Genomic DNA, 55,146 nt, shown 5'->3' with positions numbered 1-55,146 from the left:
TCAGGCAATTCTCGAATTGCGCCTGCACCGCCTGACGGGCATGGAGCACGACAAGCTGCTGGCAGAATACCAGGATCGACTGGAGCAGATTGCAGAATATCTGCATATCCTCGGTAGCTTCGAGCGTCTGATGGAAGTGATCCGCGAAGAGTTAGAGCAGCTGTCAAAGGATTTTAACGATGAGCGTCGTACCGATATCGTTGCGTCTCGCCAGGATCTGACCGTTGAAGACCTGATTACCCCGGAAGACAAGGTAGTAACTATCTCTCACGGTGGTTACGCCAAGAGCCAGCCTCTGACCGATTACCAGGCCCAGCGCCGTGGTGGTATGGGTAAATCCGCGACCCAGGTAAAAGACGAGGACTTCGTCGAGCATCTATTGATCGCCAACTCCCATGACACCCTTCTGTGCTTCTCCAATAAGGGCAAGGTGTACTGGCTGAAAGTCTACGAAGTGCCCACCGCTGGCCGAGCCTCCCGTGGTCGCCCAATGGTTAATATGCTGCCCCTGGAAGAGGGTGAGCGTATCAGTAGCATGATGCCGGTGTCTGAGTACGACGAAAATCACTTTATCTTCTTCACCACTGCCAATGGCACCGTGAAGAAAACCCCCCTCACCGCTTTTGCCCGCCCCCGCAGTGTTGGTTTGCGTGCAATTGAGCTGGAGGAGGGCGATCGCCTGGTAGCCACTGCGATTACCGATGGTGAGCGCGATGTAGCGCTGTTTACCAGCGCCGGTAAGGCAGCGCGCTTCTCCGAGTCCAATGTGCGCTCTATGGGCCGTGTTTCCCGTGGTGTTCGCGGTATTCGTATGCAGGAAGGTCAGCAGGTTATCGCTATGGTTATCCCTGAAGAGGGTGGCTCTGTGATGATGGCTACTGAGAATGGTTACGGTAAGCGCACAGCTATCAGCGAATTCCCCACCAAGGGACGCGGTACCCAGGGTGTTATTGCGATCGCGGAAAGTGAACGTAACGGTGCTTTGGTTGGGGCCTGTCAGGTGCACCCAGGTGAGGAGATGATGTTGATCTCCGATCAGGGCACTTTGGTGCGTACCCGTGTTGATGAAGTCTCTGTACTTGGGCGCAACACGCAGGGGGTGCGAGTGATTCGCCTGAAGACTGGCGAGAAGCTGGTTGGTCTCGGTCGCATTGAAGAGACCGAAGATGACGGTGAAGAAAACGGTGGGGAAGAGTGACCCACCGCTCCAGACCACTAAGAAAGGCTGCGTTTATCGCGGCCTTTCTTGCCTTTGGCTCCCACGAAAAACGCTAAAGGCGCGATATCTATCCCCCTGAATGGCAATTTGTGCGTAGACACATCTAGTTGTATTTGAAACCTTTTTTGTATTGTGGAAATCAGCTCATGAGGAAGTTCAATTTCTGTGCAGGCCCTGCCGCTTTACCGCAGCCCGTACTGGAGCGGGCGCAAAGGGAGTTGCTCGATTGGCAAGGGCTCGGTTGCTCTGTAATGGAGGTCAGCCACCGCTCTCCAGAGTTTGTTGAGGTAGCTGAGCGGGCCGAACAGGACCTCCGCGATCTGCTCAGTGTGCCGAGCAACTACAAAGTGTTGTTTCTTCAGGGCGGGGCAACTGGGCAATTCAGTGCCGTGCCCTGGAATCTTCTCGGTGCCGGCTCATCCAAAGCTGAATTTATACACTCCGGTAGTTGGGCGGCCAAAGCGATTAAAGAAGCTCGCCGCTACGGTGAGGTAAATGTGGTTGCATCCAGTGAGGATCGCAACTTCAGCTATGCACCTGCGGCAGACAGCTGGCAGTCGAGTGGTGATGCGGCTTATTTCCACTATACCCCCAACGAGACGATTGGCGGTGTTGAGTTTGGCTATGTGCCGGAAGTGGAGTGCCCGCTAGTGGCGGATATGTCCTCAACTATTTTGTCTCAACCGATTGAGGTGGAAAAGTTCGGCGTTATCTATGCCGGCGCGCAGAAAAACATTGGCCCCTCAGGTATCGCTGTAGCCTTGATTCGGGATGATTTACTCGATCGCTCACTGGAAAATATTCCTCGCAGTTTGAGCTGGAAGGTGGCTGCAGAAGCGGGCTCTATGGATAACACGCCACCTACTTTCGCTTGGTACTTGTCTGGTCTTGTCTTCCAGTGGTTGAAAGGTCAGGGGGGTGTTGATGCGATGGCTAAGCAGGCCGATGCTAAATCCAAAATGCTGTACGACTTCCTCGACAGCAGTGACTTTTTCTCCAGTCCGGTTGAGGAGGGAAGTCGCTCCCGCATGAATGTGCCCTTTGTGTTGGCTGACGACCGCCTGGATAAGCAGTTTTTGATTGAGTCAGAAGGAGCGGGTTTGTTGAGCTTAAAGGGGCACCGCTCTGTGGGTGGTATGCGCGCGTCGCTATATAACGCCGTTCCCATGGAGGCAGTGGAAGCGCTTGTAGCATTTATGGCGGATTTTGAAGCGCGCAAGGCTTAGGTGGTTAATTCAATCTTGATGATTTCTAGAGAAAGTAGATAAACGAATGGCAGAGGAAACTGTGAGTGGTGACCAGCGACTGCTGGAGCTGCGCAATCAGATCGACAGTATTGATGGAGAGATTGCTCGCTTAATTAGTGAGCGGGCTCGCTGCGCCCTGGAGGTTGCAGAGGTTAAGAAAGCTACTGGCGAGGATGCTCTCTATTATCGGCCGGAGCGTGAAGCACAAGTGCTGCGCAAGGCTATGGAGCGCAATAATGGTCCGCTGACTGATGAAGAAATGGCGCGACTGTTTCGCGAAATTATGTCGGCCTGCCTGGCCTTGGAAGAGCCCGTCAAGGTGGCCTACCTGGGCCCTGAGGGTACCTTTACCCAGCAGGCGGCATTAAAGCACTTCGGCAACTCTGCCCAGAGCCGGCCGCTGGCGGCAATTGATGAAGTTTTCCGTGAGGTAGAAGCAGGTGCCGTCAGTTACGGTGTAGTGCCGGTAGAAAACTCTACCGAAGGGGTGATCAATCACACCCTGGATAACTTTATGCACTCTAACCTGAGTATCTGCGGTGAGGTGGAGCTGCGTATCCATCATCACTTGATGATCTCAGATGTAACGCGCCCAGAGTCAATCACTCGTATTTATTCCCATGCGCAGAGCTTAGCGCAGTGCCGCAAATGGCTTGATGCTCATTATCCCAATGTGGAGCGTGTTGCAGTTGCCAGCAATGCGGATGCGGCCAAGCGCGTTAAGGGTGAGTGGAATGCTGCGGCGATAGCTGGCGATATGGCAGCGGAACTCTACGGGTTGAAGGTGCTGTCGGAGAAAATAGAAGATCGCCCGGATAATTCCACCCGCTTCTTGATTATTGGTACCCAGCAAGTGCCTGCGAGTGGGGATGATAAGACCTCATTGATGGTATCAATGCGCAATGAGCCAGGTGCTCTGCACGATCTCCTGGAGCCGTTTCGTCGCTACAGTGTCGATTTGACTCGGGTAGAGACCCGGCCATCGCAGTCTGGCAATTGGACCTATGTGTTCTTTATCGATTTTAGCGGCCACCGCGATACCCAGGGAATTGCCGAGGCATTAAAAGAAGTCGGTGGCTGCGCTTCAGACTTGAAAGTGCTGGGCTCCTACCCTCGCGGAGTGCTGTGATGGCAGAGGCTCAAATTGGCCGACTGCTGGTTGTTGGGATCGGTTTAATTGGGGGGAGTTTTGCCCTTGCACTGAAAGCTGCGAGGGCTTGCCGAGAGGTTATCGGGGTCGCTCTGGAAGAGAGTGTCTGCGATGAAGCCAGGGCGCTCGGTATTGTTGATCGGGCCAGCACCAGTCTCGAGCTGGTATTGCCGCAGCTGGAGCCGGGCGATTTGGTGTTTGTGGCTGTGCCGACACTGGCGATTGAGCCTGTATTCGCGCAGCTGAAAGAACACCTGCCGGCGGGAGTCACTGTGACAGATGGCGCCAGCGTAAAAGGTAGCGTGGTGGCAGCGGCAGAAAAAGTGTGGGGGAGTGCTCCAGATTTTCTGGTGCCAGGGCACCCAATCGCTGGTTCTGAAAAAAGTGGTGTTACCGCGGCGAGAGATGACCTCTATAGGGATCACCGCATTATCCTGACGCCGCTTGCGAATACAGGGGCTGCTCATTTGCATCTCGTGGAGCGAGCATGGCAGGCCGTGGGAGCTGAGCCCCTGACAATGTCAGTGGAGGAGCACGACGAGGTTCTGGCCGCTACGAGCCATCTTCCTCATGTCATCGCTTTTAGCCTTGTGGACACTTTGGCCCACGATGCGGAAAACGAAAATATCTTCCGCTATGCGGCGGGAGGCTTCCGTGATTTTACTCGTATCGCTTCCAGTGACCCGGTTATGTGGCGAGATATTATGCTCGCCAATCGAGATGCCATCTTAAAGGCTATCGACCTATACAGCCTCAACCTTTCTTCCCTGCGCGACGCTATTGCCTCCGGTGATAGCGCTGCCCTGATGGGGGTTTTTACCCGCGCCAAAGCGGCGCGGGATCACTTCACCAAAATGTTGGCAAAACAAGCGTATTCGGAACCTATGCAAGAACAAGAGATTACTTTTATCGTGCAGCCGGGCGAGGCTGTAAATGGCAAGCTCAGGGTGCCGGGGGACAAGTCCATGTCGCACCGCTCAATTATGCTGGGCTCCCTGGCCGAGGGAGTTACAGAAGTTGAGGGCTTCCTGGAGGGTGAGGATGCACTGGCAACCCTGCAGGCTTTCCGCGATATGGGGGTCGTGATTGAGGGGCCGGACAATGGTCGGGTTGTAATTCATGGCGTGGGTCTTAATGGCTTGCAGGCACCGCCCGGACCGCTATATCTCGGTAACTCCGGGACCTCCATGCGCCTGTTGGCTGGATTGCTTGCCGGGCAGGATTTCGACGTAACACTCACTGGCGATGAGTCCCTGTCAAAGCGCCCGATGAATCGCGTGGCTAACCCCCTGCGTGAGATGGGTGCAAATATTGAGACTGGCCCGGAAGGTCGTCCGCCGCTTTTGATTAAGGGTGGTAGTGCGTTGAAAGGGATTGATTACCCGCTGCCGATGGCCAGTGCCCAGGTGAAATCAGCGGTATTACTGGCTGGGCTCTATAGTGAGGGTCAAACGTCTACCGTTGAGCCGGCGCCCACTAGAGATCATACCGAGCGCATGTTGCAGGGCTTTGGTTATAAGGTGGAGCGGGATGGGGCTCAGGCTAAACTGGCGGGCGGCGGCTCACTGAAATCCTGTCGCATCGATGTGCCTGCCGATATTTCTTCAGCCGCATTCTTTATGGTTGCTGCCGCTATTTCTCCCGGTTCCGATGTTGTGCTGGAGCATGTGGGGATCAATCCGACCCGCGATGGGGTTATCAATATCCTCCGTGCAATGGGCGGTAATGTCGAATTGCTGAATATGCGTGAAGTGGGCGGTGAGCCGGTGGCGGATATTCGCGTTCGCTATGCGCCCTTGAAGGGAATTCGTATCCCTGAGGATCAGGTACCCCTGGCGATTGATGAGTTTCCCGCATTGTTTGTTGCGGCAGCTTGTGCAGAAGGTGAGACCGTCCTGACTGGTGCGGAGGAGTTACGGGTCAAGGAAAGTGACCGGATTCAGGCGATGGCAAATGGCTTGATTGCACTTGGGGTAAAAGCTGAGCCAACACCGGACGGTATCGTGATCCAGGGCTGCAAAGAGGGTGCGGTATTTGCTGGAGGCACCGTCGATAGCTTAGGGGATCACCGCATTGCTATGGCGTTTGCAGTGTCATCGCTGCGCGCAAAGGATACAATCCGCATCCTTCACTGCGCCAATGTGGCGACCTCATTCCCGAACTTTGCCGAACTGGCAACGGGCGCGGGTCTCAAGTTGCAGTTGGCGTGACACGGGCATTCAGGTTTGGGCGGTTGTGGTTCGCTTGAGTGCATCCGCCAGAGATGTTGAGTTGTAAAGAAAATATGAGTGATACAAACGGGTTGCCACCAGTAGTTACCATTGATGGTCCCAGTGGTTCGGGTAAGGGAACCATTGCAAAGCTTTTGGCTGATCGCTTGAGCTTTTCCTTGTTGGACTCCGGGGCCCTTTATCGGGCTGCAGCTTTGGCCGCACTTAATAAGGAAGTTGATCTCTCCAATGACAAGCTGCTGACCGAATTGGCGAAAGATCTCGATGTGCGCTTTACCGTGAGTGCCGGTCAGTTGCAGGTGTGGCTGGAAGAGAGTGACGTCACCGCAGATATCCGTATGGAGCGGGTAAGCATGGCTGCTTCCAAGGTCGCGGCAATTCCCGGTGTGCGGGCAGCGCTGCTGCAGCGCCAGCGGGACTTCCGCCAGCCCCCCGGCTTGGTTGCCGATGGTCGGGATATGGGCACTACCGTGTTTCCCGACGCGCCGGTCAAGGTTTACCTAACCGCCAGCGCTGAGGAGCGCGCTAACAGGCGTTTCGCTCAGTTGCAGGAGAAGGGGGTTTCTGTTAGCCTCCGCGACCTGCTGGAGGACATCCGTGCCCGAGATGCACAGGATATGAACAGAAAAGCCTCCCCCCTGGCTCCCGCTGAGGATGCGGTTGAGCTGGATAGTACGGGGGTGAGTATCGATGAAGTCCTCCGAAAAGTGCTCGATTTGGTTCAGGACCGTATTTCACCCTGAAGTTCGGGCAGTAAATAGTTTTCTAACGACAGCGGCCGGGATCAGCCAGAATCGCCCGGCCGTTATCGTAATCCGACCCGCGTGCTGGCAGCGCGGTTGGGGTCGCGGCTGGCGGTTGACTAGACTTAACAGTTACCAACGGCTGGACCCAGCACTATAGGTAATGTAATGAGCGAGAGCTTTGCTGATCTATTTGAAGAGAGCCTGAAAAGCGTTGAAATGGCACCGGGCGCAATTGTTACTGGTGTTGTAATCGACGTAGATAAAGACTGGGTTACCGTTCACGCGGGCCTGAAGTCTGAAGGCGTTATCCCTGCTGCACAATTCGCCAACGATAAAGGTGAAGTTGAGCTGCAGGTGGGCGACGAAGTACAGGTTGCCCTGGAAGCTGTAGAAGACGGTTTCGGTGAAACCCGTCTGTCCCGCGAAAAAGCCAAGCGCGCTGAAGCCTGGAAAATCCTCGACGCAGCTCACGCAGCTGACGAAGTGGTTAAAGGTGTTATCAGCGGTAAGGTTAAAGGTGGCTTTACTGTTGATGTTGCCAATATCCGTGCGTTCCTGCCCGGCTCTCTGGTTGACGTTCGTCCGGTTCGCGACACTGCGCACCTGGAAGGTAAAGAGCTCGAGTTCAAAGTTATCAAGCTGGACTCCAAGCGCAACAACGTAGTTGTTTCCCGCCGCGCCGTTATGGAAGCTGCCACCTCCGAAGAGCGTGAAGCTCTGCTGGAAAGCCTGCAGGAAGGCATGAGCGTCAAGGGTATCGTGAAGAACCTGACCGACTACGGTGCTTTCGTAGACCTGGGCGGTATCGACGGCCTGCTGCACATCACCGATATGGCTTGGAAGCGCATCAAGCACCCGAGCGAGATAGTGAACGTTGGCGACGAGATCGAAGTAAAAGTACTGAAGTTCGACCGCGAGCGCAGCCGTGTATCCCTTGGCCTGAAGCAGTTGGGCGAAGATCCTTGGGTATCCATCAAGCAGCGTTACCCAGAGAACAGCCGCGTGAAGGCGGTTGTAACCAACCTGACCGACTACGGCTGCTTTGCCGAGCTGGAAGAAGGTGTGGAAGGTCTGGTACACGTTTCCGAAATGGATTGGACCAACAAGAACATTCACCCGTCCAAAGTTGTCCAGGTTGGCGACGAGGTAGAGGTGATGATCCTGGATATCGACGAAGAGCGTCGTCGTATCTCCCTGGGTATCAAGCAGTGCCAGGAAAATCCGTGGGATGCCTTCGCGCGTAAATTCGCTAAGGGCGACAAGATCTCCGGTAAGATCAAGTCCATCACTGACTTCGGTATCTTCATTGGTCTCGACGGCAGCATCGACGGTCTGGTTCACCTGTCCAACATCTCCTGGAACGAAGCTGGCGAAGAAGCTGTTCGCAAGTTCAAGAAAGGCGACGAAATCGAGACTGTTATCCTGGGCATCGATTCCGAGCGTGAGCGTATCTCCCTGGGCATCAAGCAGTTGGAGTCCGATCCGTTCTCCGACTACGTTACCACCAGCGATCGCGGCAGCATCGTTGTAGGTACTGTTAAGGAAGTTGACGCTAAGCAAGCAGTAATCACCCTGGCGGACGAAGTAGAAGGCGTACTGCGCGCTTCTGAAATCAGCCGCGACAAGGTTGAAGATGCTCGCAACGTTCTGAAAGAAGGCGAAGAAGTAGAAGCTAAGATCACCAGCGTGGATCGCAAGAACCGCGTGATCAGCCTGTCTATCAAAGCCAAAGACCAGGACGACGAGAAGCAAGCTATCAAGGATCACAGCAAGAAGCAGTCTGAACAAGTTCAGCCCGCTACTATTGGTGACCTGATTAAGGCGCAAATGAACAACAAAGACTAATTGTCTTTGAGTGTTCACAGCTCCAAATGGATCATTTGGAGCGAACCGAAAGCCGGACTGGGGTTGCCCAGTCCGGCTTTCTATTAGATGATTGGTGCTCTACTCCAGAATAATCAATGACTTACAAAGGTTGCGGAGCGCATGACCAAGTCCGAACTGATCGAAAGGATTGCGTTGAGGTTGGATCAGCTGCCAGTTAAGGATGTAGAGCTGGCGGTAAAAGTGGTGCTCGACACCATGTCAGATGCCCTGTCCCAGGGTGAGCGTATAGAGATACGCGGCTTTGGTAGCTTTTCTCTTCACTATCGAGCCCCGCGTACGGGTCGGAATCCCAAAACTGGGGACGCGGTTGATCTCGCCGGGAAATATGTCCCGCATTTCAAGCCTGGCAAAGAGTTGCGCGACAGAGTGAATCGAAGTATGCACGATGAGGCAAGTATCGAAGTATGATTAGACTCCCTGGCAGCAGTGTGGATACTGCCATTAATCGGGGTGAGCTTCGTCGTTAATCGATAAAGTTTTTTGTGGAACGTGGAGGTTCCCTTGTCATTTTTGCGTTGGCTGACACGCATCGTCTATGGGGTCGTCGCCCTGCTTTGCATCGCTTTGGGGATTTATTTCGCAGTTGCAAATCCGGAGACTATCAAGCCAAATATTGTGGGCTATCAATTGCCGGCGGGAAGTGTAGGCTTTTGGTTGATTGGTTTCTTGTTGCTGGGGTTGTTGCTGGGTTTTGTCGTTAGCCTGCAGCCTGTTTATGCCAAGCGTCGCCAAGTGCGGTCGCTCGAGAAGCAATTGAAGAAAATGGAGCGGGAATTACACACCGCCCACCGCAAGGCTTCTGGAGACTGATTTGCTCGATTTTACCTATTTCTTTTTCCTGCTTGCGGCAATCGCGATCGGCTGGGTGCTGGGGCGAGGCAGCGCCAAAAAGAAAGTGGCGGATTATAGTGAGCAAGAGCATGCGCTGGTGAGGTCTTATGCCCAGGGTTTGAACTATTTATTGAGTGAGCGCCACGACGATACCATCGATAAATTTATTGACTCTTTGGAAGTAAGTCAGGCTACTTTTGACACCCACCTGGCTCTTGGAAGTCTGTTGCGCCGAAGAGGGGAGTACGATCAGGCGATTCGAGTCCATCAAAATTTACTCGGGCGCCCGAGCTTGTCCAGAGTTAGTCAAAACAAAGCTCAACTTGAACTTGCCTGTGACTATATTTCTGCTGGCTGGCTGGATAGAGCTGAACGTCTGCTACAAGAGCTGGTTGAGACTTCTCAGGAGTTAAAGGCTGTTAGCCTTGAGCGTCTGATTGAAGTCTACCGGGATGAAAGGGAATGGGCTAAAGCGATCCATGCTGTAAACCTGTTGCATGGCCGACGGTTCAAGCGCCTCTCGGCTGACTGGGCTCCGGTTCAGGCTCATTTTTGCTGCGAATTGGCAGAGGAGTCAATAGCGGCAAAGGATTACCTAAGTGCGAGGAAGCATATCGATTCTGCCCTGAGTTATGAGCGCAGCTCAGTGCGGGCAAATTTGCTGTGGGGTCGCCTCGAATATCTGCTTGGTAAGCCAAGAGAGGCCATTAAGGTTTTGCAGCGGATCCCCAAGCAGAGCCCGGACTATATTCCTGAAATCCTTGAGTTGTTGATTACTTGTTATGGGGATTTAGGGGATGGCAAGGGGTTGGATCGCTATCTTGAATCCCTTTTGAAAGAGCACCCCTCTAATAGTGTATTGATTGCCCTGACTGAGCGTATTCAGCAGCAGGATAGCGAGGCTGCAGCGGCTGCATTTATGGGGAAGCAGCTGGCGCTGCGCCCGTCTTTGAGGGGGTTGGGACGCTTTCTCGATTTGCATATAGATAGTACAGAGGGTAGGGCAAGAGAGAATCTCTCCCTACTCAAGACATTAATCGACCAGCTTATAGCGAGCCGCCCTCACTACCGGTGTAGCAATTGTGGGTTTTCGGGTAATCAGTTGCACTGGTTGTGTCCGAGCTGCAAGCACTGGGATTCGGTACGCTCCGTTAAGGGGATTGAGGGCGAGTAAAGTAATGACTGTCCTGCTCACCGGGCTGACGGCCTGGTCGGGGCGGCTTTTGAAATGAATGAGGTTTTTCTTGCAGTCTAAAGTTTCTTCTCCGGTTATCGTTGCTCTGGATTACGACAATGCTGAGTCTGCACTGGCAATGGCAGATCAGCTCGATCCGTCGCTGTGTCGGGTCAAAGTTGGTAAGGAGCTGTTTACTGCCGCTGGTCCAGACCTGGTGAAAACGCTGGTTGACCGGGGCTTCCAGGTATTTCTGGACCTTAAATTTCACGATATCCCCAATACTGTTGCAAAGGCCGTTAAAGCTGCTGCGAAATTGGGGGTATGGATGGTTAATGTTCACGCAAGTGGTGGTGAGCGGATGATGTCGGCTGCCGCCGAGGCCCTGCGGGAATTTGGCGAAGATAAGCCTCTATTAATTGCGGTTACTGTGCTTACCAGCACAACTGCAGAGGAACTGGCTGCAGTTGGTGTGGCTGCACCGCTGGAAAAGCAGGTGTTTCACCTGGCCTCTCAAGCTAAGTCCTGCGGTCTCGACGGTGTGGTCTGCTCCGCACGGGAGGCCCAACTGCTGCGAAGTGAATGCGGAGCCGGTTTCTCCCTGGTGACGCCGGGAATTCGTCCCGCGGGCTCTGATGCCGGGGATCAGCGACGCACTTTGACGCCTGCTGAAGCTTTGGCGCAAGGTTCTGACTATTTGGTTGTGGGTCGTCCCATCACCGCGGCTCCTGAACCTCTAGCGGCCCTAAAGTCAGTACTGGCTGAAGTGGCAGATTAGGATGGTTATCTTGCTTCGTGGCTTGTAATGATGTGTAATTAGGCCTGAGCCGACAGAAAGTTGCCCGTTGATATTATGGTGTGGCTTGGGGGAGGTAATAGCAGTCCCAAAGTGAAACCGATAATTCACTGGGAGTTGACCATGAAATTGACCTACCAATTGTTTTCTGTTGTTTTTGCGCTAGCTTTTTCGCTTTTTTTGAGTCCATCTGCATTTGCGGGAGAGATGGGCAGCGTTGAAGCCAAAGAGGTTGTGCTGTCTGTCAATGTCAACAGTGCTTCAGCTGTTGAACTTGCTGAGAGGTTGAATGGCATTGGCGAAGCACGGGCACAATTAATCGTTGAGTATCGCGAGGTGCATGGGCCGTTTACTTCTGTGGAGCAGCTGTTGAATGTTAAAGGAATCGGTGCGGCAACCCTGGATAAAAACAGGGATTTGATTCGGCTCTAAAGGTTTATGGGTCCCGACTGGAGGCTTTTTGTGGTCTCCAGTTGGGGTTTTGAGTTGGTGAGTAAGAGAGCATTAATAGATGACTCCCCCGGATGAATTTCAGTTGTTACTGTCGATAAAATGTAGCATTTATGTTGCGTCTGCCGCGGAGCTACACCATTCGTTGTGTTCTACTTCCTGTTCTCGTCCCCCTTTCATTGTTGGCAAATGTTCCCCGCCTGGATGACCTTTAGGTTTTTCTGTCGAGTTGCGAAAACATTTTTAATTCATTTGCTGGGCATGGTGCTTCCCTGTCCTGTTTGTTGAATGTAGTCGGAAGGATTGGCTTGCTTGGAAGTGATAAGGGTTGGTTAGTTGATTAGTATCGCTTGGGAGTGGGTAATACCGCTATTGCTGGCTTTAGCAGCAAGCTATGGCGCTACATCGTTGTTTATCGTGAGGATGCGCAATTTTGCGCTCGATGTGCCCAATAATCGTTCAATGCACTCGGTGCCGGTACCTCGCACAGGTGGTTGGGCCTTTTTGCTCGGTTGTCTGGTTGCGGTAGTCGCTAGCCCACTTGACCTGTCTCCGTTGGTGTTGGCTGCATTTACACTGTTGTTAGTGGTATCCGCACTGGATGATCTTGGAGATGTAGCCATACATCTTCGCTTTTCGGCTCATCTTCTAGCTGTGGTCTTTCTTCTGTTTGCACTGCCAGAAAGTTTGGAGTGGTGGTTGTACCCGGTCCTTATCTTGGCGGGGGCCTGGGTTGTTAACCTCTACAACTTTATGGATGGAATGGATGGTCTAGCGGGGTCAATGACACTTGTTGGCTTTTCCTCCTTGGGGATTATTTGCACTTTAAATGGGGACTTGGAGTTAGCCTGGCTCTGTGCCCTGGTGGCTGTTTGTGCGTTCGTTTTTCTGGTCTTCAACTGGCCTGCGGCGAAGATTTTTTTGGGTGATGCTGGCTCCACGGGCGTAGGTTTGGGGGTGGTTGCTGTCAGCTTATTTGGCTGGCAGCGGGGAGCGTTTGAGCTTTGGATACCCGTGGTCATATTTATACCATTTTGGTTGGATGCTACATATACACTGCTAAAAAGGGCGTTGAGTGGTCAGCGTTGGTGGGAAGCTCATCGTGAGCATTTCTACCAGAGGTGCGCAATTAAGATTGGCGTTAAAAGGGCGCTCATTTTGCAGCTGGGCGCAATGATATCTTTTTCTTTAGTGGCGCTAGCAGCTGTTGTACTTGAGGGGAAGTGAATGTCTCTCATGCTGAATGTCGTTTTAAAGGTAAATAGATTTCGGGGAGTCTTGTGACAAGAGTTTGGCGCAATGTAAAGAAAGCCCATAAGCCAGTATTGATGCTGGCCTTTGATATGCTGATGCTAAGCATGGCCTTTTTGTTGGCAATGATGATTAGGCTTAATAGTGTCGCTCAATTTTTCGAGTGGCGAATGGTGGTCTGCCTGATATTAACACTAGTTGCCACTAGCTTTATTTTTCTCCGGCTCGGCTTGTACCGGACGATTATTCGGTACATGGGGCAAAAAGCTATCATTGCGGTTCTGCAGGGGGTCACTCTTTCTGCAGTGATGTTGGCGCTCTTTTCTTACCTGACTACGGCAGGGGTTCCTCGCTCTGTCCCTGTGATCTACTGGTGCTTTGCGTTTATTGCCGTGGGTGGGTCCCGCTGGTTGGTCCGCCTTTACTATCAGGCAGCACTTGAGATTCACAAAACCCGGGTGGCCATTTATGGTGCTGGTACTGCGGGCCTGCAAATGTATAAGGCGCTAGTTCACGGGCAGCTATATAAGCCCGTTGCTTTTTTTGATGATAACGCCTCCAAACAAAAGACATTTATTGATGGGCTGCTTGTGTATAACCCTGCAGACATTCTTGAAGTGGTTGCAGGTAAAGATATTGCAGAAGTTATTTTGGCTATGCCGGGAGTGCCCAGGCGCCGCCGTAGAGAAATAACCAAGGCGCTTAGAGAGCGAGGCCTGGTGGTAAAGGCGATTCCCGGAGTGGAGGAGCTGCTTGACGGTGTGGGACGGGCAGAGGATGTTTCGCAGACTTATGAGAATATTCTGGGGCGTGCTTCTGTTGAGCCTCAGAAGGAGCTCGTTTCTGGCTCCATCAGCGGCAAGGTGGTTTTGGTTACTGGTGCTGGCGGGTCTATTGGGTCAGAGTTGTGCAGGCAGATATCGCAATGGAAGCCTGCCAGGCTGGTTGTTGTTGAGTCCTCTGAATATGCCCTCTATCAGATAGAGCGCGAGCTGCGACAGCAGCATCAGGATGACAGGGTCCAGTTTGAAGTAACCGCGCTGCTTGGCGATGTGCGTAACACTGAGCGTATGGCGGAAATCATTCAGGGCTTCTCCGTGCATACAATTTACCATGCGGCCGCATACAAGCATGTGCCCTTGGTTGAGCAGAACGTTGTTATTGGCGCCGACAATAATGTTCTGGGCACCCTCTCTGTACTTGAGGCTGCGGAGCAGTGTGGGGTTGAGCAGTTTGTGCTTATCTCCACTGATAAGGCTGTCCGGCCAACCAATGTTATGGGGGCCACCAAGAGATTTGCTGAGCTGATTTGCCAGGATTTTGGTCGCCGTTTTAACAAGATGCGTGTGTGCATGGTCAGATTTGGTAATGTTATCGGCTCTTCCGGCTCGGTAATTCCCTTGTTCACGGATCAGATCAATGCCGGTGGTCCGGTAACTGTGACCCACTCAAAAGTAACCCGTTACTTTATGACAATTCCCGAGGCGGCTCAGCTGGTATTGCAGGCTGGGAGTATGGGGCGCAACGGGGATGTATTTGTTCTCGATATGGGTGAACCGGTTCGCATCTACGATCTGGCTGAGCGCTTGATTCGTTTGATGGGGCACACGGTAAGGGATGAGGAAAACCCTGATGGTGATATTGAAATTCAGCTCACTGGACTGCGCCCTGGGGAGAAATTGTACGAAGAGCTGTTGTTGGGGGATAACGTGCTGGGCACGGACCATCCAATGATTATGCGCGCCGAAGAGGAGCGTCTCGATAGCGAGGCTTTACAGCTCCTGGTTTCGGATCTTAGGGATGCGTGCGGCTCTCATGATTGCGAGCAGGTCCGCAGGATTCTATGTCGGGCAGTAAAAGGCTATTCACCCAAGCAGGGGCTGGTCGATGTTGTCTGGTCGAGGCAGGGGCAGGTGCGAAAACCAAGTGGAGGAGCGACGGTAGAGAGGTTGCCGTTAGTTGGGGAGGCTGGCTCCCGCTAGCTGGTTATTTTGAGCGGCTAACCAGTACGGCTGGCCGCTAGCTCTATGCAGATTAAAAAACATTTGAACAGAAAAGAAAAAGCCCGGATAGATGGAATCTATCCGGGCTTTTGTTTGGCTCCGCCTGCTGGGCTCGAACCAGCGACCCAATGATTAACAGTCATTTGCTCTACCAACTGAGCTAAGGCGGAATTTAATCTAATTTATAGAGCGCAAATTAAGCTGCGCTTTGAAATTTGGCTCCGCCTGCTGGGCTCGAACCAGCGACCCAATGATTAACAGTCATTTGCTCTACCAACTGAGCTAAGGCGGAATATCTTTTCGGCTGTGCCGTTGAGATGGCGCGTATATTATAGAGCACTTCCGAACAGGTCAACCCCTTTTTTCATCTTTAACTAATTGATTTGTCAGGAAATTATTTTTTGGGGTCATGCGCAAAATGCCGCAGGTCAGAGTTAGGAAGGGTAGGACGCTATTCTCTTGTAATTGTGGGTCGTATGACGACAGCCTACAATCCTGTGTTGCATGAATGATTAAGCGGTTGGGGGAAGTGTATGGAGTCGCGACCTTTTAAGGTGGAATCCAAGTATCAGCCAGCGGGCGATCAGCCTCTGGCGATAGAGCAGTTGTCAGAAGGGATTGATGATGGTTTGAGCCATCAAACGCTACTGGGTGTTACCGGTTCGGGTAAGACCTTCACTATGGCGAATATTGTTGAGCGCCTGCAGCGGCCGGCCATTGTGATGGCTCACAATAAAACGCTGGCGGCTCAGCTCTACGGTGAGTTTAAAGAGTTTTTCCCGAAGAATGCGGTGGAATATTTTGTCTCTTACTACGACTACTACCAGCCGGAAGCTTACGTTCCCTCTTCGGACACTTTTATCGAAAAGGATGCATCCGTAAACGAGCATATCGAGCAGATGCGCCTCTCGGCCACCAAGGCACTTATAGAGCGGCGCGATGTGATTGTGGTTGCCACAGTTTCGGCAATTTACGGTTTGGGTGACCCCGACAAATATTTGAAGATGGTGCTGCATCTGGATCGCGGTGATCTCGTTGATCAGCGCACTATCCTCAGGCGCCTGGCTGAACTGCAATATACCCGCAACGATGCAGACTTCCGTCGCGCCACTTACCGGGTGCGCGGCGATATTATCGATATTTACCCGGCAGACTCTGATTTGGAAGCGGTGCGCCTGTCTATTTTTGATGAGGAGATCGAAGAGATCACCATATTTGACCCGCTTACTGGAGAGCAGCTCAGGAAGGTGCCCCGCGTCACTATCTTCCCCAAGAGCCACTATGTGACGCCGCGAGAGACGATCGTCAGTGCTATCGATGAAATCAAAGATGAGCTGCGAGGGCGCCTGGAGCAACTGCGTGGCAACAACAAGCTGGTCGAAGCGCAGCGGCTAGATCAGCGTACCCGCTACGATGTGGAGATGATGCAGGAGCTTGGCTACTGCAATGGCGTAGAGAACTATTCCCGCTACCTCTCTGGTCGCGGTATTGGTCAGCCGCCGCCCACGCTTTTTGATTACCTGCCCAATGATGCACTGTTATTTATCGATGAGAGTCACGTGACAGTGCCGCAAATCGGCGGTATGTATCGTGGAGACCGGTCGCGCAAGGAAACTTTGGTGGAGTATGGCTTTCGTCTGCCATCGGCCCTGGACAATCGTCCTCTCAAGTTTGAAGAGTGGGAGGGGTTGGCACCCCAGACGGTTTTTGTGTCCGCAACCCCAGGGGCCTATGAGCAAGAGAATGCGGGGCAAGTGGTCGAGCAGGTGGTTCGCCCGACAGGGTTGGTGGACCCGGAAGTCGAAGTTCGCCCAGCATTGACCCAGGTAGATGATGCCTTGTCTGAAATTCACCGTTGCGTGGATGCCGATCAGCGAGTGCTGATTACCGTATTGACCAAGCGGATGGCGGAAGACCTGACTGAATACCTCTCCGAAAGTGGTGTTCGCGTCCGCTACTTACACTCCGATATTGATACCGTCGAGCGGGTAGAGATTATCCGGGACCTGCGTATCGGCGAGTTTGACGTGCTAGTTGGCATTAACTTGCTGCGAGAAGGCCTGGATATGCCGGAAGTTGCCCTGGTGGCAATTTTCGATGCCGATAAAGAGGGCTTCCTCCGTTCCGATCGCTCGCTGATCCAGACCATCGGACGGGCTGCACGAAACCTGGAGGGGAGGGCGATTCTCTACGCGGACAAAGTCACCGGCTCTATGGAGCGAGCACTCGAAGAGACTCGTCGTCGCCGCGAGAAGCAGTTGGCCTTTAATGAGGAGCACGGCATTACCCCCAAGGGTATCCGCAAGAGTGTGGCGGATATTCTGGAGGGAGCGGTGGCCCCCGGCGTACCCAAGAAAGGGCGCCGCAAAGTTGCCGAGGGTAAAGGCGAATACAAGGTGGATGTTGAGGCCCTTACCGATAAGCAGCGCTGGGCCCGAATTGCCGAGCTGGAAGAGCAAATGTACCAGCATGCGAAGAACCTGGAATTTGAAGCGGCAGCAAAATTGCGCGATGAGATTACCCACTTAAAAGGTGTGGAATAATCCTTGCTGAAGGGCGGGACTTGGATCTACATTTTGATAGTCCCGCACTGCCTTGTTGGTGCTTGGTCGCTCTTAAAAAATTTCACACAAAAGTTCAGTAAGTTGTTGAAAACACTGAAAAGCGGTGCTAAAGTTCGCGCTCTTCACAGCACAGGGTTCCCCCGCTGTAGAGCTTTAGACCCGTAGCTCAGTTGGTTAGAGCGCTGCCTTGACATGGCAGAGGTCGGCGGTTCAAATCCGCCCGGGTCTACCACCTTTCAAAAGGATGGATTGCCCATCCCGATCAAGAGCTCCATGAAAAATTCATGGATAGTTTCATGCGGTCTTTGGTAGGGATCGCCACTGAGAACAAAGGATAAACAATGCCCGTTGTTACTCTCCCCGATGGTTCCCGTCGAGAATTTTCTGCTCCGGTTTCCGTACACGATGTAGCCGCTGATATCGGCCCTGGTTTGGCAAAAGCCGCACTTGCTGGCGTTGTAGACGGCAAGGAAGTCGATACCAGTTACGTTATTGATACCGACGTAAATCTGGCAATTATTACTGATCGTCAGCCCGAAGGCCTGGAAGTGATCCGTCACTCCACAGCGCACTTGCTGGCACAAGCAGTTAAGCAGCTGTACCCGACAGCCCAGGTCACCATTGGCCCGGTTATCGAAAACGGCTTCTATTACGATTTCGCCTACGAGCGCCAGTTTACGCCGGAAGATCTCGAGAAGATCGAAGAGCGTATGGAAGTGCTGGCCAAAGAAGACATTACTGTCAGCCGCCGCCTGATGCCGCGCAAAGAAGCGGTGAAATATTTCCGCGAAATGGGCGAAGAGTACAAGGCTGAGATTATCGACAGCATCCCCAGTGATGAAGATATTTCTCTCTACCGCCAGGGCGACTTTGAAGACTTGTGTCGCGGTCCCCACGTACCTTCCACTGGCAGGTTGAAAGCGTTCAAACTGACCAAAGTGGCCGGTGCCTACTGGCGTGGCGATTCCAACAATGAAATGTTGACCCGTGTTTACGGCACTGCCTGGGCCAACAAAAAAGAACTGAAAGCTTACCTGCGTCGTATCGAAGAGGCAGAAAAGCGCGATCACCGCAAGCTGGCGAAGAAATTTGACCTTTTCCATATCCAGGAAGAGGCCCCCGGCATGGTGTTCTGGCACCCGAACGGCTGGACCATCTACAGCACTATCGAGCAGTACATGCGTCGCCGCCAGCGCGAATTCGGGTACAAAGAAATTAAGACTCCGCAGCTGGTAGATTTCAGCCTGTGGCGCAAGTCCGGTCACGCCGATAAGTTTGGCGATGACATGTTCACCCTGACCAGTGAAGAGCGTCAGTTCGCCATTAAGCCGATGAACTGCCCTTGTCACGTACAGGTATTCAACCAGGGCCTGCGCAGCTACCGCGACCTGCCGTTGCGTCTGGCGGAGTTTGGCTCCTGTCACCGCAGCGAGCCCTCCGGTTCCCTGCACGGCCTGATGCGCGTGCGCGGCTTTGTGCAGGATGATGGCCATATCTTCTGTAGCGAAGATCAGATCCAGTCAGAAGTTTCTGACTTTATGGATCTGCTGCACTCCGTTTATAAGGATTTCGGCTTCCAGGACGTTATCTACCGTCTCTCCACTCGCCCGGAGAAGCGCGTAGGTTCCGATGAGAGCTGGGACAAGGCTGAGAAGGCCCTGGCCGACGCACTGGATGCCGCTGGCCTGCCGTGGGAAGAGCTGCCGGGTGAAGGCGCCTTCTACGGACCGAAGATCGAATTCTCCCTGAAAGACTGTCTCGGCCGTGTATGGCAGTGCGGTACTATTCAGGTGGACTTCTCCATGCCGGGCCGCCTGGATGCCCAGTTTGTAGCGGAAGATGGCTCGCGCCAGTCCCCGGTAATGCTGCACCGTGCAGCCCTGGGTTCCTTCGAGCGCTTTATCGGAATCCTGATCGAGCACTACGAAGGCGCGTTCCCCACCTGGCTCGCGCCGCAGCAAGTGGCGATCATGAATATCACCGATCGCCAGGCCGAATATTGTCGCAATTTGCAAGATCGTTTGGGTGAGCTGCAATACCGCGCCACAGCTGACTTGAGAAACGAGAAGATCGGCTTTAAAATCCGCGAGCACACGCTTCAGCGTGTTCCTTATCTATTGGTAATTGGCGATAAGGAAGTAGAAAGTCAAACCGTGGCAGTACGTACCCGTAGCGGTGAAGATCTTGGTACAATGACGTATGAGTCATTCCTCGAGATCCTCGAGCAAGACGTGAATCGTCGCGGTCGTTTGACAGAAGATAATGCATAACAACTTGGCAACTGGGAGACCATAGCTATTAAACGAGACACTAAGGGACGGTCCAAAAAGGCCCGCATAAACGATCAGATTGAAGCGTCAGAAATCCGCCTGATAGGCGCTGATGGCGAACAGGTAGGCATTGTCTCCCTGGATGAAGCGCTGGAAGCTGCACAGAAAGCTAGCTTGGATCTCGTTGAAATTGCCTCGGACTCCACGCCGATAGTCTGTAAGATCATGGACTACGGCAAGCACGTATTCGAAGCTAAAAAAGCTAAGAATGCCGCCAAGAAGAAGCAGAAGCAGCAGCAGATCAAGGAAATGAAATTCCGCCCGGGCACCGATGTCGGTGACTACCAGATCAAGCTGCGCAACCTGGCCCGCTTCCTGGAAGCGGGTGACAAGGCCAAAGTATCCCTGCGTTTCCGTGGCCGCGAAATGGCTCACCAAGAGCTGGGCATGGAAATGATGCAGCGCATCGAAAAGGACCTTGAAGAGCTGGGCACCGTAGAGCAGCGACCGAAAATGGAAGGTCGTCAAATGCTGATGGTGATTGCTCCGCTCAAAAAGAAAAAGTGAGGTCTGGGGAAGTCATTCCCGGGATCTCCTTTGAGAAGTGGTTGGGCGACGGCTGCCTCCCCACTCTCGCAGTGCCGGTAACTTCGGTTGTCGGCAGTTACTAAAGGTGCCTGTTTTACAGGCGAATATTAACTTTGGAGTACAAAATGCCGAAAGCAAAGACTCACAGTGGCGCTGCTAAGCGCTTCAAGAAGACGGCTGCGGGCTACAAGCACAAGCACGCTAACAAGAGCCACATCCTCACCAAGATGACCACCAAGCGCAAGCGTCAGCTGCGTGGCACCCAGACTATGAACAAGTCTGATGCTGGACTGGTCGATCGTATGCTGCGCGCCAAGTAATTGGCCCAAATCGCAAAGGTTTAAGAGGATAGAAGTATGGCCCGTGTAAAACGTGGTGTAGAGGCGCGTCGTCGTCACAAGAAGATTCTGAAGCAGGCTAAAGGTTACTACGGTGCGCGTTCACGCGTATTCCGCGTTGCCAAGCAGGCAGTAATTAAAGCTGGTCAGTACGCATACCGTGACCGTCGCGTTAAAAAGCGTAACTTCCGCGCTCTGTGGATTACTCGTATTAACGCCCAGTCCCGTGCTGAAGGCCTGAGCTACAGCCGCCTGATCGCAGGTCTGAAAAAAGCGGACATCGCACTGGATCGCCGTGTACTGGCTGATCTGGCTGTTTACGATAAAGTCGCTTTTGCTGCCGTAGTTGAAAAAGCTAAGGCAGCCCTGGCAGCGTAAGCTGTCACTTCAGTTGTAAAACTGAATACTCAAAATAGGGAAGGGCTGTAGTGGCCCTTCCCTATTTTTTTATGGAGTTTCCGCTATTTTTTACCGGTGGCGGTGCCTGGGGAAATTCCCTCCGGTACAGAGAGTACCGGCCGAACAAAGCAGAAAAAATTAATCGAAGTTGGATTCAAACGGGAACAGTTCGATGCAAGATTTGCAGTCCCTCACCGAGCAGGCTATGGAGCTGGTGGAGAAGGCCGATGGCCTCGCCGCACTGGATCAGGTGCGTGTTGATTACCTGGGCAAAAAGGGCCAGCTGACGGCACTGCTGAAAGGCCTTGGCAAGTTGTCGGCTGAGGAGCGTCCGGCGGCGGGTGCCAAGATCAACGAAGCCAAGCAGCAGGTTCAGGAAAAAATTAACGCGCGCCGCACTATGCTGGAGCAGGCCGCCATCAATGCGAAGTTGGCCGAAGAGACCATAGATGTCACTCTGCCGGGGCGCGGCGAAGAGCAGGGCAATGCCCACCCCATTACGCGCACCTTAAAGCGAGTGGAAGAATTCTTTGCGAGCATTGGCTTCTCTGTTGAGAACGGCCCGGAAGTCGAACAGGACTACTACAACTTCGAAGCGTTGAATATTCCCGCGCACCACCCCGCGCGCGCGATGCACGACACCTTCTACGTGGACCCCACCACCGTACTGAGAACCCACACCTCCTCAGTGCAGATCCGCACTATGGAGAAAAAGTCTCCACCGCTGCGCATTATCTGCCCGGGCCGCGTATACCGCTGCGACTCCGATGTCACCCACTCGCCCATGTTCCACCAGGTAGAAGGCCTGGTAATCGGCGAGAACATCAGCTTCGCCCACCTGAAAGGCACCATCGACCAATTCCTGCGCGCCTTCTTCGAAGCGGAAGTACCGGTGCGTTTCCGTCCGTCTTACTTCCCGTTCACCGAGCCTTCCGCAGAAGCGGACATCCAGTGTACCGCCTGTTCCGGTGAAGGCTGCCGCGTATGTTCCGGCACCGGCTGGCTGGAAATTCTCGGCTGCGGCATGGTGCACCCGAACGTCTTCGCCGCCTGCGATATCGACAGCGAAAAATACTCCGGCTTTGCCTTCGGTATCGGTATCGAGCGCCTCGCCATGCTGCGCTACGGCGTCAACGACCTGCGCTTGTTCTTCGATAACGATCTGCGCTTCTTGAAACAGTTCTAAGCCAAGTGACAGCGCGAATGGCAATGGCCCTTCGCAACAGCAGTCGAATTGTGGAGGCCTGGGAGGCGAAATAGCCCCAGGCGAAATGCGCACCAAGTTGCGCTGACGGAATACAGAAAGAGATCAACTATGAAAATCAGCAACTCCTGGTTGCGGGAATGGGTAAACCCGGAACTCACCACGCAGGAACTGGCCGATCAAATCACCATGGCCGGCCTGGAAGTGGACGGTATAGAAAAAGTTGCGGGCGATTTCTCCGGAGTGGTTGTCGGTGAGATTGTCGCCTGTGAACAGCACGCGGATGCGGACAAGCTGCGTGTGTGTAAAGTGGCAGGCCACCCCGACGGTGAAATGCAGGTTGTATGCGGTGCTCCCAATGCGCGCACCGGAATCAAAATTCCTTTTGCCCTGGTAGGCGCCAAGCTGCCGGGCGATTTTAAAATCAAGAAAGCCAAGCTCCGTGGTGTAGAGAGCTTCGGTATGCTCTGCGCACAGACCGAACTGGAACTGGGCGAAGACAATGACGGTATCTGGGAACTGCCAGAAGACGCACCCACCGGTACCGATCTGCGCGAATACTTGCAGCTGGACGACGAGACCATCGAAGTGGATCTCACCCCGAACCGTTCCGACTGCCTCGGAGTTGCCGGTATCGCTCGCGAAGTGGGCGTACTGAATCGCTGCGCCGTTCAGGGCCCGGAAGTTGCTCCGGTACCTCAGCAGATCGACGAGAGCATGCCCGTATCCTTGCTGGCCGAAGCCGCCTGCCCGCGCTACGTAGGTCGTGTTATTCGCAATATCGATATCAAAGCGGTAACGCCTCTGTGGATGCAAGAGCGCCTGCGTCGCAGCGGCCTGCGCAGTATCGATCCGGTAGTGGACGTTACCAACTACGTACTGCTGGAACTGGGCCAGCCCATGCACGCCTTCGACCTGGAGAAACTCTCCGGCGGCATCAAAGTGCGTATGGCGGAAGCCGGTGAAGAGCTGACCCTGCTGGACGGCCAGGAAGTCAAACTGAAAGAGGGCACCCTGGTAATTGCCGATGAGGAAAAACCTCTGGCGATGGCCGGCATTATGGGTGGCTTGGATTCCTCCGTGACCGCAGGCACCCAGCATATCTTCCTGGAAAGCGCCTTCTTCAGCCCGCTGGCCATTGCCGGCAAGGCTCGCTCCTACGGCCTGCACACCGATTCTTCCCACCGTTTCGAGCGAGGCGTGGACTACCACTTGCAAGAGAAAGCAGTGGAGCGCGCTACCCAGCTGCTGCTGGATATCGCTGGCGGTGAACCCGGCCCGGTACATGTGCGCGAGCTGACTGAAATTATGCCCGCCGAGCGCCACATCACCCTGCGCCGTGCCAAGGTCGAGTTAGGCCTGGGCATCAAGCTGGCCGATGACGAAATCGTCGATATCCTCACCCGCCTGGGCCTGGAAAAAATCGACCAGAACGACGAAGGCTGGACCTTCCTCGCCCCCAGCTTCCGTTTCGATATCGCCATCGAAGCAGATCTGCTGGAAGAGCTGGCCCGTGTATACGGCTATAACCGTATTCCCAGCGAAAGCTTTACCGCCGAGTTGGAAATTGCCCCGCACCCGGAGAGCACTATTGCCCAGGACAACCTGGAGCAAACCCTGCTGAGCCGTGGCTACTACGAAGCGATTACCTTCAGCTTTATCGATAGCGACAGCGCCGCGCTGTTTGATCCGAAAGCCGATCCGGTGGCCCTGCAAAACCCGATCAGCGCTGAGCTGGCGGTTATGCGCACCACCTTATTGCCGGGCCTGTGCAAAGCGTTGCAGTACAACCTGAATCGCCAGCAAAACCGCGTGCGCCTGTTTGAAACCGGCCTGCGCTTTGTACCGGGTGCAGAATTGCACCAGGAGCAAATGATTGCCGGGCTTGCCTACGGCAGCCGTTACGCAGAAAACTGGACTGGCAGCAAAGACGCAGTGGACTTCTTCGACGTGAAAGCCGATGTAGAAGCCCTGTTGGCTCGCACCGGTGTTGCCGCTGAGTTCCGCTTTGTCGCTGGCCAGCACCCCGCGTTGCACCCCGGCCAAACTGCCAAGATTATGCGCGGCGACCGCGAAGTAGGGGTTATCGGAGCCCTGCACCCACAGTTGCAGAAGAAGTTGGACCTGTCCAAGCCCGCGTTCGTATTTGAACTGAGCCTGGAAGCGATCGGCGAGGGCAAAACCCCCGCTTTCCGTCCGCTGTCCAAATTCCCGGAAGTGCGCCGCGATCTGGCCCTGCTGATTGATGCAGAGGTTCCTGCCGCCAGCCTGGTGGAAACTGCTGTCGAAGTTGCAGGTGAAACCTTGACGGACCTCAAGATATTTGATGTCTACCAGGGCAAAGGTATTGATTTAAATAGAAAAAGTGTCGCTTTGGGGTTGACGTTTCAGCATTCGTCACGCACCCTTAATGACGACGAAATCAATGCCGCTGTAGATGCGGTGGTCGGAAAACTAGAAGAAAAATATAACGCTAGTCTGCGCTAGTAGAGCATGATGCTCTCGGGTGCAGGCTGAATTGCACCCCGAGAGCGTCTGCTACCGGGTTGAAAGCCGCCGCGGTTTGGGCCGCTTCCGATCTGGAGTCGACGCCTCTGAATCAATTGGTAGGATCCAATGACAGAGGCACTGACCAAGGCCGGGCTCGCCGAGAAACTGTACGAAGAGCTGGGCTTTAACAAGCGCGAAGCGAAAGAGATCGTCGAATATTTCTTCGAGGAGATCCGCAATGCGTTGGAAACCAACGAGCAGGTCAAGCTCTCGGGCTTTGGCAATTTCGACCTGCGCGATAAAAGCCAGCGTCCCGGTCGCAACCCCAAGACCGGCGAAGAAATCCCTATCTCGGCCCGCAGAGTAGTTACCTTCAAACCTGGGCAAAAACTCAAGACACGAGTAGAAGAGCATGCTGGAACCGAGCAATAACGCTCAGCTACCTGCAATCCCCGGTAAGCGATATTTCACCATTGGTGAAGTGAGCGAACTATGCGCCGTTAAACCCCATGTCCTGCGTTATTGGGAGCAGGAATTCCCCCAGCTGAAACCCGTCAAGCGTCGCGGCAACCGCCGTTACTACCAGCACCAAGATGTCATCATGATCCGCCAGATCCGTGCGCTTCTGTACGAAGAGGGCTATACCATTGGTGGAGCCCGCCAGCAGATCGAAACTGGCAGCGAGAGGGCAGAGGTGGTACAGCTTCAACAAGTACTGCCCGAAGTGATCGCAGAACTAAAGGACGTGGTGGCCCTGCTGGAGGGGAAAAATAATTTATAAAAAACTGTAAACCTGGGCTTGCAATCCAGCCGCACTCAGGTATGATTCACGCCACATCGAGACACGATGTCTTTAAAAATCAATCACTTAGCGAAGTGAGCGATTTTTCAAAATCGGAGCGTAGCGCAGCCTGGTAGCGCACCACACTGGGGGTGTGGTGGTCGTCGGTTCAAATCCGGCCGCTCCGACCATCTTTCTTCATATCTCATGCGGCTTTCAGCCAATTTTCGAGATTGAGCGTACAAAAACCAATTCTCAAGCGTACAAAAACCCCGTACAAAAACTCTCAATCACTTCCGCATCAGTAATTTCGGGTCGATGCTGATACCCACTTCTTTGTATTCTCGCTCATGCCCTCCGAGATAAAACTTCTCAGTAATTTCCGCATCCGTATGGGCGCATATTTCTGCAATCTCTTCCGGGCTGTGACCGGATTTCTTGAGCAGGTGAGAGGCTAGGGCGCGCACCTCGTGAAATGTCGGCCTGGCACTGCTGGGTAAGTCCTGGCGAACCTCTGCGGCGTCTCGTGCGTCTTTAAATTGGTTTGATAGCCTTGCTGGCATCAATCTACACCAATGCTCATCTTGCTTCGCTCGGGGTTGTCTTTTCTTTGGTTGATATGAAACCGCAAAAGGGCATCGATAATTTTGCAGGGAGAGCTGTCGGGCTTGGTTAATTACTTGGCGTAATCCAGGGTGATGATTGTAAGACCAACGCAAATATGTAGCCCTTTCTTCGCCGCGTTGATTAATTGATTTCTCTACACCTTTATCAATCCCTGCATCGGTTACATGCTTGTCCAGCCTTAAGCTGCACACATCACCGCGGCGCATAGTTGTAAGCAGTGATAAATCCATAGCAATTTGCAGACCTGTATAACCCAGCTCGCCAGCTGCGTCGTGTATGCGCCAAAAATCTTGCAGGGTAAGCCGTTGACGTACTTTTTCCGGTCGTTGCCTTGGAATTAATTTAGGGGCTTCGTCACTGGTGTTAAATGGATTAAATGTAAGTTTTGGAACCGAGCCCTCCAGCATTAAATAATTAATAAAGCTGCGCAGGGCAGCACGGCTATTTCGTTGGGGATGATAATCTTGCGATTCCCACCAGTCGCGAACCATTGTCAGCGTTAGCTCATGCGGCATAGGGTTTTTAAGCTGTTCGCACATACGCTCAACATAGCGGCGCTTTTGGCTCCAGCGTGCAGCTGTGGCCTGTTTGGGGTGGTTTAGTTCCATCCAGGCAACCCAGTCGCTGTAGCGGTCCAGCAGGCTTCCTGCTCGCGCAGTCCAAACGGTATCCGTTGTTGCTGGCTGACGCTCATAGAGGTCGCGCTGTCGGTTGGCTTGTTTTGCCTGACGAATCGCTTCGGCTGTTGTGCCGTGGAATGTGAGACTAGAGCCATCTGGGCGTAAATAGCGCCAATAGTTTGCCCGCTTTTTGGGGTCGGTATAAAGGTTTTCTGGCAACTCCAGACCGTCTACATATCTAGGTTTTTTTGGTCTAGCCATTATTTTCTTCCGTGTTATCTGCGTGCGAGTAGCGGTGAGATTGGCTCTGCTTCTACCGCTGTCCGCTCTTTCGTGCGTATTGTGTAAGGGTCATGAAACCCATTTCGGTAAATATATAATCTATCGCCTAACCAGCGCCCAGCAACTTCACCAGTTGAAACCCACTTTATAACGGTCTCGCGTGCGGGCTGGGTTCCGGCAAAGCTCTCTCTAACCCAATCTTTCCAGTACATCAGTTGATTGATACTTTGGGGCGCCCTTTGCTGGCCGCCCTCAACAACTCCGGTTTGTGCTTTCATACCGTCACCTATGATATGGCTGAGTTGGATTCCGCAGGATTGCAATCAGGGCAGGGCTCCGAATATCCACATGGATGTTCTTGTGTTATTCCACCGATTTCACCACGCCCGCAGCATGTACTGCATGAGCCATTATTTATTTCATAAAGTGGGGTGAGGTCCGTTAAATGGCCATCATCGCGTGACATCGATTCAATGCTTGCAGTCTGCTCTGCTTCCTCTTTTGAGGGAAAATATCTATATGACGCTCTTCTGGTGCCGGTATCTCTCATGCGCCAGACAGCTAAGTTATATTCTGTGGGCCTGTTTCCAGTTGATTCAGTGGCCACCTGAAACTGCGAAAACATCCAATGCAGGAATTCATTAAATTCTGGGTCGTAGAAGGTGAACCCTTCGCTGGTTCCGGCTATTTCCGTGGCTTTTTGCTTCCACCGCTCCAGGAGGTTTTCAAATCTAACGGGGGCGACAGAGAGTTGAGCTTGTAATTCCTTGCACTTGCTCTCCCAAAGCTCTGCTCTTTGGTCTTCCCATCCTGAAACGGCCGCCCAGCCCTCGGGGTCTTCGTTTGAAAATGCAGGCTCTAGGGGTCTTGGCCCTATTTTTTCTATGATTTCCTGTTCCATTGCATATCCTTCGATATTGTCTTTCACCCGCAAAACCCGCACTGGGCGGGCTGGGGGAGTTATTTGGAGCTTGCAAATTTGTTGGTTCGCTTACTCAGATCAACTCTAGGGGCGTTACCCCTTCGTTATCATTTTCTTACCCTCGGTTGAGTTAAATTATTGATTAGTTAAATGGGCTAGGCCCTGCACCTACCCAGCCCCAATTAAAGGGCTCAGTAAGAGTTGAAATTAGTTCAGGCTGCAAACGGATAAATATCGACCCCTTCAACACTCAGCACATCGGGGGGGGGTAATTTCTTTTGCAGATGCAGTTCCTTTGTTTTGTCTTCTTAACTCAGCAACTACAGCACGCTGAATCATTTGGAATTTATCTGACTTAACCGCGACTCTTTCGGGTTTCCGGTTTTTTAAACCCTGGAATGCAGAAAGGAATTTTTTTACTTCTGCTACTACTGCTGTTGCCTGCTTATTGAGAGGTAGTTTTGAAATTTCCATGTGAACCCCGTTAGAGGCCCTGAACCAGCGGCCCAGATTGGTGTGATTATTTCCGAGCAGCTTCAACAGCCTCTTCCATGGTTGGGTGTCGCTCATACATTCGGCCCGTCCTGCTTCCTCGGAAGTGAAGGACTAGCCTTAGCAAGCCTGGGCCACTTGGTTCAATTGCAAATCTGATTGCTCGGTCATGAGCCATTACAACCGCGCGAGTAAGATGGTTGAAATCAAAGGTCGCGAGTCTATTGTGAGTAGGTTCATTTATCTCGATTCCGCTGCCGCAAGGCTTTACTTTGTTCCTTATATGGTGAGGGCCACCAAACAAGTCGCAGAGCATTTCAAAGCACTTCCATTGCCCACCCGACATCCATGAATAGTGCTTTCTCCAAAAGTCATCCATAGCTATCTCCTAAAAGGGAATGTCGTCATCAAAATTCTGGTTAAAATCATTCCTTCCACCCATGGAGTTAGGTGGCTGCTGTCTGTTTGGGTGTGCTCCCTGACCTTGCGCCGGTCTTTGTTGCGGTTGGTTTTGTGGGGCCATAGGGGAGGGCGGCTGAAATCCCTGGCCCTGCTGAGCGCCATTCTGCTGGCCATCAAGCATCTGCATTTCAGCTGCGACAATTTCTGTAGTGAAGCGGTCCTGGCCACTGTTTTTGTCTTGCCACTTCCGCGTGCGAAGTGAGCCCTCAACATAAATCTTCGCCCCTTTGCGAAGGTATTCTCCGGCTATTTCTGCAAGGCGATTGAAAAAGACTACGCGGTGCCATTCGGTGCGCTCTTGCTGTTGGCCGGTTTGCTTATCCTTCCAGCTTTCACTGGTGGCTAGGCTGACATTGGTTACCGCTCCACCGCTGGGCATATATTTGGTTTCCGGGTCGTTACCCAGATTGCCAATAAGAATTACTTTATTGACTCCTCTAGCCATTGTTTTGTTGCTCCAGTTTCTCGCCACAAAATGGGCAGTAGTTAATTGGTGTGCGGGTTGTTATCTGCAGCGGCGTGTCGGGGTATTGGCTGCTGCCACGTACTCTACGCGCTTGAGTGACTGCTCGCATAACAAGTCCGCCTTCGATACCGTCCACCAGAGGGAGAGGCTTACTTTCCCATTGGGTACGCACCGAGTAGCCAGTATGTTTTGCGTTGATTTGCTGCAATGCGACTGCGTGTAGCTCATCCAGTTGTTTATTTATGCATTCACAGGGCATTTTGGCTCTCTCCCTAAAAATGCGCCCCGTACCAGCGGCACAAGCCCCACGCGTCAACGTATTTGTAAAGCAGGTTTAGCTTCTGCTAGTCGCGCCCCTGGAATCTCCTGGCCTTTTTTCAGTGCGGCTAATATGGCTTTCTTGTCCGCTGTGAATGTGTTTTTCACAGTGACGAATTCACCGGGTAGGGCATCTTCATTCTCAATTTCAACCTTGGGGGCTGCCTTCTTGAGGGAGATGGTGAACACCGGACACTCAATTTTCTTGATGCCGCACTTTTGCATGTTCGAGCGGAGATACTCGGTGATTGATTTGCACCGGTTTTGCAGAGCTTTTTTCTTGGCTTGTAACCGCTTAATTTCATCGTCAAGCCCCTTCTCGAAGGGGATGAAGTTCTGGAGCAGATAGCCAATTTGAGTAGCTTTATCTTTAAATTCGAGTTCAATACCTTCCAGGGTGTCGGCAATATCTGCCGGGGTCATATCGTTGTCTTCGGCCAGTTGCTTTAGTTCGCGGGCTTGGTCGGTGATTTCATACAGTTTTAAGGCGGTCATCATGCAGCTCCTTGGAGTTGTTCCTTTTGCGCTTCGTAGGTTTGGGTGAGAGCGGTAATTCCTTTTTTGGCGACCTCTGCGAGGTGTGGCATATTTCCTTGCCGCTCAAGGTGTTTGATTGAGGTTTTGAAAATTCCGGCGGCCTCATGCAGACGGCGGGAACTTTTCAATGTTTTCAGGTGCTTCTGTACGTACTCGGTAAGCTCTTTGGTTTGCTTGTCTCGGGCGGAGTCTTTGTCTTCCGCTTTGTCGATCTGGCTTTCCAACTGGCGCTCTTGACGGTATTCGGGGTCATCCCATTCACCGCTGTAAATATCTGCGGAGAAGCCGAGGAATGAAAAGCACTTTTTCAAAGCATCAGAAAGTGATTTCTTGGCCGCCTCTTTATCTTCGATAAAACGCTTCTTGTTATCTGACCAGTAAATACGAGGCGTGTGACCGTAGTTCTCAACGTGGCCGCGCACCCCGTCTATCACGTACCAGAGGCGCAACCTGATGGTATGGGTAAGGTTGTGTCCAACTTCCTGACCTTCTGCAAACACTGGCGCACCTTTATCGTCACGCTCCTCGATAATTTCATAACCCCAACCAATTCCGATTGGTCCCCATAATTCAGTTGCTTTCTCAACCATGGCAATATGGTTGATGCTGGCAGTTTTGCGGCCTTCAAACGTTGACTCTTTTACAAAGCGAGCATCAGTTTTCTTTACTCGCTGCCAGATGCTTAGATTCTCAGACATTTTGCTCACTCCTGTGATTAGAGGGGGCTTGGTAATTTTGAGTGATTTAAGAACTTGGCAATTCAAGGTAACCAGCATCACGGGCAGCGTGCGCGAATCGCCAGAAATATTTTTCAGCAATAAATCTCACAGTTTCCATCGCTATGGAGTGATATTGGTAACCCGCCTCTGTGTGGTCGCCGCCGATGGCAATTTCAGCAATTTTTCCGTTTCCGGTTGAATCACAATCTTCAGCGTATTTTTCGAGAAACTTTCCAATGTGCTTATCAAGTAGATTCCGAGCTAGCACCGACTCATTGCTGAGTGCTCCCGTTTCACGGAATAGGTGCATCTCAAAGAAAAATACGGTGTTTTCAATTTCGTCTTGTGTGGGCTTTCGGCGGGAAAGTGGGTGGCCTTCGATGTGCCCTTCTTCTGCTGCGCGCGGTTCAAGCTCCTCGCGGTACTCCCTGGCCAGCTTTAATGCACAGCTCCGAGAGAATTTCTCGTTTGCGGTCGCGCACTGGAGGATGTCCTTTAACTGGAACTTGTCGAGTTCATCGAGAGCGATCTCAAGAAAGCGGCGGCGATACATGGCTTCAATGAGTGGGCGACCGTTATCACCAGAGAGAATGCACTCCAGGACGTATTCAACAATGCCAGCTTCAGTGCTCTCTACATCAGCTGCGGTTTCGTCCGGCAGAGAGTCTTCGTGATTCTCGTGGGCGTTGAGAGCGTCTTCGGCGGGGGCGGTTGAGCTGGTTCCTAACATGGGTATTCTCCCTGAAGTGATGACAAAATAATATCAGAGGTATTTTTAATGTAAATATCAAAGGTATTATTTTCGGCGCTTTGGTATTAATAGACGCCAGAGGTTCGCTTTGGTCTACTGGTATATGGAGGGGGGGGGAGAGGAGGGGGTTACCCCCTTGAGTTGAGGTTCTTGAGGGGGTTGTGTGCCTTAGGAAGCTAATTAGAGGTCGATTTCAACCTTCTTCGCTACGCCTACAATGCGGCAGTTCCCGTTAATCGGGATTGGCGCATAATTTGGATTGAGCGGCTTTAGATATTTGTTGGGGCCGTCAATTACCAACTTCTTAATCGTGGCTTCCTGCACGTCTACCAGCTTTGCAACTACGATTGACCCGTTGGTATATTCTGCATCGGGATCGACAATGACCACGGCCCCATCTGGGATGCTAATGCCGGTTGGAGATGTCATAGAGTCGCCCTCTACACGAAGAGCGAAGGCGTTTGATCCTACCCTGGCAGTTGTTTCTCGCCACTCATCGGCTTCACCTGGTTGGAAATTATCGACTATCTCTGCCCATGCCCCAGCCTGTACGGATGAAATCAAAGGTACTCTCGCACGAATTTGTGGGGTTGCTTCTGAGATGTTCTGGTAGCCTGCCGGGATAGGCTCATGTAATTCTGCACGTTCAGACTCCTTGTTAAACGTTATTGATATAGCTGGATCTATGCTGCTGGGTTGTACACCGAGGAGTTTGGCAAACTTGATGATGGTGTCAGTGTTTAGAGCAATGCGGCCATTTAAGTAATGTCCGACGGCTCCCTGGGTGATACCCATGATATCGCCAGCTTTATCTTGATTCAGCCCCAGCCCACCCTTTTTCGCAAGCCATATGCGCTTCAGGTTCTCGGCTAGCCGCCTTTCTTTGTCAGTGATATTGCGTTTCGGTTTATTCATCAGCCGAGGTTAATAGTGCCAGTACCTAAAAACAAATACCTGAGGTATTGACTGATATTAATATCAGGGGTATTAATAAGCATATGAACACAATCAAACGAGCGGTTAAAAGTGTAGGTACGCAAGGGCGCCTGGCACAGCTCTTGGGAGTTACCCAGGGAATGGTTTCGGCTTGGGCAACTGGTCGCAAGGAAATTGCTCCACACAGGTGCTCACAAATTGAGCGGGTGACCTTTGGAGCTGTAACACGAGAGGAACTACGCCCGGACATTTTTGGAGACCCGATATATCAGAGTGCAGGTTTTGAGCCTGCGGGGAAGGTGAGGCAAAACCATGAAGCGGAGATAGAGCAATAGAAAATAACTAACCAGAAGGATGAATGATTAACGGAGGCAAGGATGAGGTCAGGATTGGAATGTAAATCAAATTTAAGAACGAGCAAAAAGACTCGCAATCGAATCGATGCTTTATCTGACCGGTTTGGTATTCCAAGGGAGCAACTGCTCAGAATTATTTTAGAGGCTTCGCTTCCCATTTTCGAAGCAGAGACTCCTGAAGATATCAAGAAAGCCCAAGCGGCTCAGCGCATCTTGACCATGCTGCGCGTATAAGAATTTCGACGGTTCCGGATTTAACCCAGAGCAGTAAATACAAGTCATAACTGGGGCAACACTATGCAAGACGATATTAAAGCGGCTATGGCTGGACTTTCTGAGTCTGAGCGAGACCGCTGGGCTTTTTGCGCCCGCAGGAATAAAAATAACACGGCATTACAGCAGGCTGAAAAAGCCGTCGATTTAGTAACTGAGGAAATGTGCAATTTTTTAGGGCTCGATGAGACTCTCATCGACTCCAATCAAGTGCAGGAAGGGGGTGTGTAGTGAGCGCAGAGGCTACCTTCTGGGCATGGCAACAGGGTGTGAAGTCAACACACAAGCTGGTGCTCCTGTCGCTTGCTAATTGCCACAACGAGGCAAGTGGGCAATGTAATCCCTCGATTGCTTACATTGCTCAGGCAACAGGCCTCAATCGGAAAACTGTCATCACAGCTATGGAGCGGCTGGAAGAATCAAGTCTGATAATCCGTGTCAAGTCTAGCGGGTCTAGCAATCATTTCAATTTGAATTTTGGCCAAATCACCAGTACCAAAAACGGTACTAGTCCCAAAAACGGACCAGGCCCAAAAACGGACACAACCAGTACCAAAAACGGGACTGGACCAGTCCCAAAAACGGACCACGAATCTAAAAAGAAACTAAAAGAACCTAAAAATATTAATAAGGGATTGGATTTTTCATCTTGGCCAACTGAGCCAAGTGTAGAAATTCTTCATGACTGGAAAAAAGTTCGGAAAGCCCCGCTAACTCAAACCGCTGTAAACAACATTGCCAATCAGCTCCATCAAGCCAATCAGCATGGCTACAGCGTTGACCACTGCCTCGCCATTTGCTGTGAGCGGGGGTGGAGAGGATTCCAGTTCCAGTGGCTGCTTAACCACGAAAACCAGGGGCAGCAAGGGCAGAACACTCTCAAATTCAAAACCGCAGCAGAGAAACGTTCAGAACGTGCAGCGGCAACCTACGACTACGAACGCGCAACGCATTTCTAGGGGGAAGCACAGTGAAAAATATCTCCACCATCCTCAGTCAACCGCCAGAGCTGAAGCGCCCAATGGGCTCAGATGAATTGAGCCGAGAACAGCGGGATAGCGTGGCTTATTTTTTCCTGCGTCTCTCCCTACTGAATCGCGAGCAGTACGACCGGCAGTTCCCCGATGAGAAAACCGAGGCCCTTGCCAAGCGTGAATACGCCGCGCACCTGAAGGATTTCACCCGGGAGCAAATCGATGCCGGCATGGCCACCTACCACGAAAACCGCCAAGCCGGAGTGGAAGGGTTTCAGTTTCTGGATGCTGACCGGGCAATCGGCCTGATTCGAAACGGTGGAGTAGGAGAGGGTAATCCTGCTCGCATTCACAGGCTGTTCGAACCCTTAGCCTTGCCAGATAAAAACGCCCAGGACCGAGCCCGCAAGAGCGGTGAAAGCGAACTGGCAAAGATGCGGGGAATGTTCGACCTATGAGCGAAGAACACATCGAGGTTTTAGAGGGGGAGTACATACCCCGAGAAGAGTCCACCAGACAGCCAACACTGGCGGAAGAGCTTGAAGACACCAGCTGGTAATTAACAGCAGAGAGGGAATTCGAATGGCAATTACAGCAGCGGCAGTAACAGATCACCTGGGAAAGAACATTTCCATGGCCACCTTTCTTGGCGAGCGACAGGTTTCGAATATTGATTTTTTCTCCGATGTTGTGCGGGGTAAGTACGGAGAGTGGAAATACTACAGCCACGGTAAGTTGGGGCACTTCACTAAAAGCTTGCCGAGTTCTGCCGATAACCTGCTGTTTTATCTTCAGGATGGGTTAGGGGTGAGCTTGTGGGCGCAAGTCAAATTCTTTCGCTCCGGCTATACAACCTGGGCTGTTGAAGTGGGTGGCAAAGTCTATGCAAGTCGTGCCGGTAAGTTATTCGATATTTCCGAGGCGGAAGCTGAACTGATTCTCTCCTCTGAGATTTCAGAATGAATAGTGAAGAGCCAGCCCCAACAAAAACGGTTTTATGCCTGGAGTTGTTTTTTTGGGTTGTGGTGGTTGGTTCAAATGTTTGGTTTTTGATTGGGTTGGAGTAGGGGGAGTCATGGCAGCTTATTACAACGAAATAGACCCGTTTGCTGCCCAGTGGTTGAGGGAATTAATTTCAGCCGGACACATAGCACCGGGCGAAGTGGATGAAAGGAGTATTGAAGATGTTCGAGCAGATGAGCTTATTGGATTTACCCAATGTCATTTCTTCGCCGGAGTTGGAGTCTGGAGTTACGCACTCAGAAAAGCCGGTTGGCCGGATGACAAACCAGCTTGGACCGGAAGCTGCCCATGCCAATCTTTCAGCCAGGCAGGCAAAGGAAAGGGGTTTGCTGATGAGCGGCATCTGTGGCCCGCGTGGTTCCATCTCATCGAGCAGTGTCGACCTGGAACAATCTTTGGCGAACAGTCTTCAAGTAAAGCTGCTCTCGCTTGGCTCGACCTTGTACAAGCTGACCTGGAAGGAGCGAACTACACCAGCGGAGCGCTCGATTTGTGCGCTGCGGGCGTCGGTTCCCCGAACATCAGGCAGCGACTCTACTTTGTTGCAGAAAGCCGGCTGGCCGACCCCGACATGCCCTGCACCTCACGACACAGAGAACACGGCAGGAAGAGCCAGGCCCCGCAAGGGGTATGGAATAGATTTGCCAATAGCTGCGAGTTTATCGGGCTGGCCAACACCTCTAGCTTCAGATGCAAACAAGCAGGGGCGAGTCAGTCCTCGTCCTGGAGCAATGGCATTGCCAGAAACGACGGCTCTATTAAGGGGTTTATCAGTGACGTTAGCCGGTTGGGGCACACCAACTGCGAGCACTCCAGGAGGCACACCGGAAAGAGCTCTGGAGAGGAAAAAAGGAACATCGGCGGGACAGTCTGTAACAGCTCTTGCGCACCAAGTGCAGCTGATGTCCCCGGTCCGACTAACGGCTTCTGGAGAAATGCTGACTGGCTCGGATGCAGAGATGGAAAGTTCCGGCCAGTTGAATCCGGAACATTCCCGTTGGCTGATGGGGCTCCCGCCCGAGTGGGACGATTGCGCGGTTATGGCAATGCAGTCAATGCGGAGCTAGCCGCTGCATTTATCAGTGCTTACAAGGAGGTTCGGTAATTCCTATGGACCAGCAAGAGAAGACTTTTGAGGAGTTACGTCAAAAGACGGCCCAGTATGCGCAAGCAGAGGCTGAACGGGTTTACCTAGCCGAATTCCGCAAGTCCAAAAAGGCTCTACTGATGAAGGATGCAGAGCGCGCAAAGCCCGGTCTCTCTGCCGCGGCCCAAGAACGCGAAGCATACGCCCACCCCGAATATGTTGAGCTGCTGGAGGGCCTGAGATACGCAACTGAAGTCGCGCTGAAGCTGCGCATGGGGATAAAGGTCACGGAAACAAAAATTGAAGTCTGGCGCACCAAGCAGGCGAACGTCAGAGCAGAAATGAATTTGCGGTAGGAGGGCCAATGGTTACCAAGTATCGCAAGTGTAAAGTGTGCAAAACCCGCTGTAATGTACTGCATGGCATAGTTAACGGGTTAGATTTCGTCTGTTGTGTTGACCACCTTGTTGATTTGGGATTTCAGCGAGTAGAGAAGCAAAAGAGGCTTGAAGCCAAAAAATTCAAAGCTGAAACCAGAGCGCGCAAAAGGGCATTGAAAACTGATTCTCAAATCATGGATGAGGCCCAACGCTCAATAAATGCCTATGTGCGCGAGAGGGATAGAGGCAAGGCTTGCCCCTCCTGCAATCGCCCGGAGCATGAAATAGAAGTGGAGCAGGGTTGGAAAGTTGGCGGGGCCTGGGACGCTGGCCACTTCCGCTCAAGGGGTGCAGCTGGCCACCTGAGATTCAACATTTGGAATATTCACCGGCAGTGCAAAAGCTGCAACGCAGGTTCTGCCAAATATGCCCACAAAGCGGAGACCGTAGCCGTGCAATACGAACTTAATCTGAGGGAGAGAATAGGTAATCGCCGAGTTGACTGGCTAAAAAATAATAACGGAATCCGGAGATTCAACCGGGAGTATTGTGAAAGGATTAAGCGGATATTCAATAGAAAAAGACGGTTATTACAAAAGCGGAGGGAGTGCATAGCATGAGCCTTTTGAAATTCGCCAAGACTGAGGCAGAGAAACGGAAGTGCCGAGCGTTTGAGGAGTGCGGCAGTGTTAATGCTGCCGCGCGTAAACTGGGAATTAAACACCCCTCAGTTTCTCGCACAATAAGCGATTTAAAAGAGCGACAGGCCCTGAAAGATGGCTCCCAGCACCTGGACCCGGAGGCAGTGCCTGAAGGATTCGAAATCAAAGGCGTCAGCGCATACTTCGCCAAAACTGAGCAGCACCCGGCATTCTGGTTGAAGACCCAGCGGAGTCTCCAGCAGCAGCGGTTATTGATTGAAGAGTTCACCCGCGAGTTTATCGAAGACCTGCCGCCCGTAGAGACTCCCATAGAGCCTCAAGGTGATTTAGATACAGACACCATCCCCTGGATACAGATTGGAGATGGTCATTTAGGAATGTTGGCCCATGAGCGAGAAGTGGGCCATAACTTTGACCTGAAGATAGCAGAGCGTGAGTTAGTCACTGCCATTGAAATCTTGATAGACCGCGCACCGAACTGCGAGCGCTGTGTTATTCAAGACTTAGGGGATATGACCCATTACGAGACCTTCAGCGCTAAAACGGAATCGTCAGGGCATGACCTGGATTTTGATAGCCGCTACCCCCGTATGATTCACACCTATGCACGAGTGATGCGCAGCATAGTTGAAAAGGCCCTCAGCAAATTCAAATACGTGGATGTGATAGTCAACCAGGGCAACCACAGTCGAAGCAATGACGTGTGGATGCGGGTTTTTCTCAAGCATGTCTACCACCACACAGACCGCTTACAGGTTCTGGATAATGCCTCGGTTTTCATTCCCTACCGCATGGGCAATACCTTTGTGATGTGCCACCACAGTGACAAGTGCAAGCCGGCACAGCTCGCTCAGGTAATGGCCACAGACTTCAACCAGGATTGGGGCGAGGCCAACTATCGCTATATCGATATAGGCCACATCCACCATCGCATGGTTGCAAAGGAGCACCCCGGGGTAACCATAGAAAGCTGGAACCAGCTGGCCCCGGCTGACAAATATGCCCATGACGGCGGATGGCGCAGCCGCTCTTGCCTCACTGTTGTACTCAGGTCGAAAACCTACGGGGAAAAAGGGCGAATCACTTTAACTGCCGAAGAGGTGAAGGACCGTATTGATAGTTTAGAGCCCGGCACTACCAGCGCCCGGCGTCGTGAAGTTTATACAGTGTGAGGAGAGCAATCATGACTGAAGCGATGGAGCGTGACCCGAACGGCAAAGACCAACATGAACCTGGGGCGAAATGCGACGAGGGGAAAATCATGGCCGGGGTTCTTGATGATTTCTCCCTGGCATTGATGGCGGTTGCCGAAGTTGGAACATTCGGGGCAAATAAATATACCCGAGGTGGCTGGCAGCAAGTGCCCAATGGCAGGCAGCGTTATCGCGATGCGTTGTGGCGTCACCACCTAAAAGAGCGACACGAAACAAAAGACCCTGAAACGGGGCTGTTACACAAGGCTCATAAAGCCTGGAATGCTCTGGCTGAATTGGAGCTGGAACTGAGGGCACAGCAGGGAATAATGGGGCGGGTAGCATGGCAGAAATAGCAATACGCGACTTATTGTGGGAGTGGTCCCGAGCTTACCCAGAAAGGGCAGGGGACTCAGTATCCTGGCCCCGTATGTCTGCATTCAGCCGGAAGATGGTATCAGGGAATAGAGAGAGTCCCGAGCCGATAAATGAAAAGCGTGCAGAGCTTACTGATGCGGCCGTGCTTGCATATCTGAATGCAGTGAGCCGACGCAGGGACCAAGCAAATGCAGAGATTGAGAGGTTGGTATTTTGGTTGAGGTATTACCACCGATGGGAATTGCAGGACGTGGCCAGAACAATTAGGAAGTCTAAGGCCAGCACTAAGACGCTTTGCAGAATGATTGAAAGCACAATCGAAATGGCATGTTTACTTAGAGCGAGGGCAGCATGAAAGGTATATCAACATTTAATGCAGATTATTTAGTTAAGGAATACAACTGCAAAACTAAGGTAGAGGGGAGGTGGGTCATGGCTCGACCTATAGGCGCGACCAGTCTGCGGGTCAGATTAAAAAGCGCCTGGCAGGTCTTCACCGGCAAGGCGGACGTTCTTCTATGGGTAAAGCAATAGCTGGCGTTATATACAACTGTGTTTTAATACAGTGCTTGCTTGACGGCTAGCCGTGAAATAGATAATATAAGGTAAGCTGTCGAGTTGTATGTGCGACAGTGGATCATCCTTCTTAACCGGCCCCCAAGCCGGTTTTTTTATGCCTGAAATTTGAGACTCCCCGAGAAAATCATGCTCACATTAACGCGATTTGCTTATGGCTCAGAAGCAACTCTGGGCCGGCTACGTGTCGGTGATCGTACTTTCTATACCGTAGAGCGCCCATGGCTAGGTAATAAGCCATTCGAGAGCTGTATACCGGAGGGGGTTTATCTGTGTGATTCGTACAGCTCTGCCAAATACCCCAATGTATGGGAGCTACAAGAAGTTCCAGGCCGCTCAAAAATCCTGATTCATACAGCCAACTATGCCTCTGATGTTCAAGGTTGTATTGGTATTGGTTCAGCTCAGGCCCCTGGCGGTTGGTGGGTGATTCAATCGCGCAAAGCCATGCAGGAATTGCGGGACATGCTGCCGCCAGAGTTCGAATTAAACGTCACTCACTTCATACCGGAATACCCATGATTTCAGCCATATCAAATCTACTCGGCAAGGTCATAGACAAAGCATTCCCAGATAAGACGGAAGCCAACCGCCTAAAAGCTCAGGTTGATTCGCAGCTGATTTCAATGGACCTGGAAGAGCTAAAGGCGGCAACCCAGGTAATCACAGCAGAGGCATCAGGGGAGTCATGGCTACAGAGAAACTGGCGGCCAGTAACAATGCTCACTTTCGTAGGTTTGATCGTAATTCATTGGCTGGGGTGGACGGCCCCGAACCTAAGCGAGGACCAGACCCTCGCTCTACTGGAAATAGTAAAAATCGGCCTCGGTGGTTATGTCGTGGGGCGAAGCGCTGAGAAAGCAATGAAGGCTTGGAAGCAATCATGACCCAACAAACAGAGCATTGGCACCTCAGCAAAAGCATCTCTATCACTCAGATAGCCAGCATCATACTTTTAGCTGCTGGCTTATTTACCTGGGGCTCAGATGTAGAGAAACGGGTAGGTGAGAACGCACAAGCAATCAAACACGAATCAGCTATGCGCGCCCTAGAGCAAAAACACATAGCTGAATTCAAAGACGAAATCAGAACACGGCTCCAGCGTATTGATAGCAAGCTGGAGCGGTTAATAGAGAGGGGTGAGTAATAACGATGAGAAGTAGAAAGTCGCCAAAGGAAACTGAAAAGCAAGGTTTCCTCAAAACTCTCTTCAAGGGTAAGCCGGACCCATTTAAGCCGGGAACTCTGGTGAACATAGAGGCCCAACGCCTCAGGGTGATAGCTTCCGATAAGGATACTGTCACATTCAACGTGAACGGCGTTCCGACTGTATGGCAACGTCAGTGGCTAAACGATTATGACGATGGCCACATAAGCATCTTGGACAAGTAATCATGGCAGCACCTGAAGGCAACCAGTTTTGGAAGGCGCGGACCAAGCATGGCCGTGACAAGCTGTTCGCCAGCTCAGAAGCATTATGGGAAGCCTGCTGTGAGTACTTTGAGTGGGTAGAGCAAAATCCTCTATTCGAATCAAAGCTGTTTTCATATCAAGGCGCAATTAGTGAGGGTGTCATACCGAAGATGCGGGCTATGACCATATCCGGGCTTTGCTTGTTCCTAGATATAGACCGCTCAACCTGGACTGCCTGGAAGACTGACGAAGGTTTTTCCACAATCACTTCGCGAGTGGAAGAGGTTATCTATTCGCAGAAGTTCGCAGGCGCAGCAGCTGACTTATTGAACCCCAATATCATTGCCCGAGAGCTGGGATTGAAGGACGCCAACACTCACGAAGTATCAGGCCCCAGCGGTGGCCCCATAGAGCACTCCATGACTCTGGCTGAAGCCAACAATCTCCTCAAAGAAGCCGGCATTGACCCTGACACCATATGAACAAGCTGCAATTAGCGGCAGCAATCAGACTGGTAAGACAAGAGCGCGAATTCCTCCAGACGGTACCGCCCAGGCTTCGGGAAATATTCACCACTGACAAGCGGACAATCGTTTTAGTTGGTGGCCGAGGCTCAGCAAAGTCGTTTACTGCCGCAAAGTTAATAGCCAAACGAGTTGCACAAGGGCAGCGTTGGCTGTGTGCTCGCGAGTTCCAGAACAGTATTGACGACTCTGTTCACGCGCTGATGAAGGCACAAGTCGATGAGTTGGATTTACCAGGGCTCAGGTACGACGCAACCCGGGTATATGGCCCTGAGGCTGGTGGTGCTTTCTATCGTGGTTTGGCTCGCAACCTTGAAAGCCTGAAATCAACTTTCAATCTGAATGGTGTATGGGTAGAAGAGGCCCGCACCATGTCTCAGGCAAGTATCGACATACTCGGTCCAACGGTGAGGGAAGAGGGTTCACAGCTGCTGTTTACCCTCAACAGGGGCAGTAGTAACGACCCATTCAGCAAGCATTACCTGGCGCCCTACGAGAAGCACTTAGCTAGGGATAAACGCTACGAAGATGATGACATTCTCATCATCGATATTAATTACGACGACAACCCGTTTTTTCCTAATGTTCTGGAGAAGGATAGGCTCAGAGACAAAGAGAAGTTGCCCCGGGCCAAGTATGAGCATATTTGGCTGGGCGCTTATGAGGACTCAGTGGAAAACGCAATTATTGAGGCTGACTGGTTTGATGCCTGTGTCGATGCTCACAAGAAGCTTGGCTTTGGACCTGTTGGCCAGGAGCGGATTGCATACGACCCAGCAGACTCAGGCGATGCTAAAGCAGTGGCCTATATGCATGGCTCCATTCTGCTTGATGCACAGAACACTGAAGCGGGTGACCTGGATAGCGCAACCGATTGGGCACTGAGCTTTACCAATGACCACAAGCCTGACGCATTCCTCTGGGATGTGGTTGGTGTTGGTGCCGGTCTTAAGAAGCAGGTCACCGACGCCCTGGAAGGTAAGAAGATAGAGGTAGAAGGTTTTAACGGAGCTGCTACCCCGGTAGACCCGGATTCTATCTACAAGCCAGAAGACGGCGAAATCAAAGAGCCTAAAACCAACAGAGAAACATTCGCCAATCGCCGCGCTCAATTCTATTGGATGCTGCGAGACCGGATGTTCAAAACCTTCCTGGCAGTTGAGAAGGGTAAGTACATCAACCCTGATGAGCTGATAAGCATCAACTCTGAAATCAAAGAGCTTGCCCAGCTTCGCTCTGAGGTTTGCCGCTTGCCGCGCAAGTATGTGGCCGGGGGCAAAATCCAGCTGTACAGCAAGCAGGAAATGAAATCCAAATTCCAAATCGATTCACCCAACATGGCCGATGCGCTAATGATGTGCATGGCTGAGGTGACTGTTGATGATGATGACTTCGATTACTCCCGCTCTAACCCTGGAATCCGTTACTGATGGCAAAAAATAAAGGCGAAATTCTGAAGCTGGCTGAGCAGTGCATTCAGCTATCAGAAGGCGATGACGATTCCACTAATTCTGATGACCGTGCCCAGGCCTACAAATATTACTACGGCGAGCCGTTTGGCAACGAGCGTGAGGGGCGTTCCGATTATGTAAGCCGTGATGTATTCGACGCGGTGGAGGATGCAAAAGAGATACTGCTGGAGGTGTTCGGCTCTAACAGAGAGACCGTGAAGTTCACCCCGCAAGACCAGAATGATGTGCTGCAGGCAAAGCTGCGCACCAGTTACTGCAATCGCGTGTTTAATAAAAACAATTCCGGCTATTCCATCCTTCACGACTCAATCCAGGATGCACTGTTAGCCAAGAACTGCACAGCCAAGGTCTACTGGAATGAAGAGACCGAATATAAAACCGAGCAGGTGCAGGACATCACAGTTGAAGTTTACGAGCAGCTTGAAAGTTCTGAGGCTGATATTGTTGAGGTTGTGCAGGATGAAGCCAGCGGCCTGATTGATGCAGAGCTCAGGGTGCCCGTTGATGCTTCCAGGGTTGCCATAGAAATCATTGCACCTGAGCGCGTAATTCGAGACCCAAGCGCGACCGAGCCAGGCAAGGCCCGCTTCTGGGGTGAGAGGAGCGAGGTCACCCGCTCCGAATTGGTCGAAATGGGCTTTGACCCCGGGGAAGTTGCGGGGCTGACAGCTGATGGTGACTCGCAGGATGAAATGGAAGAGCAGGCTCGGGAGGGTGTAACGACGGGCGGTGACCTTCTTGGCGAGTCCTCACAGGAAACCCTGGAGCTGTGCGAGCTGTTCATTTGGTGGGACGACGAAGGCAAGGGGATTGCGCAGCTGCATCAGGTGTTCAAGGTGGGTAATACCATCCTTGAGGTTGAGAAAGTACAGCGCATGCCGTATTTCAGCTGGGCGGCACTTCGGATAGCTCATCGATATGACGGCCTATCCATGTACGACATTATTGGTGACATTCAAAAGCTCAAAGCGACCATCAAACGGCAGATAGTAGACAACCTGCTGATTTCCAATAATCAATCTCGTGTTGCCCGGCAGGGCGCCTTTGTTAATCCTGCTGACTGGATTGATAACCCTGTTGGTGCAACTCATTGGCTCAGCAAGACTGCAGCGGGACCGATAACTGACCATGTGATGGCAACTCCAGCCCCGCAGCTAACACCACTCACAATGCCCGCCCTGGAGATGCTGAACCAGGACAAAGAGCACCGGGCCGGCGTGTCTCGTTTAACCTCTGGGCTCAATCAGGACGTGATCAGCAACCAAAACGCTGATGACATGATAAACCGCATGACTAGCGCAGCAATGCGGCGAATGATGGGCATGGCCAGGCGGTATGCCGAGCTCTTCTTGATTCCAATATTCCAAGAGATTTACACCTTAGCTCTCGAGCACGACCAGGAAGGATTGCTAGCTGAAGTTGATGGCGAATGGCAGCAGCTCAACCCACAGGAAATGGGTGAGGGCGTTGATATGGAGGTGACCACAGCCCTGACTCCAGATGATGCCGAGATGAGAGCGCGCACGCTGATGGTGCTGCATAACTCGCTGGCTCAAGGTGCGCAGATGGACCCCTCATTGCAGGCCATCTACTCACCACAGAATAAATACTCCGTACTGCGCGAGATATTCAAACTGTCTGGCCAGCCTTCGCCGGAATTCCTGACGGATCCAAACAGTACCCCTGCACAGTTGCAGCAACAGCTAATGCAGGCCCAGCAGCAGCTGCAGCAGATGACCATGCAAAACCAGCAACTCCAGGCGGTACTGCAGCAGTTCAATCAGCAAGAGCTTGGCATCAAGGCCCAGGACGCAGAGACACGGAAGGTGAAAGCCTTGGGTGACCTGGACCTCAAGCACCAGAAGCAAATGACAGACGCCTCGCTGGGTGACCGCAAGCAATCCTTGGCTGAAGACGCTGAAGCCCATGACCAAACTATCGACGAGCTGGAACTCGCCCTTGAGCGCCGGCAGGACCGCAACGTAAGCATTTAATCCCATGAAAAAACTACTCAAGCGGGTTGCCAATACCTGCCTGCCAGCCCGTGCGCGCTCAGTACATGCCAAACAACTCTGGGATGACCCAGCATTTAAACAAGCGGTTAAGGATGCAATCGCAGATATTCAGGGTGAATGGCTCCACTGTGAAAACCCACAGCAGCGAGAAGAGTTGCACCGCCAGTCACGCGCACTGCATCGCGTCACCGAAAAATTAAACAGCTACTACCAACCAACAGAGGAATAACCGGCTATGTCGGACTCCGATAATTCTGCAATCGACGAAGCAATCTCTGGGGTATTAGGTGAGATGGAGGACTCGCAAGAGCAACCAGAAACCGAAAACCCGGAAGTAACCGAAACTGACCTCGACACTGAAACCGAAGAGGAGGCTGAGGCGGAGGACTCCGAAGAGGAGCAACCAGAAGCCGATGAGGAATCGGAGGAAGACGGCGAGGAAGGCACCGAAGAAGCGGAATCTACTGAAGAGCCTGCTTTTGATGTAGACGGTGAGAAAGTGTCGCTGACCCAGGTGAAGGCCTGGCGCGATGCTGAGAAGAACTTTCAGGCCGGTTACACCAAGAAATACCAGAAGTTGGCGGACACCCAAAAGCAAGCTGACCAGAAGTATCAGCAGCTTGACCAGGGTTTACAGTTCCTCGAAAACCAGCTGAAAGGTCCACTGGCACAGTTCGACGGCGTTAACTGGCAAGAGCTACAAGCCAATGACCCGGCGAAGTATCAGCAGCTGCACGGGCAATACAAGGTCGCTCTGCAGGGATTCCAGCAGGTTGAGGAAGCCCGCAAGAAACTGAAAGGGCAGGCTGAGGAGCAGCGTAAGGCGGACCACCAGCGCAAAGCCAAGGAGGCAGTTGAAACCCTGCAGGAGATGCACTCTGACTGGAGCAATGAGCTGTACCACTCAGTGCTGAAGTATGCAGTCGAGAAGGGTGTGCCCCAGGATGAAATTGCAAATGAGACCCGCCCTTGGGTGATTTCCGCATTACTCAACCAGATGCGGGCTGAGAAGGCCCAAGTCAAACCCAAACCTAAACCCCAAACAGTGAAGCGCACGATTAAGCAGAAGGCGGCAGGCAAGCCCCGTACAGCTGCACAGAAGCGCGCGGACGCAATAAAGCGGGACCGCACGCTTGCTGCAAAAGGTGACCGAGCCGCTCAAAGCCGCCTAACAGCTCACACTGTAAATAGTGAAATCGACCGTCTTTTAGGAAACTAGTAATGACTACCACATACGACTCAGTAGGTGCCGCTGAAGATGTAAAAGATGCAATCTTCGAAACCAAATTGATTGACCAGCCGATGCTGAACGTGATCAAAAACGGGAAGGCAACAGGCAAACTGCACGAATGGCAAAAGCGGGATGCCACGGCGCCAAGTGAAAATGCACGGCCTGAAGGGGCTGATATCGGCACGTTCGGCTACACACCGACAGCGATGATGGACAATCGTTGTCAGTTGATGGACAAGCCGTTCAAAATCTCCGATACACTTGAAGAGATTAAAAAGCATGGCCGCTCTAGTGAGTTAAAGGACCAGTCCACCGTAAAACTCCGCGAACTCAAGAATGACATTGAGTACGCCTTTAATGGTGCTGGCAAGCAAACTCGACAGACTGGTGATGGTAACAACGTGCCGGACAAGATGGATTGCGCTCAGGTGCAGATTCATAGCGATTGCCGAGTGGACCACGGTGCCGCATTTACCGCATCAAATGGCGAGGCATCGATTAAGGCTGGTCAGCTCGCTACCTATAACAATGGTGGCAATGTTGAAACGCTATTAATTAATCCTATTCACGCTGACCCTATTGCTGGATTTGCACAGCAGTCAGGGCGAAACCGTGATGTGGAAGAGAAGAGGCTGGTTGACTGTATCGATATCATTGACACACCTCATGGCTCTGTTTCGGTGGTCAAAGGCCGATATATGGATACCTCCACAATTCTTGGTCTTGATTCGGAGTTCTGGTCTGCGGATACCCTACAAAAAACCAAGCTGGTGCCGTTAGCATTAACTGGCCACAATCAGAAAATGATGTGGAAAGCAGAGCTGACACTGGCTTGCCTCAACGATAAAACCAGCTTTGTGATTGAGAATATCACCACCTCTTAAATTTTAACTCTCTCCAACTAAGGGCGCCTCCGGGCGCCTTTTTTATTGCTCAATTTTTATGGCTAGAACACACGAAAGTTTCGCGATTGAAGACGGCACCATCTATCAGGTCCGTAAAGATAATGAGCAGGCCTTCTTTGCTCAGCAGGACCATCGTCGGCATCAAATAGAAGCCGGTGCAGTGAAAGAAGATTATCGCCGTCTTCGCTTCAGTATTCCCGCAACCATTCAGCTTGAAATAATTAAGAAGTACGGGAAGGAGATGGACCCGATTCGATACGGGAAAATGTCACCGGCTGAAAAGCGCAAATTCGACCAGATAATTCACTCCGAGTTTCCCCGCTGCATTATGGGGCGCTCGCAGAAATTCTTTGAGGGCATCCAATGGCAATCACCAATTACGGCGAATTAAAAGCTGCAATTGCTGGATGGCTAGAGCGTGATGACTTGGCTGAGCGCCTACCAGAATTTATTTCCCTGGCAGAGCGGAAGATATTTCGCAAGCTGCGTACGCCGGCGAATGAGCGAACGGTGCTTGAGGATAGGCGCGTTGATGGCGGTGATGAGTGGTTAATACCAACTCATTTTCTTGAATGTAAGCGCTTATTAGTCAACGGTGTCCCCCTCTCTCGTATCACTGATACTGACTATTACAGTAGGTCGGCGCAGTCAGGGCAGCCCAAGTATTTCTTCCGTTATGCCAATCGCTTCAAGGTGTGGCCGGCACCTGCTGAGGATTACCGCTGGGTGTTGAATTATTGGACCGACATGGAGCTCACCGAAGAGTATCCAGAGAACACCGTACTTCCTGTAGCGAAAGACCTTTATCTATTCGGCGCTTTAGCAGAAGCAGAGCCCTACCTAATGAATGACAACCGGGTAGCCCTTTGGAAAGCGAAATTTGATGAAGGGTTAATTGAGCTAAACGATATGGCTGAGCGTGCGGAGCTGGCCGGGTCGGCAAGTATCAGCAGAGGGGCCTACTAATGGGAACCGGTTTCTATCATCCGAATGACAATGACCCTCAAACGGTTGAGGCACAGGGCGCGCAGAGCTATGTCAATCTGGCGAAAGACTGGGCCATCAAAATGGATGGTCCGGTGCAGGGCGAGAGTTATTCCTCACAATGGAATGCCACCTTGTCAGCTCAGAGTGCCGGCGAGTCAGCGGCTTCCGCCGGGCAGGCTCAACAATTCAAGAGCCTGTCGGCCGAGTATGCAAGCAACCCCGAGGACGCCTATATCACCGGCACCTCCCAGTACTCGGCAATGCATTGGGCGATCAAATCTCAAGGATTCGCTAGTGATGCGGCGCAGCACTCTCAGTCAGCCGCTGGTTCTGCACAAGCAGCCGAAGACGCTGTATCGGCGGCAACCAATGTTTCAATGCCTGCAGTGGTCGCTGACCCCGCAACAAGCCGGAATCTCAGCGCTAGCGATGCATCGAAGTATATTCGATTCACCTCAGCAGCCCCTGTATCTGTCATTGTGCCCGATGACAACACAGAGGATTGGGTTGTGGGTTGTGAAATTCATATCCGTTGTGCTGGCGCTGGCGGAGTCACCATTTCTCCCGTTTCTGCGGTGACGGTAAACACACTTAATTCTCCAGGTGGGCTGACCCTGTCGGTTGCGGGCGCCACTGCGACGCTGAAAAAGGTGGGCGAGAATGAGTGGGATCTTTTCGGGCTGGTGGGGCTGTGATTGTAGGTGTAGTTGCGAGTGCCGGGCTGTTTGGCACTGGTGCCGGCACTGGCGGGGTTGTGCTGACCAGCAGGCCCTATGCCATTGAGGCGGCCGATCAGCTGGCAATATCCGGGCACGTACAGGGCCTGCGTCAGCGCCCCGTAACAGAATCCTTGAGTCTGGTCCCGCTTGTTGCATCAATCACTATTCACCAACTGAAACCGCCTCACAATACCTCGGTGGAGCCCGAGGCGTTGACTATGTCAGCCAGTATTGACCGCATTCAGATAACGCAACTGCGCGATCTATACCGCCAGTATGAATACGAACCCGAGGCGCTGATGTTCTCTGTCAGTGTGCCATTCATCCGTGTTAAGGATGCGGCAATTCCCTACAGCAGTGAGGCGGAATCCCTCGGAATATTTGCCAACATTAACTCGATACAAATCACCGTCTCATGAATAAAAGCTTAAATTTGCACCTGACAATGGCCGGGCGTTATCGCCTGCGCGCCCGTTCACGCGATGGGCGCGAGCGCCCTTTGGCTGATTGGTTTCCCAATCTGATTACCAATAACGGACTGGATTTGCTGGCCGCATCCGGCACCCTTGAAGGTAGCTATAGTGCCATTGGAGGGGTGGCCGTTGGCACTGGTAATACAACGCCGTCGGAGAGTGATGCTCAGCTTGCTAGCCACCGTGCTTTTGTGCGCGATAGCACTTCGGAAAATACCAACATTAACAGTACCGACCGCTATTTGGCCGTAACCAAAACCTGGCAATTTGACCCCGGTGAGGCAGATGGCAATATCACCGAAATTGGTGTGGGTGAGAACTATAACAACCTGTTTAGCCGTGCGTTGATAGTCGATACTGATGGCAATCCCACCTCCATCACGGTATTGAGCGACGAATATCTGATTGTCAGTTATGAATTGCGGTTTTATCAGCCTGTCGATGACGTTGTGACAACCGTGGACGGTTACAGTATCACGCTGCGCCCGGCGTCTGTGAACGTGACGGGAGCTTCATATTGGACTGCCACAGGCTTTTTTATTGATGCCGGCGCTCAGAGCAGCCAGGCGCACGCGGCTCCGCTAGCGGATATCGATAACCTTCCCGGCTCGTCTCACAATAGAACGAGTGTGACCACAGATGACTATACCCCCGGCTCTTATTCGCGCACGGGCACTATCCATTTTGATTCCACAGCGGCGAATGACACGTTAGAGGCGTTCAGTTTTAAGTTTGGCCCCGGGCGGTTTCAGTTTTCAGTATCTCCGGCCATTGTAAAAACCAGCCTGCAGGAAATTAATATCGGCGTGGGTGTCTCCTGGGGGCGCAGATAATGCTCCCGCAAAATGCAGTGTCCTCCCTACCTATAACGACCCCCTTTATCGGCGGTGCTGCAGGGCCCGCTCGAGATATTACTGATTACGAGATGGGCGGTGTTGCTATTCAAAATCCATCTGAAGGGTTGGAGTATCAAATCTGGCGGGCACGCATATTAAATGACGGAACGGAAATTGTGCTGGATGCGCGAGAGGTCGACGCGTACACAATCATTACCGGCACCAATATCACCGAGGTGAGCTTGGCCTTCGACCAGAATATGCGCCCGGTGATTGCCTATGTGGAGAGCGGCACTGCCAAGCTGTGCTGGTATGACTCCAGCCAAGGCGTGCAGGTCACCACCAGCTGGCCGGGGGTGATTACTCCGCAGGTTTCCCTTGACGATAAACGCCCCATACAGCCGTCTGCTAGCGATGTGATTTTCGCCTATCTGCGCTCTGTGAATGGCGAACAGCGGCTGTATTACCGGCAGCAGCGTGACCGCTACACGGTCGAGTATGACCCGATGCAGGCACTGTACGACGAGATGATTTCTCAAGGGTATAGCTCCGCAGAGGCACAGGCAGTTTATGACGATTACCAAGCCAAAGTCGCGGCGTCTGCGGGTCTCGTAAAAATTGGTATGAGCAAAAACTTACGTTTCCAATTTATGACCAGGGGGGTGTAATGCCACTAGAATCCGCCGAATATATTTCCGAATTGGACCCGAATAATCCCCTCGATGGGGAAGGAGCAGGTCAGGGTGACGACCATCTGCGGGTAATTAAGCGCGCTATTAAGCAGACGTTCCCGAACCTCTCTGGGCCGGTAGAATTAACTAATACAGAACTGCAAGAGTTGCCGCAAAGGCTGCTCGGCGGGGTTGAGGCAGCTATCAATTTTCTGTTGCCTCACACAGAGCAAAAGGGATCGATCAAACCCTGGTCTACTACATATGCACCAGTGCCAGCGGGCTGGCAATTGTGCGACGGCACTAATAACACGCCGGACCTTCGCGGGCGTTTTATCGTCGGCTCCGGTGCTGGCTATACAGTGGGTGCTACCGGCGGCAACAACACTGTTACTTCCGGCGATGGCGGTGTCCACAATCATGGAGGCGCCACTGCGGGCCACGCACTGACTATTGCGCAGATGCCACCCCACGACCATGACAGCGATCAATATTGGTCGACAAATAAAAACGAAAGCTCCACTTCCGGGCCGGACTACGACCCCAGCGATAAAGATGGGCAGCCTGCATCCATTAAATCCCAGGGTGGCGGTCAGGCACATAGCCACGGTATTGGTAATAGCGGCCCCCACACGCATTCCGTTGACGTGCGCCCGCCATATTATGCGCTTGCCTGGATAATAAAAACTTCTGAAGTCACCAACGAAGATATTGCTAACTTGCTGACTGAGTTGAGTGGCGATGAGGATACCTAATGGCTTTCTATCCTGTCCGACAGCTGGGTGAGCGCGGCATCAATGTCGATACACCTCCATTCGAACTGCCCGTTAACGAATTCTCGGCTGGCAAAAACGTCCGATTTACCAACGGCGCGGCACAGACTATGCCATCGCCGAAAATACTAGAGACATTGGCAGAGGCTCCCGTATGGGGTGCCGGCTGGGTTTCAGATGGTGTGCCGCAGCTGGCCTACGCATCCCAGTCAGAGTTATATATCCGTGAAAATGAAACCCTTGTTAAGCGCACTAACAGCGAGGACTTCCCCAGTGGTTATGCGCCTTCGGAAAACTGGCAGTCTTTGGTGTGGGGGGAGAGTGTGATATTCAATAATGGCGTGGACGTGCCGCAGATTTATGAGCCGGCAGACACGGAATTTAAAACGCTTCCCAACTGGCCAACCGACCTACGAGCTAAGATGGTGCGCGGTTATAAAAACTTCATGGTGGCTTTGGGTATTACAGAAGGTGGCGTCAGCTATCCGAATACTGTGCGCTGGTCTGCTGAGGCCGAGCCGGGGCAAGTGCCCTGGACGTGGGATGTGGCGGACCTGTCCGGCCTTGCTGGGGCTAACCCGGTAGACTCCGGAGCAAGTGAGCTAGTTGACTGCTTGCCCTTGGGTGGGGCCAATATTATTTACTCCCAGGAGGCGACCTATTTAATGCAGTTTGTCGGCGGGCAATATGTGTTTGCCTTCGACAAGTTGTTTGACCAAGGCATTCTTTGCCGGGGTGCGGTAGCCGCATTTGACAAGCTTCACTTTGTGATTGGCTCCACCGAAATCTTTGTGCATGACGGCTCCAGCACTCGCCCCGTGGCGCATCGACGAGTGAATAAAACCTTTTATAGCGAGGTGGGCGACCGTACCAAGGTGCGCTGTGTGGCCAATCATAAAACCAAAGAGGTGTGGACTTATTACACCACTGGCGATGGCAATGCGAACCGGGCCATGGTTTACAACTGGCTGGATAACACTTTCACCTTCGTTGACGTGCCGGATGTGACTTGTGCGGTATTTGCACCTAAGCAAGGTGAGATTATTACTTGGGATGAGCTAACTCAGAACTGGGCGGACCTCACTCAGAGTTGGGGAGAATTCGCCGATACTGCCTTTTACCCTGTGATGTACTACTTCAGTAGCGATGGCAGCACCCACAGCTTGCAAGAGGCGGATTTCCTCAGTACGGCCAGCACAACTCAGTCAGTATACCTGGAGCGCACCGGTATCGACCTTGACCAGCTTATGAAAGCGCCGACAAAGCAATGGAAACTAATTCGGCAAATCGTTCCGCAAATCCATGGTACAGGCAAAGTTCGCATCACAGTAGGCGGAGCCTCAACGGCCATGGGTGATGTGCACTGGCGCCAGCCACGTGAGTTTGATGTGGCAAATGGGCTCAAAGTAGATGTGCGGCTAAAGGCCCGCTATCTCGCAATAAAAATCCAATCTGTTGACTCTGGGTTCTGGCGACTAACTGGCTGGGATTTGGACTTAATACCGGTAGATGGCAGATGACCTACACCCCTGGACCTGCACAGCCCCAAAACCTTGGGGAAATATGGCGATATTTACAGGCGGAGCTGAGCAAAATACAGCGGGCCTTTACCGACCTGGAGGCGCTGGCACCGCTCTACCGTGAGCCGCCACGGCGCCCGCAGCCGGGCCTGCTGGTGACCGCCGATGGCACAGACTGGGACCCTGGGCAGGGGAAGGGTCTGTATATCTGGGAAGGTACTGCCTGGGTGCAGGTGCAAGCGTTGTGAGGTCAGAATAAATCAAGTCTGCGGCTACAACTTGAGCAGCAGCAACGCATAGCTCTATTTAGGCTATGGCGATTCCGAGCGGTTAATCATCTGGAGCAATTCCCGTGATGAATTATGGATACAACCCCTACATGCCCGACTGGGAAACCCAGTACAACCCGGCACCCTCTCTAATTCAACAACCCCAAGCCCAACAGCAATCCGGCATTAACCCGATGCAGGCCATGAGCTGGTACAACAAATTTGCAGGCGGCGGCGCATCTGGTGCAGGCAGTACGGCAAGCGGTACCGCAAGCACTGGCGCTGGTAGTGGTGCAGCAGGTGGTTCTAGCTGGATTGCATCAGCGGGGCCTTGGGCAGCTCTGGCTGCAATCATTGCCATCAACGAACACGAAGCCCGAGATGGTGGCTATCGCGATGAAGATGACAAGGGCTACGCCCTGGACTTACTCGGTGGCAAGGTGTTTGAGCAGGACGCTACCTACCGCTGGAAAGACGACCTCAATGATGCAGTGCCAGGTTCCGGCAGTATGGTCGAATCAATGGCAAATCTCGGTTCTCTGGACTTCTCAAACGCTGGCAAAGCGCTTGAAGATGGATTGAAGGAAGACCCACTAATCAAAGGCATTCTCAGCCTCTTCTAATAGGTGAAACATGGGATTTTTAGACAGTCTTATGGGTGGCGGTGGTGAGTCCAAAAGCCAGAGTTACCTGGATGAGGACCAGAAAGGCTACCTGAATGATATTTGGGGAGAGGGGCAAAGGCTCTACAACTCTGGTCAATCACCAGTCGCCGACTTGACCCCGGAAATGCAGCAATATATTCAAGCTGCAATGGGGTTTGGTAATACGGCCAATGGCTATGCCAGCCAAGTGACAGGTGCGTCCAATGACTTCGGCAATACTGCAGACACAATGCAGAATTACCTGAATCAAGTGATGGGTAGCGGCGGATATCAAACACCAATGCAAAACGGTGTTGATATGAACACTGTAAACTCACTGATTGATAACGACCTGATTAATTCGCAAATCACAGCCAGCACTCGTGATATTTACCGCGACCTCAATGAAAACCAGTTACCGGGCATAGCCTCAGGTGCTGTCTCTACAGGTAATACTGGCTCAACGCGTCGTGGGGTGGCTGAAGCTATCGCGGCTCGTGGCGCAGACGACAGGGCCTCAGATGTGGCCGCAGGTATCCGCTCTAATGCCTATGACCAAGCTGTTCAAGTTGCAGCCAATCAGTCCAGCGCAAATCAGGGCGCGCAGCTTACAACCAATAACCTCAACTCATCATTGGCTACCAATAACTTCGGAACCGCGGGCAATCTCTTCAATACCGGATTTGGCAGCGCCTACAACATGGGTATGGGCGGCGTGAGCATGATGGGGCAGGGCGGAAACGCGATGCAGAACTATATGCAGCAGGTAGCAATGGCGCCCTGGCAAAAATTACAGCTGTATCAGGGTTCTGTTGGTAATCCGATTGTGTTGAACGAATCCATGCAGACTCAAAGCGGTTCGCCATTGGGGGCTTTGGGTGGGTTTATGGAGGGGGCTGGTGCATTAGCGCAGGGTGGCGGTTTCGCTGCAATGTTCTCTGACGCTCGATTGAAGGCAGACTTACGAGAGATCGGAGAAACGTCGGGCGGGCACAAGCTCTACAGTTGGGCCTGGAATGCTAGTGCAGCACCCCTTGGGCT

General features: G+C 52.4%; 64 protein-coding genes and 4 tRNA genes (2 of these 68 cut by a window edge). 56 read left to right on the top strand and 12 right to left on the bottom strand.

Translation table 11 applies throughout. The features are described from left to right. From gyrA to ACJJIN_RS09975, 13 genes are all read left to right on the top strand, one after another. Positions 1–1,198, top strand: partial view of a DNA gyrase subunit A gene (gene gyrA, locus ACJJIN_RS10035; RefSeq protein ID WP_444897942.1) — the final stretch only. It extends 1,364 nt beyond the left edge of the window; only the last 1,198 of its 2,562 coding nucleotides appear in the window; its start codon lies off the left edge, out of view; the stop codon is at positions 1,196–1,198. Between the two features lie 167 nt (positions 1,199–1,365). Continuing rightward, positions 1,366–2,445, top strand: a complete 1,080-nt coding sequence (gene serC, locus ACJJIN_RS10030; RefSeq protein WP_444897941.1) for a 3-phosphoserine/phosphohydroxythreonine transaminase — start codon at positions 1,366–1,368, stop codon at positions 2,443–2,445. A gap of 46 nt (positions 2,446–2,491) precedes the next feature. After that, positions 2,492–3,595: a prephenate dehydratase gene (gene pheA / locus ACJJIN_RS10025; protein ID WP_282932042.1), complete on the top strand. Its 1,104-nt coding sequence runs from the start codon at positions 2,492–2,494 to the stop codon at positions 3,593–3,595. Beyond that, a complete protein-coding gene (locus ACJJIN_RS10020) occupies positions 3,595–5,826 on the top strand; it encodes a bifunctional prephenate dehydrogenase/3-phosphoshikimate 1-carboxyvinyltransferase (RefSeq protein WP_444897940.1) in 2,232 nt (743 codons plus the stop codon). The genes pheA and ACJJIN_RS10020 overlap by 1 nt, the downstream gene beginning before the upstream one ends. Positions 5,827–5,900: 74 nt before the next feature. Continuing rightward, entirely contained in the window at positions 5,901–6,590 is a 690-nt protein-coding gene (gene cmk, locus ACJJIN_RS10015; protein WP_444897939.1) for a (d)CMP kinase, read from the top strand. Between the two features lie 168 nt (positions 6,591–6,758). Then, the gene (gene rpsA, locus ACJJIN_RS10010) at positions 6,759–8,438 is read left to right on the top strand and encodes a 30S ribosomal protein S1 (RefSeq protein ID WP_444897938.1); all 1,680 of its coding nucleotides are present in this window, start codon (positions 6,759–6,761) and stop codon (positions 8,436–8,438) included. A gap of 141 nt (positions 8,439–8,579) precedes the next feature. Further along, complete coding sequence (gene ihfB, locus ACJJIN_RS10005; RefSeq protein ID WP_282932044.1) at positions 8,580–8,888, top strand: integration host factor subunit beta; 309 nt, start codon at positions 8,580–8,582, stop codon at positions 8,886–8,888. Positions 8,889–8,981: 93 nt separating this feature from the next. Continuing rightward, positions 8,982–9,290, top strand: a complete 309-nt coding sequence (locus tag ACJJIN_RS10000; protein ID WP_413662669.1) for a lipopolysaccharide assembly protein LapA domain-containing protein — start codon at positions 8,982–8,984, stop codon at positions 9,288–9,290. A gap of 1 nt (position 9,291) precedes the next feature. After that, positions 9,292–10,485, top strand: a complete 1,194-nt coding sequence (gene lapB, locus ACJJIN_RS09995; RefSeq protein ID WP_413662668.1) for a lipopolysaccharide assembly protein LapB — start codon at positions 9,292–9,294, stop codon at positions 10,483–10,485. 70 nt (positions 10,486–10,555) lie between these two features. Further along, positions 10,556–11,263 carry an orotidine-5'-phosphate decarboxylase gene (gene pyrF, locus ACJJIN_RS09990; RefSeq protein ID WP_444897937.1) on the top strand — a complete coding sequence of 236 codons (708 nt, stop codon included), beginning with the start codon at positions 10,556–10,558 and terminating at the stop codon, positions 11,261–11,263. Between the two features lie 141 nt (positions 11,264–11,404). Next, entirely contained in the window at positions 11,405–11,713 is a 309-nt protein-coding gene (locus ACJJIN_RS09985) for a ComEA family DNA-binding protein (protein ID WP_444897936.1), read from the top strand. A 354-nt stretch (positions 11,714–12,067) separates the two neighbouring features. Beyond that, positions 12,068–12,958, top strand: coding sequence for an MraY family glycosyltransferase (locus ACJJIN_RS09980; protein ID WP_444897935.1), 891 nt, complete (start codon positions 12,068–12,070; stop codon positions 12,956–12,958). 53 nt (positions 12,959–13,011) lie between these two features. Next, positions 13,012–14,964 carry a polysaccharide biosynthesis protein gene (locus tag ACJJIN_RS09975; RefSeq protein ID WP_444897934.1) on the top strand — a complete coding sequence of 651 codons (1,953 nt, stop codon included), beginning with the start codon at positions 13,012–13,014 and terminating at the stop codon, positions 14,962–14,964. A 115-nt stretch (positions 14,965–15,079) separates the two neighbouring features. Here the strand turns inward: ACJJIN_RS09975 and ACJJIN_RS09970 are convergent. Further along, a tRNA-Asn gene (locus tag ACJJIN_RS09970) sits at positions 15,080–15,155 on the bottom strand. Between the two features lie 46 nt (positions 15,156–15,201). Then, positions 15,202–15,277: transfer RNA gene (locus ACJJIN_RS09965), tRNA-Asn, on the bottom strand. A gap of 241 nt (positions 15,278–15,518) precedes the next feature. On the opposite strand from ACJJIN_RS09965, the gene uvrB reads away from it, so the two are divergent. The 11 genes from uvrB to ACJJIN_RS09910 all read left to right on the top strand — a co-directional run bounded on the left by uvrB (position 15,519) and on the right by ACJJIN_RS09910 (position 25,810). Then, positions 15,519–17,528 (top strand): excinuclease ABC subunit UvrB, encoded by a 2,010-nt coding sequence (gene uvrB, locus ACJJIN_RS09960; protein WP_444897933.1) that lies wholly within the window; start codon positions 15,519–15,521, stop codon positions 17,526–17,528. A 176-nt stretch (positions 17,529–17,704) separates the two neighbouring features. Continuing rightward, positions 17,705–17,781: transfer RNA gene (locus ACJJIN_RS09955), tRNA-Val, on the top strand. A 109-nt stretch (positions 17,782–17,890) separates the two neighbouring features. Next, positions 17,891–19,819, top strand: coding sequence for a threonine--tRNA ligase (gene thrS / locus ACJJIN_RS09950; RefSeq protein ID WP_108733842.1), 1,929 nt, complete (start codon positions 17,891–17,893; stop codon positions 19,817–19,819). A gap of 21 nt (positions 19,820–19,840) precedes the next feature. Further along, positions 19,841–20,386 carry a translation initiation factor IF-3 gene (gene infC / locus ACJJIN_RS09945; protein ID WP_444898242.1) on the top strand — a complete coding sequence of 182 codons (546 nt, stop codon included), beginning with the start codon at positions 19,841–19,843 and terminating at the stop codon, positions 20,384–20,386. 146 nt (positions 20,387–20,532) lie between these two features. Beyond that, positions 20,533–20,727 carry a 50S ribosomal protein L35 gene (gene rpmI, locus ACJJIN_RS09940; RefSeq protein ID WP_020413351.1) on the top strand — a complete coding sequence of 65 codons (195 nt, stop codon included), beginning with the start codon at positions 20,533–20,535 and terminating at the stop codon, positions 20,725–20,727. Between the two features lie 36 nt (positions 20,728–20,763). Beyond that, positions 20,764–21,123 (top strand): 50S ribosomal protein L20, encoded by a 360-nt coding sequence (rplT, locus tag ACJJIN_RS09935; protein WP_108733840.1) that lies wholly within the window; start codon positions 20,764–20,766, stop codon positions 21,121–21,123. Positions 21,124–21,316: 193 nt separating this feature from the next. Next, positions 21,317–22,330, top strand: a complete 1,014-nt coding sequence (pheS, locus tag ACJJIN_RS09930) for a phenylalanine--tRNA ligase subunit alpha (RefSeq protein WP_282932052.1) — start codon at positions 21,317–21,319, stop codon at positions 22,328–22,330. A 129-nt stretch (positions 22,331–22,459) separates the two neighbouring features. Beyond that, positions 22,460–24,835: a phenylalanine--tRNA ligase subunit beta gene (gene pheT / locus ACJJIN_RS09925; protein ID WP_444897932.1), complete on the top strand. Its 2,376-nt coding sequence runs from the start codon at positions 22,460–22,462 to the stop codon at positions 24,833–24,835. Positions 24,836–24,964: 129 nt separating this feature from the next. Then, positions 24,965–25,270: an integration host factor subunit alpha gene (gene ihfA / locus ACJJIN_RS09920; RefSeq protein WP_226648095.1), complete on the top strand. Its 306-nt coding sequence runs from the start codon at positions 24,965–24,967 to the stop codon at positions 25,268–25,270. Beyond that, positions 25,251–25,619, top strand: a complete 369-nt coding sequence (locus ACJJIN_RS09915) for a MerR family transcriptional regulator (RefSeq protein WP_108733836.1) — start codon at positions 25,251–25,253, stop codon at positions 25,617–25,619. The genes ihfA and ACJJIN_RS09915 overlap by 20 nt, the downstream gene beginning before the upstream one ends. A 114-nt stretch (positions 25,620–25,733) precedes the next feature. Continuing rightward, positions 25,734–25,810, top strand: a tRNA-Pro gene (locus ACJJIN_RS09910). Positions 25,811–25,909: 99 nt separating this feature from the next. Here the strand turns inward: ACJJIN_RS09910 and ACJJIN_RS09905 are convergent. The 10 genes from ACJJIN_RS09905 to ACJJIN_RS09860 all read right to left on the bottom strand — a co-directional run bounded on the left by ACJJIN_RS09905 (position 25,910) and on the right by ACJJIN_RS09860 (position 32,730). Next, positions 25,910–27,127, bottom strand: a complete 1,218-nt coding sequence (locus tag ACJJIN_RS09905) for a site-specific integrase (protein ID WP_444897931.1) — start codon at positions 27,125–27,127, stop codon at positions 25,910–25,912. Between the two features lie 14 nt (positions 27,128–27,141). Next, positions 27,142–27,426 (bottom strand): hypothetical protein, encoded by a 285-nt coding sequence (locus ACJJIN_RS09900; protein WP_444897930.1) that lies wholly within the window; start codon positions 27,424–27,426, stop codon positions 27,142–27,144. 8 nt (positions 27,427–27,434) lie between these two features. After that, positions 27,435–28,076: a hypothetical protein gene (locus tag ACJJIN_RS09895; RefSeq protein WP_444897929.1), complete on the bottom strand. Its 642-nt coding sequence runs from the start codon at positions 28,074–28,076 to the stop codon at positions 27,435–27,437. A gap of 237 nt (positions 28,077–28,313) precedes the next feature. Continuing rightward, complete coding sequence (locus ACJJIN_RS09890; protein ID WP_444897928.1) at positions 28,314–28,544, bottom strand: hypothetical protein; 231 nt, start codon at positions 28,542–28,544, stop codon at positions 28,314–28,316. A gap of 406 nt (positions 28,545–28,950) precedes the next feature. Continuing rightward, complete coding sequence (gene ssb, locus ACJJIN_RS09885) at positions 28,951–29,469, bottom strand: single-stranded DNA-binding protein (RefSeq protein ID WP_444897927.1); 519 nt, start codon at positions 29,467–29,469, stop codon at positions 28,951–28,953. Beyond that, entirely contained in the window at positions 29,462–29,749 is a 288-nt protein-coding gene (locus ACJJIN_RS09880; RefSeq protein ID WP_444897926.1) for a hypothetical protein, read from the bottom strand. Before ACJJIN_RS09880 ends, ssb begins: the two co-directional genes overlap by 8 nt. Positions 29,750–29,802: 53 nt before the next feature. Next, entirely contained in the window at positions 29,803–30,306 is a 504-nt protein-coding gene (locus ACJJIN_RS09875) for a siphovirus Gp157 family protein (protein WP_444897925.1), read from the bottom strand. Next, on the bottom strand, positions 30,303–31,043 hold the full coding sequence (locus ACJJIN_RS09870) for a hypothetical protein (protein WP_444897924.1): 741 nt from the start codon (positions 31,041–31,043) through the stop codon (positions 30,303–30,305). The genes ACJJIN_RS09875 and ACJJIN_RS09870 overlap by 4 nt, the downstream gene beginning before the upstream one ends. A gap of 46 nt (positions 31,044–31,089) precedes the next feature. After that, positions 31,090–31,794: a hypothetical protein gene (locus tag ACJJIN_RS09865; RefSeq protein WP_444897923.1), complete on the bottom strand. Its 705-nt coding sequence runs from the start codon at positions 31,792–31,794 to the stop codon at positions 31,090–31,092. A gap of 201 nt (positions 31,795–31,995) precedes the next feature. Beyond that, positions 31,996–32,730, bottom strand: coding sequence for a LexA family protein (locus ACJJIN_RS09860; protein ID WP_444897922.1), 735 nt, complete (start codon positions 32,728–32,730; stop codon positions 31,996–31,998). An 83-nt stretch (positions 32,731–32,813) separates the two neighbouring features. On the opposite strand from ACJJIN_RS09860, the gene ACJJIN_RS09855 reads away from it, so the two are divergent. From ACJJIN_RS09855 to ACJJIN_RS09700, 32 genes are all read left to right on the top strand, one after another. Then, positions 32,814–33,086 carry a helix-turn-helix domain-containing protein gene (locus ACJJIN_RS09855; RefSeq protein ID WP_444897921.1) on the top strand — a complete coding sequence of 91 codons (273 nt, stop codon included), beginning with the start codon at positions 32,814–32,816 and terminating at the stop codon, positions 33,084–33,086. A gap of 42 nt (positions 33,087–33,128) precedes the next feature. Further along, complete coding sequence (locus tag ACJJIN_RS09850; protein WP_444893611.1) at positions 33,129–33,341, top strand: hypothetical protein; 213 nt, start codon at positions 33,129–33,131, stop codon at positions 33,339–33,341. Positions 33,342–33,404: 63 nt separating this feature from the next. Continuing rightward, positions 33,405–33,611 carry a hypothetical protein gene (locus ACJJIN_RS09845; protein ID WP_444897920.1) on the top strand — a complete coding sequence of 69 codons (207 nt, stop codon included), beginning with the start codon at positions 33,405–33,407 and terminating at the stop codon, positions 33,609–33,611. Then, positions 33,611–34,339, top strand: a complete 729-nt coding sequence (locus tag ACJJIN_RS09840; RefSeq protein ID WP_444897919.1) for a helix-turn-helix domain-containing protein — start codon at positions 33,611–33,613, stop codon at positions 34,337–34,339. The genes ACJJIN_RS09845 and ACJJIN_RS09840 overlap by 1 nt, the downstream gene beginning before the upstream one ends. Before the next feature lie 11 nt (positions 34,340–34,350). Next, on the top strand, positions 34,351–34,812 hold the full coding sequence (locus tag ACJJIN_RS09835; protein WP_444897918.1) for a hypothetical protein: 462 nt from the start codon (positions 34,351–34,353) through the stop codon (positions 34,810–34,812). Between the two features lie 124 nt (positions 34,813–34,936). Next, positions 34,937–35,317, top strand: a complete 381-nt coding sequence (locus tag ACJJIN_RS09830) for a hypothetical protein (RefSeq protein WP_444897917.1) — start codon at positions 34,937–34,939, stop codon at positions 35,315–35,317. Between the two features lie 112 nt (positions 35,318–35,429). Further along, positions 35,430–36,482, top strand: a complete 1,053-nt coding sequence (locus ACJJIN_RS09825; RefSeq protein WP_444897916.1) for a DNA cytosine methyltransferase — start codon at positions 35,430–35,432, stop codon at positions 36,480–36,482. A gap of 5 nt (positions 36,483–36,487) precedes the next feature. Beyond that, a complete protein-coding gene (locus ACJJIN_RS09820) occupies positions 36,488–36,820 on the top strand; it encodes a hypothetical protein (RefSeq protein ID WP_444897915.1) in 333 nt (110 codons plus the stop codon). Positions 36,821–36,828: 8 nt separating this feature from the next. Then, on the top strand, positions 36,829–37,464 hold the full coding sequence (locus ACJJIN_RS09815) for a recombination protein NinG (RefSeq protein ID WP_444897914.1): 636 nt from the start codon (positions 36,829–36,831) through the stop codon (positions 37,462–37,464). Further along, positions 37,461–38,678, top strand: coding sequence for a helix-turn-helix domain-containing protein (locus ACJJIN_RS09810; protein ID WP_444897913.1), 1,218 nt, complete (start codon positions 37,461–37,463; stop codon positions 38,676–38,678). The genes ACJJIN_RS09815 and ACJJIN_RS09810 overlap by 4 nt, the downstream gene beginning before the upstream one ends. Positions 38,679–38,689: 11 nt before the next feature. Next, complete coding sequence (locus ACJJIN_RS09805; protein ID WP_444897912.1) at positions 38,690–39,055, top strand: dATP/dGTP diphosphohydrolase domain-containing protein; 366 nt, start codon at positions 38,690–38,692, stop codon at positions 39,053–39,055. A gap of 727 nt (positions 39,056–39,782) precedes the next feature. Then, positions 39,783–40,175, top strand: coding sequence for a DUF5675 family protein (locus ACJJIN_RS09800; RefSeq protein WP_444897911.1), 393 nt, complete (start codon positions 39,783–39,785; stop codon positions 40,173–40,175). Beyond that, positions 40,172–40,540 (top strand): 3TM-type holin, encoded by a 369-nt coding sequence (locus ACJJIN_RS09795; RefSeq protein ID WP_444897910.1) that lies wholly within the window; start codon positions 40,172–40,174, stop codon positions 40,538–40,540. The genes ACJJIN_RS09800 and ACJJIN_RS09795 overlap by 4 nt, the downstream gene beginning before the upstream one ends. Continuing rightward, a complete protein-coding gene (locus ACJJIN_RS09790; protein WP_252472118.1) occupies positions 40,537–40,800 on the top strand; it encodes a hypothetical protein in 264 nt (87 codons plus the stop codon). The genes ACJJIN_RS09795 and ACJJIN_RS09790 overlap by 4 nt, the downstream gene beginning before the upstream one ends. A 5-nt stretch (positions 40,801–40,805) precedes the next feature. After that, a complete protein-coding gene (locus tag ACJJIN_RS09785) occupies positions 40,806–41,045 on the top strand; it encodes a hypothetical protein (protein ID WP_252468102.1) in 240 nt (79 codons plus the stop codon). 2 nt (positions 41,046–41,047) lie between these two features. After that, entirely contained in the window at positions 41,048–41,548 is a 501-nt protein-coding gene (locus ACJJIN_RS09780; RefSeq protein WP_444897909.1) for a DNA-packaging protein, read from the top strand. Further along, positions 41,545–43,020, top strand: a complete 1,476-nt coding sequence (locus ACJJIN_RS09775; protein WP_444897908.1) for a phage terminase large subunit — start codon at positions 41,545–41,547, stop codon at positions 43,018–43,020. The genes ACJJIN_RS09780 and ACJJIN_RS09775 overlap by 4 nt, the downstream gene beginning before the upstream one ends. Continuing rightward, complete coding sequence (locus ACJJIN_RS09770; protein WP_444897907.1) at positions 43,020–45,056, top strand: portal protein; 2,037 nt, start codon at positions 43,020–43,022, stop codon at positions 45,054–45,056. The genes ACJJIN_RS09775 and ACJJIN_RS09770 overlap by 1 nt, the downstream gene beginning before the upstream one ends. 4 nt (positions 45,057–45,060) lie before the next feature. Beyond that, positions 45,061–45,306, top strand: coding sequence for a hypothetical protein (locus tag ACJJIN_RS09765; RefSeq protein ID WP_444897906.1), 246 nt, complete (start codon positions 45,061–45,063; stop codon positions 45,304–45,306). Between the two features lie 6 nt (positions 45,307–45,312). Beyond that, entirely contained in the window at positions 45,313–46,296 is a 984-nt protein-coding gene (locus ACJJIN_RS09760; protein ID WP_444897905.1) for a hypothetical protein, read from the top strand. A gap of 2 nt (positions 46,297–46,298) precedes the next feature. Continuing rightward, positions 46,299–47,192, top strand: coding sequence for an SU10 major capsid protein (locus ACJJIN_RS09755; protein ID WP_444897904.1), 894 nt, complete (start codon positions 46,299–46,301; stop codon positions 47,190–47,192). Between the two features lie 58 nt (positions 47,193–47,250). Then, positions 47,251–47,604 (top strand): hypothetical protein, encoded by a 354-nt coding sequence (locus tag ACJJIN_RS09750; protein ID WP_444897903.1) that lies wholly within the window; start codon positions 47,251–47,253, stop codon positions 47,602–47,604. Further along, the gene (locus ACJJIN_RS09745) at positions 47,577–48,179 is read left to right on the top strand and encodes a phage adaptor protein (RefSeq protein WP_444897902.1); all 603 of its coding nucleotides are present in this window, start codon (positions 47,577–47,579) and stop codon (positions 48,177–48,179) included. Before ACJJIN_RS09750 ends, ACJJIN_RS09745 begins: the two co-directional genes overlap by 28 nt. Beyond that, positions 48,179–48,895 (top strand): hypothetical protein, encoded by a 717-nt coding sequence (locus tag ACJJIN_RS09740; RefSeq protein ID WP_444897901.1) that lies wholly within the window; start codon positions 48,179–48,181, stop codon positions 48,893–48,895. Before ACJJIN_RS09745 ends, ACJJIN_RS09740 begins: the two co-directional genes overlap by 1 nt. Beyond that, on the top strand, positions 48,892–49,338 hold the full coding sequence (locus ACJJIN_RS09735) for a hypothetical protein (RefSeq protein ID WP_444897900.1): 447 nt from the start codon (positions 48,892–48,894) through the stop codon (positions 49,336–49,338). Before ACJJIN_RS09740 ends, ACJJIN_RS09735 begins: the two co-directional genes overlap by 4 nt. After that, a complete protein-coding gene (locus ACJJIN_RS09730; protein WP_444897899.1) occupies positions 49,335–50,225 on the top strand; it encodes a hypothetical protein in 891 nt (296 codons plus the stop codon). The genes ACJJIN_RS09735 and ACJJIN_RS09730 overlap by 4 nt, the downstream gene beginning before the upstream one ends. Continuing rightward, the gene (locus ACJJIN_RS09725) at positions 50,225–50,896 is read left to right on the top strand and encodes a hypothetical protein (RefSeq protein ID WP_444897898.1); all 672 of its coding nucleotides are present in this window, start codon (positions 50,225–50,227) and stop codon (positions 50,894–50,896) included. Before ACJJIN_RS09730 ends, ACJJIN_RS09725 begins: the two co-directional genes overlap by 1 nt. Next, positions 50,896–51,654 (top strand): hypothetical protein, encoded by a 759-nt coding sequence (locus ACJJIN_RS09720; protein ID WP_444897897.1) that lies wholly within the window; start codon positions 50,896–50,898, stop codon positions 51,652–51,654. The genes ACJJIN_RS09725 and ACJJIN_RS09720 overlap by 1 nt, the downstream gene beginning before the upstream one ends. Next, on the top strand, positions 51,654–53,192 hold the full coding sequence (locus tag ACJJIN_RS09715; protein ID WP_444897896.1) for a hypothetical protein: 1,539 nt from the start codon (positions 51,654–51,656) through the stop codon (positions 53,190–53,192). The genes ACJJIN_RS09720 and ACJJIN_RS09715 overlap by 1 nt, the downstream gene beginning before the upstream one ends. After that, positions 53,189–53,440, top strand: a complete 252-nt coding sequence (locus ACJJIN_RS09710; protein ID WP_444897895.1) for a hypothetical protein — start codon at positions 53,189–53,191, stop codon at positions 53,438–53,440. Before ACJJIN_RS09715 ends, ACJJIN_RS09710 begins: the two co-directional genes overlap by 4 nt. Before the next feature lie 104 nt (positions 53,441–53,544). Next, complete coding sequence (locus tag ACJJIN_RS09705; RefSeq protein ID WP_444897894.1) at positions 53,545–54,084, top strand: hypothetical protein; 540 nt, start codon at positions 53,545–53,547, stop codon at positions 54,082–54,084. A 10-nt stretch (positions 54,085–54,094) separates the two neighbouring features. Beyond that, positions 54,095–55,146, top strand: partial view of a tail fiber domain-containing protein gene (locus ACJJIN_RS09700; protein ID WP_444897893.1) — the 5' portion only. Its footprint extends 112 nt past the window's final position; 1,052 of the gene's 1,164 nt are visible here — the first part of the coding sequence; its start codon is at positions 54,095–54,097; the stop codon falls past the right edge of the window.

It is taken from the genome of Microbulbifer maximicatervae (SeqCode), from assembly GCF_052467505.1.
Note: the sequence above shows the minus strand (reverse complement) of the source record. Positions and strands in the feature narration are given on the sequence as shown.

What these genes read in the sequence shown, in the direction of transcription:
- serC (WP_444897941.1), top strand. Translation starts at nt 1,366, where the DNA reads ATGAGGAAGTTCAATTTCTGTGCAGGCCCTGCCGCTTTACCGCAGCCC.
- pheA (WP_282932042.1), top strand. Translation starts at nt 2,492, where the DNA reads ATGGCAGAGGAAACTGTGAGTGGTGACCAGCGACTGCTGGAGCTGCGC.
- ACJJIN_RS10020 (WP_444897940.1), top strand. Translation starts at nt 3,595, where the DNA reads ATGGCAGAGGCTCAAATTGGCCGACTGCTGGTTGTTGGGATCGGTTTA.
- cmk (WP_444897939.1), top strand. Translation starts at nt 5,901, where the DNA reads ATGAGTGATACAAACGGGTTGCCACCAGTAGTTACCATTGATGGTCCC.
- rpsA (WP_444897938.1), top strand. Translation starts at nt 6,759, where the DNA reads ATGAGCGAGAGCTTTGCTGATCTATTTGAAGAGAGCCTGAAAAGCGTT.
- ihfB (WP_282932044.1), top strand. Translation starts at nt 8,580, where the DNA reads ATGACCAAGTCCGAACTGATCGAAAGGATTGCGTTGAGGTTGGATCAG.
- ACJJIN_RS09985 (WP_444897936.1), top strand. Translation starts at nt 11,405, where the DNA reads ATGAAATTGACCTACCAATTGTTTTCTGTTGTTTTTGCGCTAGCTTTT.
- uvrB (WP_444897933.1), top strand. Translation starts at nt 15,519, where the DNA reads ATGGAGTCGCGACCTTTTAAGGTGGAATCCAAGTATCAGCCAGCGGGC.
- thrS (WP_108733842.1), top strand. Translation starts at nt 17,891, where the DNA reads ATGCCCGTTGTTACTCTCCCCGATGGTTCCCGTCGAGAATTTTCTGCT.
- rpmI (WP_020413351.1), top strand. Translation starts at nt 20,533, where the DNA reads ATGCCGAAAGCAAAGACTCACAGTGGCGCTGCTAAGCGCTTCAAGAAG.
- rplT (WP_108733840.1), top strand. Translation starts at nt 20,764, where the DNA reads ATGGCCCGTGTAAAACGTGGTGTAGAGGCGCGTCGTCGTCACAAGAAG.
- pheS (WP_282932052.1), top strand. Translation starts at nt 21,317, where the DNA reads ATGCAAGATTTGCAGTCCCTCACCGAGCAGGCTATGGAGCTGGTGGAG.
- pheT (WP_444897932.1), top strand. Translation starts at nt 22,460, where the DNA reads ATGAAAATCAGCAACTCCTGGTTGCGGGAATGGGTAAACCCGGAACTC.
- ihfA (WP_226648095.1), top strand. Translation starts at nt 24,965, where the DNA reads ATGACAGAGGCACTGACCAAGGCCGGGCTCGCCGAGAAACTGTACGAA.
- ACJJIN_RS09915 (WP_108733836.1), top strand. Translation starts at nt 25,251, where the DNA reads ATGCTGGAACCGAGCAATAACGCTCAGCTACCTGCAATCCCCGGTAAG.
- ACJJIN_RS09905 (WP_444897931.1), bottom strand. Translation starts at nt 27,127, where the DNA reads ATGGCTAGACCAAAAAAACCTAGATATGTAGACGGTCTGGAGTTGCCA.
- ACJJIN_RS09900 (WP_444897930.1), bottom strand. Translation starts at nt 27,426, where the DNA reads ATGAAAGCACAAACCGGAGTTGTTGAGGGCGGCCAGCAAAGGGCGCCC.
- ACJJIN_RS09890 (WP_444897928.1), bottom strand. Translation starts at nt 28,544, where the DNA reads ATGGAAATTTCAAAACTACCTCTCAATAAGCAGGCAACAGCAGTAGTA.
- ssb (WP_444897927.1), bottom strand. Translation starts at nt 29,469, where the DNA reads ATGGCTAGAGGAGTCAATAAAGTAATTCTTATTGGCAATCTGGGTAAC.
- ACJJIN_RS09880 (WP_444897926.1), bottom strand. Translation starts at nt 29,749, where the DNA reads ATGCCCTGTGAATGCATAAATAAACAACTGGATGAGCTACACGCAGTC.
- ACJJIN_RS09875 (WP_444897925.1), bottom strand. Translation starts at nt 30,306, where the DNA reads ATGATGACCGCCTTAAAACTGTATGAAATCACCGACCAAGCCCGCGAA.
- ACJJIN_RS09870 (WP_444897924.1), bottom strand. Translation starts at nt 31,043, where the DNA reads ATGTCTGAGAATCTAAGCATCTGGCAGCGAGTAAAGAAAACTGATGCT.
- ACJJIN_RS09865 (WP_444897923.1), bottom strand. Translation starts at nt 31,794, where the DNA reads ATGTTAGGAACCAGCTCAACCGCCCCCGCCGAAGACGCTCTCAACGCC.
- ACJJIN_RS09860 (WP_444897922.1), bottom strand. Translation starts at nt 32,730, where the DNA reads ATGAATAAACCGAAACGCAATATCACTGACAAAGAAAGGCGGCTAGCC.
- ACJJIN_RS09855 (WP_444897921.1), top strand. Translation starts at nt 32,814, where the DNA reads ATGAACACAATCAAACGAGCGGTTAAAAGTGTAGGTACGCAAGGGCGC.
- ACJJIN_RS09850 (WP_444893611.1), top strand. Translation starts at nt 33,129, where the DNA reads ATGAGGTCAGGATTGGAATGTAAATCAAATTTAAGAACGAGCAAAAAG.
- ACJJIN_RS09845 (WP_444897920.1), top strand. Translation starts at nt 33,405, where the DNA reads ATGCAAGACGATATTAAAGCGGCTATGGCTGGACTTTCTGAGTCTGAG.
- ACJJIN_RS09830 (WP_444897917.1), top strand. Translation starts at nt 34,937, where the DNA reads ATGGCAATTACAGCAGCGGCAGTAACAGATCACCTGGGAAAGAACATT.
- ACJJIN_RS09825 (WP_444897916.1), top strand. Translation starts at nt 35,430, where the DNA reads ATGGCAGCTTATTACAACGAAATAGACCCGTTTGCTGCCCAGTGGTTG.
- ACJJIN_RS09820 (WP_444897915.1), top strand. Translation starts at nt 36,488, where the DNA reads ATGGACCAGCAAGAGAAGACTTTTGAGGAGTTACGTCAAAAGACGGCC.
- ACJJIN_RS09815 (WP_444897914.1), top strand. Translation starts at nt 36,829, where the DNA reads ATGGTTACCAAGTATCGCAAGTGTAAAGTGTGCAAAACCCGCTGTAAT.
- ACJJIN_RS09810 (WP_444897913.1), top strand. Translation starts at nt 37,461, where the DNA reads ATGAGCCTTTTGAAATTCGCCAAGACTGAGGCAGAGAAACGGAAGTGC.
- ACJJIN_RS09805 (WP_444897912.1), top strand. Translation starts at nt 38,690, where the DNA reads ATGACTGAAGCGATGGAGCGTGACCCGAACGGCAAAGACCAACATGAA.
- ACJJIN_RS09800 (WP_444897911.1), top strand. Translation starts at nt 39,783, where the DNA reads ATGCTCACATTAACGCGATTTGCTTATGGCTCAGAAGCAACTCTGGGC.
- ACJJIN_RS09795 (WP_444897910.1), top strand. Translation starts at nt 40,172, where the DNA reads ATGATTTCAGCCATATCAAATCTACTCGGCAAGGTCATAGACAAAGCA.
- ACJJIN_RS09790 (WP_252472118.1), top strand. Translation starts at nt 40,537, where the DNA reads ATGACCCAACAAACAGAGCATTGGCACCTCAGCAAAAGCATCTCTATC.
- ACJJIN_RS09785 (WP_252468102.1), top strand. Translation starts at nt 40,806, where the DNA reads ATGAGAAGTAGAAAGTCGCCAAAGGAAACTGAAAAGCAAGGTTTCCTC.
- ACJJIN_RS09780 (WP_444897909.1), top strand. Translation starts at nt 41,048, where the DNA reads ATGGCAGCACCTGAAGGCAACCAGTTTTGGAAGGCGCGGACCAAGCAT.
- ACJJIN_RS09775 (WP_444897908.1), top strand. Translation starts at nt 41,545, where the DNA reads ATGAACAAGCTGCAATTAGCGGCAGCAATCAGACTGGTAAGACAAGAG.
- ACJJIN_RS09770 (WP_444897907.1), top strand. Translation starts at nt 43,020, where the DNA reads ATGGCAAAAAATAAAGGCGAAATTCTGAAGCTGGCTGAGCAGTGCATT.
- ACJJIN_RS09765 (WP_444897906.1), top strand. Translation starts at nt 45,061, where the DNA reads ATGAAAAAACTACTCAAGCGGGTTGCCAATACCTGCCTGCCAGCCCGT.
- ACJJIN_RS09760 (WP_444897905.1), top strand. Translation starts at nt 45,313, where the DNA reads ATGTCGGACTCCGATAATTCTGCAATCGACGAAGCAATCTCTGGGGTA.
- ACJJIN_RS09755 (WP_444897904.1), top strand. Translation starts at nt 46,299, where the DNA reads ATGACTACCACATACGACTCAGTAGGTGCCGCTGAAGATGTAAAAGAT.
- ACJJIN_RS09750 (WP_444897903.1), top strand. Translation starts at nt 47,251, where the DNA reads ATGGCTAGAACACACGAAAGTTTCGCGATTGAAGACGGCACCATCTAT.
- ACJJIN_RS09745 (WP_444897902.1), top strand. Translation starts at nt 47,577, where the DNA reads ATGGCAATCACCAATTACGGCGAATTAAAAGCTGCAATTGCTGGATGG.
- ACJJIN_RS09740 (WP_444897901.1), top strand. Translation starts at nt 48,179, where the DNA reads ATGGGAACCGGTTTCTATCATCCGAATGACAATGACCCTCAAACGGTT.
- ACJJIN_RS09730 (WP_444897899.1), top strand. Translation starts at nt 49,335, where the DNA reads ATGAATAAAAGCTTAAATTTGCACCTGACAATGGCCGGGCGTTATCGC.
- ACJJIN_RS09725 (WP_444897898.1), top strand. Translation starts at nt 50,225, where the DNA reads ATGCTCCCGCAAAATGCAGTGTCCTCCCTACCTATAACGACCCCCTTT.
- ACJJIN_RS09720 (WP_444897897.1), top strand. Translation starts at nt 50,896, where the DNA reads ATGCCACTAGAATCCGCCGAATATATTTCCGAATTGGACCCGAATAAT.
- ACJJIN_RS09715 (WP_444897896.1), top strand. Translation starts at nt 51,654, where the DNA reads ATGGCTTTCTATCCTGTCCGACAGCTGGGTGAGCGCGGCATCAATGTC.
- ACJJIN_RS09710 (WP_444897895.1), top strand. Translation starts at nt 53,189, where the DNA reads ATGACCTACACCCCTGGACCTGCACAGCCCCAAAACCTTGGGGAAATA.